General features: G+C 47.1%; 46 protein-coding genes, 1 tRNA gene and 1 riboswitch (1 of these 48 running past the window's edge). Of the genes, 34 read left to right on the plus strand and 13 right to left on the minus strand.

Annotation, left to right across the window (positions count from 1 at the left end; translation table 11 throughout):
• Nucleotides 1-13: 13 nt before the first annotated feature.
• Nucleotides 14-90, plus strand: a tRNA-Asp gene (locus tag BLS03_RS12445).
• Nucleotides 91-565: 475 nt separating this feature from the next.
• On the opposite strand, the gene BLS03_RS12450 is transcribed toward BLS03_RS12445, so the two are convergent.
• Nucleotides 566-1,906, minus strand: coding sequence for a cation:proton antiporter (locus BLS03_RS12450; RefSeq protein ID WP_093274279.1), 1,341 nt, complete (start codon nt 1,904-1,906; stop codon nt 566-568).
• Between the two features lie 192 nt (nt 1,907-2,098).
• Here BLS03_RS12450 and metH point away from each other — a divergent pair, with 192 nt between their 5' ends.
• Nucleotides 2,099-5,776 (plus strand): methionine synthase, encoded by a 3,678-nt coding sequence (gene metH, locus BLS03_RS12455; protein ID WP_093274282.1) that lies wholly within the window; start codon nt 2,099-2,101, stop codon nt 5,774-5,776.
• Between the two features lie 85 nt (nt 5,777-5,861).
• Here metH and lysC read toward each other — a convergent pair whose 3' ends face one another.
• A complete protein-coding gene (gene lysC, locus BLS03_RS12460) occupies nt 5,862-7,223 on the minus strand; it encodes a lysine-sensitive aspartokinase 3 (RefSeq protein ID WP_093274288.1) in 1,362 nt (453 codons plus the stop codon).
• Between the two features lie 116 nt (nt 7,224-7,339).
• A riboswitch (Lysine riboswitch) is annotated at nt 7,340-7,518 on the minus strand.
• Between the two features lie 177 nt (nt 7,519-7,695).
• Here lysC and BLS03_RS12465 point away from each other — a divergent pair.
• Entirely contained in the window at nt 7,696-8,820 is a 1,125-nt protein-coding gene (locus BLS03_RS12465) for a pyridoxal-phosphate-dependent aminotransferase family protein (RefSeq protein WP_093274292.1), read from the plus strand.
• A gap of 38 nt (nt 8,821-8,858) precedes the next feature.
• Here the strand turns inward: BLS03_RS12465 and BLS03_RS12470 are convergent, their stop codons facing one another.
• From BLS03_RS12470 to BLS03_RS12485, 4 genes are all read right to left on the minus strand, one after another.
• The gene (locus tag BLS03_RS12470; protein ID WP_093274294.1) at nt 8,859-10,667 is read right to left on the minus strand and encodes a PglL family O-oligosaccharyltransferase; all 1,809 of its coding nucleotides are present in this window, start codon (nt 10,665-10,667) and stop codon (nt 8,859-8,861) included.
• A gap of 69 nt (nt 10,668-10,736) precedes the next feature.
• Nucleotides 10,737-13,559, minus strand: coding sequence for an excinuclease ABC subunit UvrA (gene uvrA, locus BLS03_RS12475; RefSeq protein WP_093274297.1), 2,823 nt, complete (start codon nt 13,557-13,559; stop codon nt 10,737-10,739).
• Between the two features lie 174 nt (nt 13,560-13,733).
• On the minus strand, nt 13,734-14,609 hold the full coding sequence (gene galU, locus BLS03_RS12480) for a UTP--glucose-1-phosphate uridylyltransferase GalU (RefSeq protein ID WP_093274300.1): 876 nt from the start codon (nt 14,607-14,609) through the stop codon (nt 13,734-13,736).
• A 118-nt stretch (nt 14,610-14,727) separates the two neighbouring features.
• Complete coding sequence (locus BLS03_RS12485) at nt 14,728-15,378, minus strand: response regulator transcription factor (protein ID WP_093274304.1); 651 nt, start codon at nt 15,376-15,378, stop codon at nt 14,728-14,730.
• A gap of 264 nt (nt 15,379-15,642) precedes the next feature.
• Here BLS03_RS12485 and BLS03_RS12490 point away from each other — a divergent pair, with 264 nt between their 5' ends.
• From BLS03_RS12490 to tldD, 25 genes are all read left to right on the plus strand, one after another.
• On the plus strand, nt 15,643-16,188 hold the full coding sequence (locus BLS03_RS12490) for a single-stranded DNA-binding protein (protein WP_093274308.1): 546 nt from the start codon (nt 15,643-15,645) through the stop codon (nt 16,186-16,188).
• Between the two features lie 175 nt (nt 16,189-16,363).
• Entirely contained in the window at nt 16,364-18,370 is a 2,007-nt protein-coding gene (csrD, locus tag BLS03_RS12495) for an RNase E specificity factor CsrD (RefSeq protein ID WP_093274312.1), read from the plus strand.
• Nucleotides 18,371-18,379: 9 nt separating this feature from the next.
• Complete coding sequence (locus BLS03_RS12500) at nt 18,380-19,813, plus strand: hypothetical protein (RefSeq protein WP_093274315.1); 1,434 nt, start codon at nt 18,380-18,382, stop codon at nt 19,811-19,813.
• Entirely contained in the window at nt 19,813-20,460 is a 648-nt protein-coding gene (gene gspM / locus BLS03_RS12505) for a type II secretion system protein GspM (protein ID WP_093274317.1), read from the plus strand. The genes BLS03_RS12500 and gspM overlap by 1 nt, the downstream gene beginning before the upstream one ends.
• A 10-nt stretch (nt 20,461-20,470) precedes the next feature.
• Nucleotides 20,471-20,776, plus strand: a complete 306-nt coding sequence (locus BLS03_RS12510; protein ID WP_093274587.1) for an MSHA biogenesis protein MshK — start codon at nt 20,471-20,473, stop codon at nt 20,774-20,776.
• Nucleotides 20,777-20,786: 10 nt separating this feature from the next.
• Complete coding sequence (gene mshL / locus BLS03_RS12515; RefSeq protein WP_093274319.1) at nt 20,787-22,454, plus strand: pilus (MSHA type) biogenesis protein MshL; 1,668 nt, start codon at nt 20,787-20,789, stop codon at nt 22,452-22,454.
• Between the two features lie 5 nt (nt 22,455-22,459).
• Entirely contained in the window at nt 22,460-23,302 is an 843-nt protein-coding gene (locus BLS03_RS12520) for an ExeA family protein (protein ID WP_093274322.1), read from the plus strand.
• Nucleotides 23,302-24,453 (plus strand): tetratricopeptide repeat protein, encoded by a 1,152-nt coding sequence (locus tag BLS03_RS12525; protein WP_093274327.1) that lies wholly within the window; start codon nt 23,302-23,304, stop codon nt 24,451-24,453. The genes BLS03_RS12520 and BLS03_RS12525 overlap by 1 nt, the downstream gene beginning before the upstream one ends.
• On the plus strand, nt 24,443-26,167 hold the full coding sequence (gene mshE, locus BLS03_RS12530; protein WP_093274330.1) for an MSHA fimbrial ATPase MshE: 1,725 nt from the start codon (nt 24,443-24,445) through the stop codon (nt 26,165-26,167). The genes BLS03_RS12525 and mshE overlap by 11 nt, the downstream gene beginning before the upstream one ends.
• A gap of 8 nt (nt 26,168-26,175) precedes the next feature.
• Entirely contained in the window at nt 26,176-27,396 is a 1,221-nt protein-coding gene (locus tag BLS03_RS12535) for a type II secretion system F family protein (RefSeq protein ID WP_093274333.1), read from the plus strand.
• 313 nt (nt 27,397-27,709) lie between these two features.
• Nucleotides 27,710-28,285 (plus strand): prepilin-type N-terminal cleavage/methylation domain-containing protein, encoded by a 576-nt coding sequence (locus tag BLS03_RS12540; protein ID WP_093274336.1) that lies wholly within the window; start codon nt 27,710-27,712, stop codon nt 28,283-28,285.
• Between the two features lie 40 nt (nt 28,286-28,325).
• Entirely contained in the window at nt 28,326-28,793 is a 468-nt protein-coding gene (locus tag BLS03_RS12545; protein WP_093274338.1) for a type II secretion system protein, read from the plus strand.
• Between the two features lie 73 nt (nt 28,794-28,866).
• Entirely contained in the window at nt 28,867-29,382 is a 516-nt protein-coding gene (locus tag BLS03_RS12550; protein ID WP_093274340.1) for a prepilin-type N-terminal cleavage/methylation domain-containing protein, read from the plus strand.
• Nucleotides 29,379-29,906, plus strand: a complete 528-nt coding sequence (locus BLS03_RS12555) for a type IV pilus modification PilV family protein (protein ID WP_093274343.1) — start codon at nt 29,379-29,381, stop codon at nt 29,904-29,906. The genes BLS03_RS12550 and BLS03_RS12555 overlap by 4 nt, the downstream gene beginning before the upstream one ends.
• Nucleotides 29,906-30,646: a PilW family protein gene (locus BLS03_RS12560; protein ID WP_093274345.1), complete on the plus strand. Its 741-nt coding sequence runs from the start codon at nt 29,906-29,908 to the stop codon at nt 30,644-30,646. Before BLS03_RS12555 ends, BLS03_RS12560 begins: the two co-directional genes overlap by 1 nt.
• Nucleotides 30,636-31,070, plus strand: a complete 435-nt coding sequence (locus BLS03_RS12565; RefSeq protein ID WP_093274348.1) for an MSHA biogenesis protein MshP — start codon at nt 30,636-30,638, stop codon at nt 31,068-31,070. Before BLS03_RS12560 ends, BLS03_RS12565 begins: the two co-directional genes overlap by 11 nt.
• Complete coding sequence (locus BLS03_RS12570) at nt 31,071-34,355, plus strand: DUF6701 domain-containing protein (protein WP_093274352.1); 3,285 nt, start codon at nt 31,071-31,073, stop codon at nt 34,353-34,355.
• 152 nt (nt 34,356-34,507) lie between these two features.
• Nucleotides 34,508-35,551, plus strand: a complete 1,044-nt coding sequence (locus BLS03_RS12575) for a rod shape-determining protein (RefSeq protein WP_093274359.1) — start codon at nt 34,508-34,510, stop codon at nt 35,549-35,551.
• 52 nt (nt 35,552-35,603) lie between these two features.
• On the plus strand, nt 35,604-36,491 hold the full coding sequence (mreC, locus tag BLS03_RS12580; protein ID WP_093274362.1) for a rod shape-determining protein MreC: 888 nt from the start codon (nt 35,604-35,606) through the stop codon (nt 36,489-36,491).
• 16 nt (nt 36,492-36,507) lie between these two features.
• Nucleotides 36,508-36,969: a rod shape-determining protein MreD gene (mreD, locus tag BLS03_RS12585; protein ID WP_425445112.1), complete on the plus strand. Its 462-nt coding sequence runs from the start codon at nt 36,508-36,510 to the stop codon at nt 36,967-36,969.
• Complete coding sequence (locus BLS03_RS12590; RefSeq protein WP_093274370.1) at nt 36,970-37,536, plus strand: Maf family protein; 567 nt, start codon at nt 36,970-36,972, stop codon at nt 37,534-37,536.
• A gap of 19 nt (nt 37,537-37,555) precedes the next feature.
• Nucleotides 37,556-39,025: a ribonuclease G gene (rng, locus tag BLS03_RS12595; RefSeq protein ID WP_093274373.1), complete on the plus strand. Its 1,470-nt coding sequence runs from the start codon at nt 37,556-37,558 to the stop codon at nt 39,023-39,025.
• An 8-nt stretch (nt 39,026-39,033) separates the two neighbouring features.
• Complete coding sequence (locus tag BLS03_RS12600) at nt 39,034-42,921, plus strand: YhdP family protein (protein ID WP_093274384.1); 3,888 nt, start codon at nt 39,034-39,036, stop codon at nt 42,919-42,921.
• An 11-nt stretch (nt 42,922-42,932) separates the two neighbouring features.
• Nucleotides 42,933-43,748, plus strand: a complete 816-nt coding sequence (locus BLS03_RS12605; protein ID WP_093274387.1) for a carbon-nitrogen hydrolase family protein — start codon at nt 42,933-42,935, stop codon at nt 43,746-43,748.
• A 12-nt stretch (nt 43,749-43,760) separates the two neighbouring features.
• Complete coding sequence (gene tldD, locus BLS03_RS12610; protein WP_093274394.1) at nt 43,761-45,206, plus strand: metalloprotease TldD; 1,446 nt, start codon at nt 43,761-43,763, stop codon at nt 45,204-45,206.
• A 92-nt stretch (nt 45,207-45,298) separates the two neighbouring features.
• Here the strand turns inward: tldD and arcA are convergent, their stop codons facing one another.
• The gene (gene arcA / locus BLS03_RS12615; RefSeq protein ID WP_093274397.1) at nt 45,299-46,519 is read right to left on the minus strand and encodes an arginine deiminase; all 1,221 of its coding nucleotides are present in this window, start codon (nt 46,517-46,519) and stop codon (nt 45,299-45,301) included.
• A gap of 550 nt (nt 46,520-47,069) precedes the next feature.
• Between arcA and rraB the strand changes: the two genes are divergently transcribed.
• Together rraB and BLS03_RS12625 are read left to right on the plus strand one after the other, a co-directional pair.
• Nucleotides 47,070-47,489, plus strand: coding sequence for a ribonuclease E inhibitor RraB (gene rraB / locus BLS03_RS12620; RefSeq protein ID WP_093274400.1), 420 nt, complete (start codon nt 47,070-47,072; stop codon nt 47,487-47,489).
• A 102-nt stretch (nt 47,490-47,591) separates the two neighbouring features.
• Nucleotides 47,592-48,347 (plus strand): glycosyl hydrolase 2 galactose-binding domain-containing protein, encoded by a 756-nt coding sequence (locus BLS03_RS12625; RefSeq protein WP_093274408.1) that lies wholly within the window; start codon nt 47,592-47,594, stop codon nt 48,345-48,347.
• On the opposite strand, the gene BLS03_RS12630 is transcribed toward BLS03_RS12625, so the two are convergent.
• The 5 genes from BLS03_RS12630 to argR form a co-directional block, all read right to left on the minus strand.
• A complete protein-coding gene (locus BLS03_RS12630) occupies nt 48,328-48,735 on the minus strand; it encodes a DUF2061 domain-containing protein (RefSeq protein ID WP_093274413.1) in 408 nt (135 codons plus the stop codon). The two genes, BLS03_RS12625 and BLS03_RS12630, sit on opposite strands and share 20 nt — an antisense overlap.
• A gap of 155 nt (nt 48,736-48,890) precedes the next feature.
• Nucleotides 48,891-49,328: a universal stress protein gene (locus BLS03_RS12635; RefSeq protein ID WP_093274418.1), complete on the minus strand. Its 438-nt coding sequence runs from the start codon at nt 49,326-49,328 to the stop codon at nt 48,891-48,893.
• Nucleotides 49,329-49,398: 70 nt separating this feature from the next.
• Nucleotides 49,399-51,975 (minus strand): TRAP transporter permease, encoded by a 2,577-nt coding sequence (locus BLS03_RS12640; RefSeq protein WP_093274421.1) that lies wholly within the window; start codon nt 51,973-51,975, stop codon nt 49,399-49,401.
• 233 nt (nt 51,976-52,208) lie between these two features.
• Nucleotides 52,209-53,174, minus strand: coding sequence for a TAXI family TRAP transporter solute-binding subunit (locus tag BLS03_RS12645; protein ID WP_093274424.1), 966 nt, complete (start codon nt 53,172-53,174; stop codon nt 52,209-52,211).
• Between the two features lie 326 nt (nt 53,175-53,500).
• The gene (gene argR / locus BLS03_RS12650; protein ID WP_093274426.1) at nt 53,501-53,971 is read right to left on the minus strand and encodes a transcriptional regulator ArgR; all 471 of its coding nucleotides are present in this window, start codon (nt 53,969-53,971) and stop codon (nt 53,501-53,503) included.
• Between the two features lie 314 nt (nt 53,972-54,285).
• Between argR and mdh the strand changes: the two genes are divergently transcribed.
• A complete protein-coding gene (gene mdh, locus BLS03_RS12655) occupies nt 54,286-55,218 on the plus strand; it encodes a malate dehydrogenase (RefSeq protein ID WP_093274430.1) in 933 nt (310 codons plus the stop codon).
• 107 nt (nt 55,219-55,325) lie between these two features.
• Here the strand turns inward: mdh and ispB are convergent, their stop codons facing one another.
• Nucleotides 55,326-56,297 carry an octaprenyl diphosphate synthase gene (gene ispB / locus BLS03_RS12660; RefSeq protein ID WP_093274432.1) on the minus strand — a complete coding sequence of 324 codons (972 nt, stop codon included), beginning with the start codon at nt 56,295-56,297 and terminating at the stop codon, nt 55,326-55,328.
• 265 nt (nt 56,298-56,562) lie between these two features.
• Between ispB and rplU the strand changes: the two genes are divergently transcribed.
• The 3 genes from rplU to cgtA all read left to right on the plus strand — a co-directional run.
• Entirely contained in the window at nt 56,563-56,874 is a 312-nt protein-coding gene (rplU, locus tag BLS03_RS12665) for a 50S ribosomal protein L21 (RefSeq protein ID WP_093274434.1), read from the plus strand.
• A gap of 22 nt (nt 56,875-56,896) precedes the next feature.
• Nucleotides 56,897-57,154, plus strand: a complete 258-nt coding sequence (gene rpmA / locus BLS03_RS12670) for a 50S ribosomal protein L27 (RefSeq protein WP_005383095.1) — start codon at nt 56,897-56,899, stop codon at nt 57,152-57,154.
• A 222-nt stretch (nt 57,155-57,376) separates the two neighbouring features.
• Nucleotides 57,377-57,671: the beginning of an Obg family GTPase CgtA gene (gene cgtA / locus BLS03_RS12675; RefSeq protein WP_093274436.1), read on the plus strand. 878 nt of this gene lie beyond the right edge of the window; the window shows 295 of its 1,173 coding nt (coding positions 1-295); its start codon is at nt 57,377-57,379; the stop codon falls past the right edge of the window.

Here is a 57,671-nt window from a genome sequence, read left to right on the forward strand (position 1 = left end):
GACCCAATTTAGTGGAGCGGTAGTTCAGTTGGTTAGAATACCGGCCTGTCACGCCGGGGGTCGCGGGTTCGAGTCCCGTCCGCTCCGCCACTTATACTAAGCCCTAGCAGAAATGCTAGGGCTTTTTTACGTTTGAAACAAGGTGAAGAATGCTGAGCGGCAGTTCAGTTGGTTAGCCTTATTGACCTAGAAAGAAAGCGGCCTGTCTCGCCGGAGGGATCGCGCCAAAACAAGGATTAGGGAGTCCCGCTGGATTGCCAGTCCAAATGCCTCGCCACTTATAGCTTCAACGTAGGCAAATATAGATGTTCATGTGGACTAGCTTCTGCGAGGAAAACCCAAGTGAACATTATTAACGCTTAGGCTGTTGTGTTCTCGTCCTGCGGCATCTCTAGTCACCAACACGGCTCCACCTAATTGCCCACTTTAGTCTCTACAATCTGCTCTGCTTTACTCTTAGAACCTAACCTGTTGTAGCATTTTTATATAAGTTTTGAATACCGCTTATTTGAGATAATAAAAAAGCCAGCATTGCTGGCTTTTGTCGAATATATGTTTGAGCTGATTAGCTTTGAGTATTTTCAGAAGAAGTCGCTGGTGATACCTCAGATTTTGTTTCCTCATCGGCGGTCATCTTTGCCTCAGCCAGTTTGGCTTTTTCAATCATCGGGGTGATTGTTGAACCTTGAACAAGAATAGAAAACACCACCACGGCATAGGTCATGACCAGAATGATCTCTTTTACGTCGATAAGCTTATCTGGAATGATCCAGATTCCGCTAGGTATCGATAGCGCCATCGCGAGCGCTAGTCCACCGCGTAATCCACCCCAAGTGAGGATTCGTACCGACCATGGGTTGTATTTGCGATAGCGCTTAAATCCGACATAAGAGAACAACACACTCAAATAACGGGCCGCCAATACCAATGGAATGGCAATCGCCATCATAATCCAGTCTTCTTCGTGGAATTCGAAAAGTAGCATCGACATACCGATCAGTAGGAACAAGACGCCATTAAGGAATTCATCAACCAGTTCCCAGAAGTGATCAAGGTGGTCTTCACTCTCTTTAGAAAAGCCGATAAAGCGAGTCCAATTACCAATCATGATCCCCGAAACAACCATCGCCAGTGGTCCTGAGACATGCAACACTTCTGCGAACGCATAACCAGAAGTCGGCACCCCAATCGTGAGTAACAGCTCCATCGAGTGGTCATTGGTGGCACTAATTAAATAGTGGAAAATCAAGCCAAGGACAAAACCATAAGCGATTCCGCCGAGCGCCTCGCGGGCAAACAGTTCTGTTACACTGCCAATCGTAGGTGCTTCAGTGCCAAATGCGATGGTAAATATAGTCACGAAGATGACCAGACCAAAACCATCGTTGAATAGTGATTCTCCTTCGATTTGAGTAGAGATGCGACGAGGCGCATTGAGCTTTTTCACGATCGCTAGAACGGCTATCGGGTCGGTTGGTGAAATCAAAGCACCGAACAACAAGCAGTAAACTAAGTCGAAGTGAATATTAATCAGTATTGTGATTCCGTAGAGAACGAAACCGATAAAAAAGGTAGAGAATAGTGTCGCGCCGAGAGCTAGAAAGGTGATTTCCCATTTTTGGTCTCTTAGGTTGGGAAGTTTGATCCCTAATCCGCCAGCAAAGAGCAAGAAGCCAAGAATCCCTTTAAGTAGGAAATCTTCAAAGTTAATTGACGAAACGGTGCGGGTTGCAATTTCGGTTAAGTGAAACCAGTTATTTTGACCGGCGACTAAAATCAGTAACGACAACATCATTGACCCTGCAGTAATGGCAATGGTGGTTTGCATCTTGCCTATCTTACTGTTAACAAAGGCAATCATCATTGCAGCAGCGGACAAAAAACAGAGTGTGTAATAGACTGACATATGACTCACTATTCTGTAACAAAATATAAACAACGATTGTCTTCGTTAGCTGGTTAAATGGCAAACACTTTTTACGTGAATTCTGATGTCGATAGAAGACGAATTCTGCATAAGAAAGTCTATTTAGACGTCTAGACTCCCGTATTGATTGTGGTAGGATTGAGCGATTATAAAAGGAACGAGGCTGATACTGTGGGAAGTAATGTAAGGCAGCAAATCGAAGCGCAATTAAAGCAAAGAATCTTGTTGATCGATGGTGGTATGGGCACCATGATTCAAGGTCATAAACTGCAAGAACAAGATTATCGTGGTGAGCGTTTTGCTGACTGGCATTGCGATTTAAAGGGAAATAACGACCTTTTAGTGTTAACCCAGCCAGAGCTGATTAAAGGTATTCATAACGAATACTTAGAAGCTGGCGCCGATATTCTTGAAACCAACACTTTTAACGCCACAACTATCGCGATGGCCGATTACGCGATGGAAAGCTTGAGTGAAGAAATCAACTATGAAGCGGCCCGTTTAGCCCGTCAAGCGGCGGATGAATGGACGGCAAAAACACCTGAGAAACCTCGTTTTGTGGCGGGTGTTTTAGGTCCTACCAACCGAACTTGTTCGATCTCTCCTGATGTGAATGATCCAGGTTACCGAAATATCACCTTTGATGCTTTGGTTGAGGCTTATTCGGAGTCAACACGAGCGCTGATTCGTGGTGGCAGTGACCTTATTCTTATCGAAACCATCTTTGATACCCTCAACGCGAAGGCGTGTTCTTTTGCAGTTGAAAGTGTGTTTGAAGAATTGGGCATTGAGCTTCCCGTTATGATCTCTGGCACCATTACGGATGCCTCCGGTCGCACGCTTTCTGGCCAAACTACCGAGGCGTTTTATAACGCGCTGCGTCATGTTAAACCGATATCGTTTGGTTTGAACTGCGCCCTTGGTCCAGACGAATTGCGTCAATACGTCGCTGAGCTGTCGCGAATTTCTGAAACCTACGTTTCTGCTCACCCAAATGCTGGCTTACCAAATGCTTTTGGTGAGTATGACCTTGAGCCTGTTGAAATGGCTGAGCACATTCAAGAGTGGGCGCAATCAGGCTTTTTAAACTTGGTGGGCGGGTGTTGTGGTACCACGCCTGAACATATCCGCCAAATGGCTAAAGTGGTTAATGATGTCGCGCCACGCGCTCTTCCAGAATTGCCAGTCGCTTGTCGTCTGTCAGGGCTTGAGCCTCTGACTATCGAAAAAGATACCCTATTCATTAACGTTGGTGAGCGTACCAACGTGACGGGCTCTGCGCGCTTTAAGCGTTTGATCAAAGAAGAGCAATACGATGAAGCGTTGGAAGTGGCACGTCAGCAAGTCGAGAATGGCGCGCAAATCATCGACATCAATATGGATGAGGGCATGCTTGATGCTCACGCCTGTATGGTGCGTTTTCTTAATCTATGCGCCACAGAGCCAGAAATCGCCAAAGTGCCGATTATGGTCGACTCCTCAAAATGGGATGTTATCGAAGCTGGCCTGAAATGCATTCAGGGCAAAGGCATTGTGAACTCAATTTCTCTTAAAGAGGGCAAAGAGAAATTCATCCAACAAGCTAAATTGATTCGCCGCTACGGCGCGGCTGTGATTGTGATGGCATTTGACGAAGTGGGTCAGGCGGATACGCGTGAGCGTAAACTAGAAATCTGTACCAATGCTTACAACATTTTGGTCAATGAAGTGGGTTTTCCACCGGAAGACATCATTTTTGACCCTAACATCTTTGCCGTGGCGACAGGGATCGACGAGCACAACAACTACGCAGTGGATTTCATCAATGCAGTTGCCGATATCAAACGCGATTTACCCCATGCGATGATCTCCGGCGGCGTGTCTAACGTCTCTTTCTCTTTCCGCGGTAACAATTATGTCCGTGAAGCGATTCACGCCGTTTTCCTATACCACTGCTTTAAAAATGGTATGGATATGGGGATTGTTAACGCTGGCCAACTTGAGATCTACGATAACGTTCCGCAGGTGCTACGTGAAGCAGTTGAAGATGTGGTGCTTAACCGTCGTGACGATGCCACCGAGCGTTTATTGGAAATTGCCGAGCAATACCGTGAAAACGCGGTTGGTAAACAAGACGATGCCAGTGCTTTAGAGTGGCGCACTTGGCCGGTAGCAAAACGTCTTGAGCACGCACTGGTTAAAGGCATTACTGAATTTATCGTTGAAGATACCGAAGAGGCACGTTTAGCTGCTTCAAAACCTCTTGAGGTCATCGAAGGTCCATTGATGGATGGCATGAACGTGGTCGGTGATTTATTTGGTGAAGGTAAGATGTTCTTGCCGCAGGTCGTGAAATCGGCGCGAGTGATGAAGCAAGCCGTGGCTCACCTTGAACCTTTTATTAATGCCCTAAAACAGGCCGGTTCGACCAACGGTAAAATTTTGCTAGCGACTGTTAAAGGCGATGTGCATGACATTGGTAAAAACATTGTTGGCGTGGTACTGCAGTGCAATAACTACGAGATCATCGACCTTGGCGTTATGGTGTCTTGTGAGCAGATTTTAAAAGTCGCTAAAGAACAGAATGTCGATATTATCGGCCTTTCTGGGCTAATTACTCCGTCGTTAGATGAAATGGTCCACGTTGCCAAAGAGATGGAGCGTCAAGGCTTTGAGTTGCCGCTGCTGATTGGCGGTGCGACCACATCTAAAGCGCATACCGCAGTTAAGATTGAGCAAAACTACCATAAGCCGGTGGTATACGTGAACAACGCATCACGCGCGGTTGGGGTATGTAGTTCCTTGCTCTCTGAAAAGCTGTATCCTGATTTCGTTGCTAAGTTAGACGCCGATTATGAACGCGTGCGTGATCAGCACAATCGTAAAAAGCCGCGCACTAAGCCAGTTACACTGGAGCAAGCTCGTGCCAATAAGGTTGCGATCGATTGGCAAAATTACACGCCACCGGCGCCGAAAAAACCGGGTGTGCATGTATTTGATGATTTTGACGTCGCGATATTGCGCCAATACATCGATTGGACGCCATTCTTTATGACTTGGTCATTAGTTGGGAAATACCCAGCGATTTTGCAACATGAAGAAGTCGGTGAAGAGGCGCAAAACTTGTTCCGTGATGCTAACGAATGGCTAGATCGCATTGAGCGTGAAGGGCTGCTTAAAGCTCGCGGTATGTGTGCTCTATTCCCAGCCGCCAGTGTGGGCGACGACATCGAGGTCTATAGCGATGAGTCGCGCACTGAAGTGGCGAAAGTACTGTTTAACTTACGCCAGCAGACAGAGAAACCTAAAGGGTATAACTACTGTTTGTCCGATTATGTGGCGCCGAAGGAGAGCGGGAAGCACGACTGGATTGGCGCATTTGCCGTTACAGGTGGCGTGGGTGAGCGTGAACTTGCGGATGAGTTTAAAGCCAAAGGTGATGACTACAACGCGATCATGATTCAAGCGGTGGCAGACCGGTTAGCTGAAGCGTTTGCGGAATATTTGCATGAGCGCGTGCGTAAAGAAATTTGGGGTTATGCCAGCGATGAAGATCTATCAAACGACGATTTGATTCGTGAGAAGTATCAAGGGATTCGTCCGGCGCCAGGTTATCCTGCGTGTCCTGAGCATACCGAGAAAGGCTCGCTATGGGAGTTACTCAATGTTGAACAGACCATTGGTATGTCACTGACATCCAGTTACGCAATGTGGCCTGGTGCGTCGGTTTCCGGGTGGTATTTCTCACACCCTGAATCACGCTACTTTGCGATTGCTCAAATTCAGCAAGATCAAGCAGACAGCTATGCCGAACGTAAAGGTTGGGATAGCGTCGAAACCGAAAAATGGCTGGGGCCAAACCTCAACTAGTCACAGTCAATCCTATTCAGGATCAGGTAAGCAATATTTAAAAAGGCACCCTTGGGTGCCTTTTGTTTTGGAATCGAAAACTGCTTTAAGCTTGGATGTTTTGTTCAAACAATTCGCGGTGCAAGGTTTGAATCACGTTGTTGGCATCTTCAGCATCAACCAAAATACACAAGTTGTGATCGCTTGCGCCATAGCAGATCATACGCAGATTGAAGTCACCTAACGTGCTGAAGACTTCCTTGGCATAACCTTTATTTTCCATGCGGTTACCGATTAGCGCCACTAAGCATAAGTTGTGTTCTACCTCAACGGTACATAGTTCTTCGAGCTCTTCACGAACGGCGAGAGGAAGCTCTGGCGCACCACCTGAAGTATCAGTCTTATCTAAGGTTAACGATACGCTGATCTCTGAGGTGGTAATCAAATCCACTGAAATTTTATGTTTGGCGAGAATTTCAAACACTTTGGCAAGAAAGCCATAGGCTTGGAACATTTTTGCGCTGCGTAGCGTAATCATGGTTTGGTTGTTACGCAGTGCTAAGGCGCGAAAAGCTGGCGAGCTTTCGACTTCGCGGCGCACCCAAGTGCCACCATTTTGTGGATCTTTAGAAGAACCGACAAACACGGGAATATCGTGGCGCAGTGCAGGCAACAACGTTGATGGGTGCAAAATTTTGGCGCCAAAGTTTGCCATTTCAGACGCTTCGCTAAAGCTAATCTCAGGGATTGGAGTCGCTTTAGGAGCAATGCGTGGATCGGTGGTGTAGATACCAGGGACATCAGTCCAAATCTCAAGCCCGGTCGCTTTAACCCCTTCGGCAATCAGCGCTGCGCTGTAATCACTACCGCCGCGGCCAAGTGTGGTGGTGTTTCCTTCTTCATCGCTACCGATAAAGCCTTGTGTGACCACTACGTGCTGCTGGCAAAGTGGTACAAGTTTTTGCTGCGCAAGTTCGGCAATCGAAGTTAGCTCTGGCTCGGCACGGCCAAAATTGCTATCGGTTCTCATCACATCACGAATATCAAAACGCACTGCATCCATGCCACGTTCACGCATCAGTTGCGCCAAAATATGAGTCGACATCAGTTCGCCGCACGCAACCAGATGGTCGGTTAACTTAGTGCTGGCTTGAATCGAAGCGGCTTCGGCTAAACTGGTGATGGTGTCGAGAATCGAATACACCTCAGAGGCCGCTTCCGCGCCATCGTTTAGCTGCGAAAGAATCGTATCGTGGATGTTAGCAAGTTTTTGTAATAGCTCGGCACGGCGTTCTTGATCGGCAACGCCGTTAGCGAGTTCAACCAATAGATTGGTTACGCCTGAGCAGGCGCTACTCACCACAAGTCTGGTGTCTGGATTGGCTTCAATAATGGCCGCACAACGGCTCATTGCTTCAAAGTTAGCGACGCTGGTTCCGCCAAATTTGGCAACGTTTAATGCGCTCACTGTAGGTCTCCCATGGCTTCCAAAAGAATCAAAAAAATGGATTACGAAAGTAATCGAACGTCCTGTCTGTGAAAAGAGTGCTAGAGCAGATAGAGAGGTATGAAAGTTTGAATAATGACCTCAGAAGCTCTTCATCAGATAGCACTGATGACAGTTGATGAGATTCAACCCAAGTCAACCGACAGACCAATTCCACAACCCTTGGTCTACCTCGGCACTGCTCCCCCTGAGTATGGTGTTTTGGAGTTGTGGCTCCACATCATACCTACCTAGGCAGTGCTCCTCTTCTGCATAAATATGCTCACTCATTGAACGTTGTTATGGAACGAATGTCAATCAGTAATTACAGCGTTTTGAAGGACAAAAATGGGCGCTGAATTGGCGGTGCTGTACTGGAATTTGGGCCAATTGCTCAAGCACTAAATTTGCTTTAAGGTGACCAAACCTACCTGTACCCAGAAAAGGAATAATAATGACAATTGAAAGTTTTCTGCCACCACATCGCACTCTGATGGGACCAGGACCATCGGACGTTTCTCCGCGCGTTTTACAGGCGTTAAGCCGCCCAACAATTGGCCATTTGGATCCGCTGTTTATCCAAATGATGGACGAGCTGAAATTGCTACTCAAATACGCGTTTCAAACCGAAAACGAATTCACTATCGCCGTTTCTGCTCCGGGAAGCGCTGGGATGGAAGCGTGTTTCACCAACTTGATTGAACCGGGCGATAAAGTCGCGGTTTGTCGCAACGGCGTATTTGGCGAGCGCATGCGTGAAAATGTCGTTCGCGCTGGTGGTATTGCCGTGGTGATCGATGATGCTTGGGGCGCGCCCGTCTCGGTTGAAAAAGTTGCCGCTGCGCTTGAATCCGACCCACAGATTAAGCTACTGGCGTTTGTGCATGCCGAAACCTCTACTGGGGCGCTATCGAATGCTGAGGCTTTAGGATGGCTGGCGAAGCAACATAATGTGTTAACCATCGTTGATGCCGTCACCTCACTTGGTGGTGTGGCGCTGAAAGTCGATGAGTGGCAACTCGATGCGGTGTATTCAGGCAGTCAGAAGTGTTTATCGTGCGTGCCGGGGTTGTCTCCGCTGACGTTTTCTCCCCGAGCGATCGAAAAAATCCAATCTCGATCGACGCCGATCCAAAGTTGGTTTTTGGATCAAAGTTTAGTGCTTGGTTATTGGAGTGGTGAAGGTAAGCGCAGTTATCATCACACTGCGCCAGTGAACAGTCTGTATGCATTGCACGAAGCGTTATTGCTATTAAAAACGGAAGGTTTAGAAAACGCTTGGCAGCGTCATCAACAAATGCATCAATTACTCAAAGTTGGCCTTGAAAAGCTCGGCTTTAGTTTTGTGGTTGAACCAGACTATCGCTTGCCACAACTGAACGCTGTCTATGTTCCTGAGCATATCGATGAAGCGCAAGTTCGCGCTACCTTGCTCCAAGAATATAATCTTGAAATTGGCGCTGGGCTCGGGGATTTAGCCGGTAAAGCGTGGCGTATTGGTTTGATGGGATACGGCGCGCGCAAAGAGAACGTTGCGCTGTGCTTACAAGCGCTACAAAACGCACTGTCGCGGCCATAGACCAAGACGAAAAGGGCGGTGATAACCGCCCTTTGCTTTTATTTGTAACTATCTAAAGCTTGTGGAATTAACGCTTCGGGAAGTGTTTCCGGTTTAGATAGCGCGGCATCGCTTGCTGCTTGACTGAGTTCGCTTAGAGAGGCGAATTGATGAGTGGGGAACAGATATTGCGCTTCGTTACGCGTTTGCTTAGCGCGGCTGTCATCGCCTAATCCTTCATAAGCCAGAATCAGATTGTTATAAAATGCTGGGCGTGGCTTTTGTTTGATAATCCGTAAAGACCATTCAATATACGGTGCGATCAATTGCGGGTCATCGTTGTACAGCCCCAATTTTAAGTAGGTGCTGTAAATATCCCAATCAAAACGGTCTTTCCAAACCAGCGGGTTGGTGACCTTATCTAAAATCTCCGGAGCTTTGGGCTGAGTACGTTCAAATTTGGTGAGAATGTAGTTGGTATGCAGTGATGTCAGCATGTAAAAGCTGGTCACAATCGGTAGTACTAAGCTGCTGATTCGTAATACGCTTTTGGTTAACTTGCTAAAACTCACCTGTTTGTAACGCGCGACACGCTGATCCACCCAATAGAGCAAAATCACAAAGGTAATCCAGTGAATGGCTGAGTGATAAAACGGGTATTCAAGCTGTGAATGCAGGACGATGGGCACAAACATGGCAAACATCGCCAGTCGTGTGCCTTTTTTGTCGGTGTAGATCCGTGACAGTACAATCAGCGCCGCCAGTACAATGGCAAGCGCGGGTAAGATGCCGCCTTCCACTGCCCAAAGTAGCAGTTCGTTATGCGGATGATCCATGGCAGGCAAGCCTGGAGGATAGCTCGGATTCAACTGATGCTGGCGCGCGGTATAGAGAATGTACTGTGATTCAAATTTGCCGTAGCCATAACCGGTAAAGGGTTTTTCGATCACCATATCCAGAGTTTGTGGAAATGTGTAGCTACGTGGGCTGTCTAAATCGGTTTTGTCGATCAGGCTTTCACCTTTGCCCATGACTGACGCAATCCAGATACCTGCAATGACGCCAAGTAGCAGGGAAAGTACCCAACCATAAAAGCGTTTCGCCGTCGAAAAACGGTACAGGTAGGGCAGCAGTAGCGCCGAAGATAGCGCTGCGGCAAGCCAACCAGTACGCGATGCTAATACCACTAGAAGCGGGACGGTGAGCAGCGGAATGCAGTACAACAAGCTGATGATACTAACGCGGCGGCGATACTTAATCGGATAACGAGCGAGCAGGTATCCGGAAATCACCAGCCCAGTGGCTAGGAAGCTTGCCATCACGTTTGGCTGTTGAAAGATGCCGTAAGGGCGGTTTATCTGAGTGTCATAACCAAAGAGATTGCCGGGTTTGAGCCAAAAATACTCGCCATAACCGATCGCGGCTTCAATACACACGGCGATTAACACAAACCACAGTAGGCGCAAGCGGTGCTGAATCGTGAATTGGAACTGCTGCAAAATAACGAACAGCAAAAAGCCGGCCCACAAACCAATTAAGCGATCCGAGACTAGGTTTAGAGAGCTGGCGGGGGAAAATACCGGAACCGTCATCAGAATGCAGCACAACAGCAAACCTAACGTCAGTTTGGAGTAGTAAATCTTACGGTTAGTGCCGGTTTGGTACAAGCCGATGGCGAGGCTAAAGCTCAATGCTAGCCAAGTGGTGGCGTTAAAGGATAGCGCTAGCCCAGAACCACCTGGATTGGGCATGAAAAAGTGCATAGCAATGACAAAAACGACCCCTAAAGAGAAGATAAAGCGCCGATTGAGCGGAATACGAGGTGCTTGAGGTTCGAGTTGTGTGCCGTTTACATGTAATGTTGCCATACTGACTTCTATAGTAATAAAAAACAAACCAGCGGGTTGGCGCTGGTTTGTGTACTTTAACGCTTTTTTTTATTTCAACATAGGCTTAAGGAAGCGAGCAGTGTGAGATCCTTCGACCTGCGCCACATCTTCTGGCGTTCCTTGGGCGATGATCTCACCACCACCTTGACCACCTTCCGGTCCTAAATCGATGATCCAGTCTGCGGTTTTGATGACATCCAAGTTATGTTCGATAACCACGACAGTGTTGCCACCATCACGCAGGCGATGCAGCACTTCCAATAATTGCTGAATATCATGGAAGTGTAGACCAGTTGTCGGTTCATCCAAGATATATAAGGTTTTGCCGGTATCGCGTTTTGATAGCTCGCGAGCCAGTTTAACGCGTTGCGCTTCACCACCAGAAAGGGTCGTCGCGGCTTGACCTAAGCGAATGTAAGATAAGCCAACATCGATAAGGGTTTGCAGCTTACGAGCAATCACAGGAACAGGGTCGAAGAACTGGCGTGCGTCTTCGACCGTCATTTCCAACACTTCATCGATAGTTTTGCCTTTGTAACGTACTTCAAGGGTTTCGCGGTTATAGCGTTTGCCTTTACACACGTCACACGGCACGTAGACATCCGGTAAAAAGTGCATTTCGACTTTGATGACGCCGTCGCCTTGACACGCTTCACAGCGACCGCCGCGGACGTTAAAGCTAAATCGGCCAGGTTTATAACCGCGAGAGCGTGCTTCTTGGGTACCGGAAAAGAGTTCACGAATCGGCGTGAAGATCCCCGTGTACGTGGCTGGGTTAGAACGTGGTGTACGACCAATTGGACTTTGGTCGATGTCGATCACTTTGTCGAAATGCTCAAGACCAGTAATTTTTTTGTATGGTGCAGGGACTGCTGTTGTCGCGCCATTCAGTGCGGTATGAGCGATTTTAAAGAAGGTGTCGTTAATCAGGGTCGATTTACCCGAACCGGATACTCCGGTAATACACGTAAATAAGCCGGTTGGAATTGAAAGATCGACGTTCTTCAAGTTATTGCCAGTTGCGCCAATTAAATCGACCGTTTTTTTCGCATCACGTGGTGTGCGCTGCTTTGGCACTTCAATGGCTTTTTTACCTGAAAGATATTGCCCAGTTAACGAATCTGGGGTGGCAATGATTTCATCCACCGTACCTTCGGCGATGACTTGACCGCCATGCACGCCGGCGCCTGGGCCGATATCAATCACATGATCAGCGATACGAATGGCATCTTCATCGTGTTCCACCACCAATACAGTGTTACCCAAGTCGCGCAGGTGGGTTAGGGTTTTAAGCAAGCGTTCATTATCACGCTGGTGGAGACCAATCGATGGTTCATCGAGGACATACATTACGCCCACTAAACCGGCACCTATTTGGCTGGCCAGGCGAATACGCTGCGCTTCACCGCCGGAAAGGGTTTCGGCACTGCGTGACAGATTGAGGTAATTCAGGCCGACGTTGACCAAAAACTGTAGACGGTCGTTGATCTCTTTCATTACTTTTTCAGCAATTTGGGCGCGTTGTCCTTCCAAATTTAGCGATTCAAAGAACTGTAGCGCGTCAGCAATGCTCAGTTCGACGATTTCTGGTAAAGAGGTGTCCTGAATAAATACGTTACGCGCTTCGAGTCTCAGGCGAGTACCGCCACAACTGCTACATGGTTTGGTGGAGATGTACTTGGCTAAGTCTTCACGCACAGAGTTGGATTCCGTGTCGTGGTAGCGGCGTTCTAAAGTATTCAGGATTCCTTCAAAAGGATGACGTTTAACGCGAATATCACCGCGATCATTGATGTACTGAAATTCAATTTCAGTACGTCCCGAGCCTTTTAAAATGATCTCTTGAGTCTTTTTCGGCAACGATTTAAACGGAGCATTGAGGTCAAAACCATAGTGTTCGGCCAGTGACCCGAGCATCTGGAAATAGTAGAAATTCTTTTGATCCCAACCGCGAATCGCGCCTTTGGCTAGGCTCAAAGAGTCATCGACGATCACGCGTGCAGGGTCGAAATATTGCTGTACACCTAAGCCATCACAGGTACCACAGGCACCCGCAGGGTTGTTAAATGAGAACAAACGTGGCTCTAGCTCACGCATGCTATAACCACAGTGCGGGCAGGCAAAGTTGGCGGAAAAAACCACTTCTTCGCCTTCACCATCCATCGGCGCAACCACCGCGATACCACCAGACAGCTCAAGTGTGGTTTCAAATGATTCAGCCAAACGTTGTTTGAGATCGTCTCGCACTTTAAAGCGGTCAACCACCACTTCGATGGTGTGTTTTTTGTGTAATTCGAGCGTCGGTGGATCCGACAAATCGCAGGTTTCGCCATCAATACGCGCACGAATGAAGCCTTGCGCGGCGAGGTTTTGAAGGGTTTTAACGTGCTCACCTTTACGCTCTTTGACAATCGGTGCCAACAGCATTAGACGTGAGCCTTCAGGCTGCTCGAGAACTTTATCGACCATTTGGCTGACGGTTTGCGCAGACAGCGGAACATGATGATCTGGGCAGCGCGGTTCACCAACTCGCGCGTAAAGCAAACGCAAATAGTCGTAGACTTCGGTAATGGTGCCCACTGTAGAACGCGGGTTGTGCGAAGTGGATTTTTGCTCAATAGAGATCGCAGGCGATAAGCCCTCGATGTGGTCGACATCCGGCTTTTCCATTAACGACAAGAATTGACGCGCGTAAGCGGATAGAGATTCTACGTAACGACGCTGTCCTTCCGCGTACAGAGTATCAAACGCCAAAGAAGATTTACCCGACCCCGACAAGCCGGTGATGACGATCAATTTATCGCGTGGAATCGTGAGATTAATATTCTTGAGGTTATGCGTTCTAGCGCCGCGAACGTCGATTTGATCCATGGGTATCGCTCTATGAATTTTGCAGGAGAGCTAGTATTACATAGTGTGATAAATGTTCAAAGAATAACTGTATAAAAAAACAGCCTTTGGAGCCGAGATGAAAAAAAAGCAGCGTTGAGACGCTGCATTTTTAGTGTTTATGAATCTTTGTTCTGGGGAAAGAACAAAAAAGGCTTATTTACCCGCTTTTTGTGTCGCTTGTTTGCCTAGAGTCGACACTTTGTCGTCTTTTAGGTACAAGTTTTCGTAGCAGTAGTTAGTTGCTTCGATGTAGCCTTCTACGCTACCACAGTCAAAACGGTGACCTTCAAATTTGTATGCTAGAACACAGCCTGATTTTGCTTGTTTTAGCAGAGCGTCAGTGATCTGGATTTCGCCGCCTTTACCTGGGTCTGTTGCTTCGATTAGTTCAAAGATATCAGGAGTTAGGATGTAACGACCGATGATCGCAAGGTTGCTTGGCGCGGTGCCTTTTTCTGGTTTTTCTACCATGTCTTCAACACGGAAGATGTTGTCTTTGATCATTTCACCAGAGATAACACCGTATTTGTGCGTTTCATCTTCTGGGACTTCTTGAACTGCAACAATTGAACAACGGAACTGTTTAAACAGTGAAACCATTTGAGCCAAAACTCCGTCGCCTTCATTAACACAAAGGTCATCCGCAAGTACAACAGCAAATGGTTCGTCACCGACTAATTCACGACCTGTAAGGATTGCGTGACCTAGACCTTTCATCTCACGTTGACGGATGTAAGTGAAGTTTGCACTGTCGATGACTTCACGAATGTCGACAAGTAGCTCTTCTTTGTTAGTGCCGCTGATTTGGTGCTCTAACTCGTAGTTCTTGTCAAAGTGGTCCATGATCGAGTGTTTACCTCGACCAGTTACAATGCACATGCCATCCATACCAGCGTTGATGGCTTCTTCCACACCATATTCAATCAATGGTTTGTTTACCACTGGCATCATTTCCTTAGGCATTGACTTAGTTGCAGGCAAGAAGCGCGTACCGTAGCCAGCTGCTGGGAATAGGCATTTTTTGATCATTATGAAACCCTTATCTTTCTTATTACGATAATTTTGATAGCTGAACCTTATCATGCTTTTTACCGATAAATAATCTCAGTTGGTTTGAAAATCCGCAATTTTGAGCATTGGATTAAATTTAAGACAATATGTGCTGTTTTGCCCACGATATGGCTTGAACGCGATTTCGTACAGAAAGTTTTTTAAAGATCTGATATAGGTGGGATTTTACCGTAAACTCGCTGATAAACAGGTCTTCGGCAATTTGTAAGTTAGAAGCGCCGGTTTTTAAACTTTGTAAAATTTGAATTTCTCGGCTGGTTAGATCTACCACTGCCGGGGTGGTATTTTGTTCAACCACATGACGATAGTAATGCAGCAACTGAGCCGTTACTTTACGAGGTAACCAGTTTTGCCCATTAATGATCTCTCCGCAGCCACGCGCAATGTCGGCTGCTTTAATCTGTTCTGAAAACAATCCTTTCAGATTACCAAGCTTCAACAACTGTTCTGTAGTAAGACGTGATGGTGCGTTATAGACAATGGTTTCAAAATTTTTGTCGGTTAGCGGTAAGTCGCGGACTTGTTGAGTGAGCAATTCGATATTGCGATAGTCAATCAACAAGATCTTATGCTTATGGACTTGCAGCGCGCGCATGAGATCCAGGGGTGAAATTTTAGGGATTTTGATGTCTAAATGCTGCTCGATGCGGCCGACATAAGGGTAGAGTTTGATAGGGTCGTCACATAAGTGGTAAATCGTACGTGTGTAGCAAACCTTGCTGACCATGTTGATGTTCTCCAAACAAATTTTTCGGAGTTTGGAAGAATTTCTCCGCAATATCGACTGCAGAATTGGCTTTTGCGCCAAGTTTCATATCATGACGTAAGTAATAGGTTTGTCACTATGTTTGTTGTTGAGTTTGCTCGAAAAAAACATCTGATTGTGGACCGGGCTCCCGACATTCATCACCAACAGCAATACAATTTGTACCTTAGTCAAAGCGTGGTATGCTAATGCGCTATTTTTAAGAGACAATCAACGGAGCAGAACATGGCGAGCCGTGGAGTAAACAAAGTCATCCTCGTGGGTAACCTTGGACAAGATCCAGAAGTACGATTCATGCCAAGTGGCGGTGCAGTAGCCAACATTACTGTGGCAACTTCAGAGTCATGGCGTGACAAAAACACTGGTGAACAGCGTGAAAAGACCGAATGGCACCGTGTTGCTTTGTTTGGCAAATTAGCTGAAGTCGCTGGCGAATATTTACGTAAAGGTTCTCAAGTTTATATTGAAGGCCAACTACAAACGCGTAAATGGCAAGACCAAAATGGCCAAGAGCGCTTTACGACCGAAGTGGTTGTTCAGGGCTTTAACGGCGTAATGCAAATGCTGGGCGGCCGTGCACAAGGTGGCGCACCGAGTCAAGGTATGGGCCAAGCACCACAACAACAGCAGCAGCAACAAGGTGGTTGGGGACAACCTCAACAGCCAATGCAATCGGCGCCTTCTCAAGCGCCAGCTCAAAAAGCACCGCAGCAATCTCAGCCGCAGTACAATGAGCCACCGATGGATTTTGATGACGATATCCCGTTCTAAACATGCCATTGACGAAAAAAGCCGCGGTTTCCGCGGTTTTTTTATATCATTAACAAGCGATTGGCGCTGTTTTATTGGTTGACTCTCGCTCACGGATGGTTATAACTGAGCGCTTTTTTAGCCGCTCAAAAATCGAGCCGTTATGGCCGATATTGGAAAAGGATGTCGTTATACAATGAGGTATACCCCTACCTTAAAGCTGAGCACTCGGTTGGTTGCCTTTGTGACCATGATCGTGGTGAGTGCCATGTTCATCTTGTTTATTGGCGGAACATTATCGCTACGCAGCTTAGGCAAAGAGTACGTTGAACAATCCCTGCAAGGGATTGTGGAAGTGGTCGACAAGGAAATGGAAGATCCTGATGCGGCTTACTCGATGCAGCGTTGGATGCCGAAAATGTTGCAAGCCTCGAACATTATTGAGATGCAGCTTTCTTCGTCTTACGGCGTGGTCTATCGCTATAAAGACACCTCGACACGTCTTGAAGAAGGCGCTTTGTACGAAAAAACTTATGTGTTGGAAAGGAATAACGGATATTCCATCACATTCAAGGTGCGCCCTCCCTATCTCGGATACAATTATTCCCTGCAAGCTTTTTCGTCGCTGTCACTGGCGATTGCGCTGGTGGTATTTTGCCTTGTGCGCGGGGTGAAGTGGCTTAAAGAGCAGCTAATCGGCTCGGAGTTGCTGGAAGAGCGCGGCAGAATGATTTTGGCGGGGCGAGTTGAACCGTTTGCCAAGGGTGATGAGCGCGAATGGCCTTATACCGCCAGTGAAGCGTTAGATAGGCTAATCGAAGAACTTCAGGATGCGCGCCAAGAGCGCAGCCGTTTTGACACTTTTATTCGTACTCAGACGTTTTTGGATAAGCTGACTGGCACAGCGAATCGAGTGCTGTTTGATAGCAAATTGGAGTCGGCGTTATCTGAGAGTGGGGCGCAGGGCGCGGTATTTCTAATTCGCCTCGATGATTGGGATTCTGTCGTCGAAGAGGTCGGTTTACAGCAGGCCAATGAGTTTATCGTTGAAGTTGGTCATGGCTTGTCGAATTTAATTCAACGTTATCCTGATGTCACCTTATCGCGTTATTACGATGCTGAGTTCGCAATTTTTGCGCCGAACGTTAACAGCAAAGAAGTGAATACCATTGCGACTCAGTGTCTTAAACAGATGAATCGCATAGTGCCTCCGGCGCCACTTGATGCCGAAAATTGGTGCCATATCGGTGTGACCAACTATCAAGAAGGTGAGCGACAAAACCGCATCATGGATGAAGTGGAAACCGCAGTGAAGAGCGCCAAGCTTCAGCAAATGAATACTTGGAATCGATTTGATAAAGCATTTTCCAAGCAAGATGAGCGTGGCAGCGTGCGTTGGCGAGCACTGTTTGATCAAGTCATGGTGCACGACAAAATTATCGTGTTTGAGCAGGCTTGTTATCTGTTTGGTGAGCAGAACCAAAACCAATTTGATCACAGTGAACTGTTTATGCGCTTGCGTGACCCAGAAAAAGGGATACTCAAGGCGTCAAAATTTGTCTCAGCCATCGAAATGGTCGGTTATCAGGCGGTGATGGACAAAACCATGCTGCCGGTTGTGATTGAGCATTTAAAACGCGCGACATCGGCTGAAAAATACTCGGTGAATCTGTATGTGACGCCATTTTCTGAACGTGACTACTTCAAATGGTTTAGAAATGAACTGTTACAGCTCTCAATTCGGCAACGTACCATGCTGATTTTTGAGTTCCCTGAGTCTAAAGTAGTAAAGCATCTAGATTATATGCGTCCGGTCATCAAAACCTTAAGCGGCCTGGGCTGCCAGGTGGCAATCAACCAAGCCGGGCGCTCGATAGTCAGCACTCATTATCTGAAAGAGCTGCCGATTAGCTATATGAAATTGCATCGCAGCTTGATCAAACGTATTGATCAAAGGCATGAAAATCAGTTATTTGTACGTAGTATACTTGGCGCATGTGAAGGAAGTGGTACTAAAGTTATTGCAGTGGGAGTCGATAGTGACGCCGAAAGGCGTACGTTAATCGACCTTGGTGTACAAGGAATACAAGGGCGCTTACTTGCCGCTGAACAGCAAATGATTCCGCCTCCAGAGCGAAATGACTCGCTGCAGGTAGCAACGAAAGTGCAAGTAGGTCGACGTAATAGATGGCGTAAAAAATAATTCAAAAGCATGAGCATTCAAACCTGGTTATCAAAATTTACTAAAAACGTCGCCAACCAGAGCAAAGTCGTCGCCATCGTTCAACCTGATGGCGTGTATTTTTCTGGCCAAGATGTGGCAAGTTTGCCGACGTTCATGCCTTTATTGCACGATTGGCAAGAGACGTTATTGACTGCGTTTCAATCCGCTGATGTTAAAGATATCGCTTTGGATATCGTACTGCACTCGAGCTTTTATCATATCTACCAGATTGATAAGCCAAGTATTCCATCACAAGAGTGGGAAGGTGCATTGCCGTTTCTACTCAAAGATCTTACCAGCGAAAAAGTGATGAACATTGTTGCTCAAGCGGTGGCTTTACCGAATGGCAACAAAATTCAATGTTATGTGATCACTAAATCTTTAGTGCAGGATCTGGTTAAACGTCTGAGTGAGGCTAATGTTCGTTTGGAACGATTATTGGTCGAAGATGATGTTTGGGCGCATGTCCCTGGCGTGCCAAGTTCATTTTTGCTGCTGCAGCGCAGTAAAAAAAGCCAGTATAAAGTCAGTGCTATGGTGGCTGGTACGTGTGTTTTCCAACGTACCATTCGTGGTGTGACGTCGCCTTTAGTCGGTGACAATGCCAGCAGTTTACAACTCGATAGCATAGCGCTTGAGCTGCAACGCTCAGTGGACTACCTGTCATCACAGCTAAAAGGCACCACGATTCACCAACTCAAAGTGTGTTGCGATGACGAAGATTCGGAGCTTTTAGCCCAAGAGTTGACTCAGCGTCTCAATGTCAACGTGACGCCGCTGGCGGTGCCTGCTCAGCATTGCGGCGCTATTTTGGCAACCACGGCTCTGCAGGATAATTTCCAAATCGATCTGTATTTGGAGTCACTCAAGCCTAAAAAAGAGCCATTGGGTTTAGCCACAGTGTTGACCAGTTGGAGCGTGGTGGCTTTAGCGATTGTGATCGCCTGGGGTTGGCTCGGTATCGAGCAACGCCATCTTAATGCTCAAGTTAATCAGCTAAAAGCGCAGCAAATCGTACTCAAAAAACAAACAGATGAACTGAATGCGAAGCTAGCCAAACATCAAGCGTCACCGGTGAAAGTCGCAGCAGCAGAACGGCTTAAACTGGATATTAAAGCCCATCAAGCGGCGCTTTCCTCACTTGAGAATTACAAAAATGCACCATCGGCCGGTTTTTCTGGCGTCATGAGTGCGCTGGCGAATATAAGCAGCTCCGATATCTCGCTGAATTACATCAAAGTCGATGGTGAGTCCTTTGATTTAAAAGGGCTTGCGAGATCGCCAGAAGTGGTTCCACGTTGGATTAAGCAATTCAAACAAGAATTGAATTTGGTTGGGCGATCTTTTGATCGTTTGTCGATAGGCCGTAATGAGCAGCAATTGGTGACCTTTGAGCTGAGCACTAAACGGGAGTCCAACTAATGGCCAAAGTTTATAACCTGCTCAATCAGCACTACAGCAAGCTTTCTGACCGCGAAAAAGGGCTGGTGATGCTGTGTGGTTTAGTGGCGCTGATATTAGGGCTGCTTACTGCGATTATCGAACCGAGCTATAAGAACAACAAAGCGTTAGCTCAGCAGATTCAAGACCAGACTTTGGCGAACCAAAGTGCGCAGAGCAAAAATATGGTGATGGAAGCTAAGCTTCAACGCGACCCTGATGCGGACATTGATCAAGAACTCAAGCAGTTATTGAAGCAAAGCCAAGAGTTGTCTGAGCAAGCTTCCCATATTGTGAAGAATTTTATTACCCCAGAGGCGATGGCGCATCTGTTAGAAGAGGTGCTTGCCAGCAGTAAATCTCTGCATTTAGTGTCGCTTGAATCCTTGCCCGCTAAGCCTCTGACTCAGCAACAAGCAAGCAGTGGCAGTGGGTATTATTTGCATCCCGTACGCCTTGAGATGACCGGCAGCTATTTTGCTATTCAAACTTACTTGCAGCGCCTTGAGGCGATGAAAGCCAAATATTACTGGCAGCATTTTGAATATCAGGTTGACGCTTACCCTAAAGCTCGCGTGATTTTGCAAGTGTATACCCTAGGGACAAGTAAGGAATTTATCGGTGGTTAAGTTCGGACTCATGCTCATCAGTGTTCTCAGTGCCAGTTGGGCGAATGCGGCAACTCAAGATCCGACGGCGCCATTAGGTTGGGCAGCACCAAGCACAGCAAAGCAAAGTGTTAAAACTGCTGCGCCTAAGCTGCCGAAATTACAAAGTATTATGTGTGTTGAGGCTTGCCAAGCCGTGGTCAACGACCAAGTCGTTACGCAGGGCGATAACGTAAGCGGTTATCAAGTGCATCGCATCACCCCTGATTACGTCACTCTGTCGCGTGGTGGAAAACGTTGGCAACTTGAGTTGTTCTCTCTAGATATCAAACAATAAGGTATTCGCAATGCGTCAGGCAGTATTAGTTTTCGCTCTCTCTACTCTGGTGGGATGCTCAATGGGGCATCGAGATCCAGTGGAAGCCAAGCAGGCGTTAAATCAAGCGATCAACGAATCAAACAGCCAAAGTTTGCATCAGTTGCCCGCGTCGGTTGAAGCGGACCTTATGCCTGATTTGAACCCTCATCAGAGCGTGGCTCATCCACCGATTAAGCGTTTTCGTATTCAAGCGAAAGGTGTTGATGCCAAAGCTTTTTTTGCCAGTTTGGTTAAAAGCACCGAATTTAGCGCAGCCATACATCCGGATGTAACTGGCGATATTACCGTCAACTTAACCGATGTATCGCTAGATGAAGTGTTGAACGTAGTGCGTGATATGTACGGCTACGAAATTGAGAAAAACGGCAAAGTGATTCAAGTCTACCCTGCGGGGTTGCGCACGGTTACGCTACCCGTTGACTACTTACAGCTTAAGCGCCGCGGTCGCTCGTTGACGTCGATTACTACTGGCACGATAACCAACACCGATACTTCGTCGACTTCCAATTCGTCGACATCGAGATCGAGTAGTTCATCGTCAAATAACGGTAATTCTTATTCGAACACTAACACCAATACTGAAAAAGGTGGTACGGAAATCGAAACCACCAGTGAAAGTGACTTTTGGCCACAGTTGCAGCAGGCGGTTTCACATCTGATTGGTTCAGGGCAAGGCCAAAGTGTGGTGATTACGCCGCAAGCGAGCGTGATTACCGTGCGCGCGTTCCCCAACGAAATTCGCGAAGTGCGCCGCTTTCTCGGCATTTCCCAAAAGCGCTTGCATCGCCAAGTGATTCTAGAAGCCAAGATCATGGAAGTCACACTTAATGATGGTTTCCAGCAAGGGATTAATTGGTCAAAAGCGTTTTCTTCCAATGGCACCAGTTACACATTGGGTCGCGGTACTGTGCAGGATTCCGATGGCAATATTGTCACGTCAACCTTGGCGGGATTGGATGCCATTGGTAGCTTGCTGGGCGGTCAAACCAACCTAGTTATTTCAAGTGGCAGCTTTGACGCGGTATTGTCGTTTATGTCGACCCAAGGTGACGTCAACGTGCTCTCTAGCCCGCGAGTGACAGCTGCTAATAACCAGAAAGCGGTGATTAAAGTCGGTACGGATGAATACTATGTGACTAACTTTACCAGCGTGGTCGGCACCAGTGATAACTCTGAGCCTTCGCCGGATATCGAATTGACGCCATTCTTTTCGGGCATCTCTTTAGACGTAACACCACAAATTGATGACTCAGGAAATGTCCTACTGCACGTTCACCCTGCGGTGATTGATGTTGATGAGCAAACCAAAGAAATTGGCTATAACGATACCACCATCAGTTTGCCGTTGGCGCAAAGCTCGATTCGTGAATCGGATTCGGTGATTCGCGCTCGCGATGGCGATGTGGTGGTGATTGGTGGATTGATGAAATCCAGCGTCGTGGACCAAACCACCAAAGTGCCGTTTCTTGGCGATATTCCGGTGCTTGGTCATCTGTTCCGTAGCAAGAGCAACGTGACAGAGAAAACCGAGTTAGTGATCTTGTTAAAACCAAGTGTAGTAGGGGTAGATACATGGCAGAAAGAACTCGAACGTTCGCGTTCCCTATTGCAAGACTGGTTCCCTGAGCAGCAGTAACTGCGATGTATTTGGCTCATTTTGGTTTTGCTCAATACCCATTTCATCTCACTCCAAACACCGAATTGTTTTTGGGGTTAGCCCCCCATTACGAGGCGATCCAAACGGTGACTAGTGCTTTGGATATGGGCGAAGGCGTCATTACCGTCACCGGTGAAGTGGGAACCGGTAAAACCATGGTTTGCCGAATGTTGATGGCGTTGTTTGCTGAACATATTCAGTTAGTGTATTTGCCCAATCCTTTGCTCTCTGATATCGAATTACGCCAAGCCATCGCGCAAGAGCTTGGCATTGAACGCTTTGATCAAGTGTCTATCGTTGATGATATTCAAGCTCGACTGATTGAACTGCACCGCGCACAAAAGCAAGTGGTGGTGCTGGTGGATGAAGCGCAAGCACTGTCTGACAATGCGATTGAGGCACTGCGGCTGTTCGGCAATCTTGAGACTGCGCAGCATAAACTGATGCATATCGTGTTGTTTGGGCAACCTGAGTTGGATGAGCGTTTGGCGCAGCACCATTTGCGTCAATTTCGGCAACGTATCTCGTTTCGCGCCCAGTTGCGTGCTCTTACGCTGCAAGAGTCGGTGGCTTACATCGATAATCGCCTGCAACATTCCGGTGCTCAAGGCGAGATTTTAACGCTTAATCATAAACGTGCGATTTGGCGTGCAAGCCGCGGAATTCCTCGGCTTATTAACCAGATATGCCATAAGGCGCTGCTTTCTACCTATTTTTGCCGACAAGCGCGAGTGCACAATCTCGCTCTGTTTGATGCGATCAACGACACCGTTGATTCACGAAAACCTAAATTTAAACGCCCGCTACTCTGGGGGTGGAGCCACTGATGAGTAAAATTAACCAAGCGCTCAGCGAACTTGCTCGCCAAGCCAATTCCACCAAGCAAACGTTACAACCGGCAGCAATTCCCGCTGTGAGATCGCGCCCTGTACTGCCGTGGTTAATTGGCGGTTTTGCGTTGAGTATGGCGGTAGGCAGTTGGAGTTTGAGTTATCAATCTCCAGTCATCCAAGCGAGCGTTGAGACGCCATTAACCGAGCCGTTAGTTTTGCCAAGTGTGGCTGACAAAGTATCACCGACCAACCGCACCACCACACAAAGTGGGCGCATTTACTCGTTACAATCTGAGCCGAAACTCGCGTTATCTCAGCCTCAGATGGCGGTGGAGTCGGCAACGCCAATGTTGATCGCAGCGAATACGAATACGTCTTCGCAGCAAACAACCACTGCGGTATCAACGCCAGCACTTAAAGCGTCGGTTATTGCCGAGCCAACTTCGCCTAAAACAACCCAGTCACCAACCCAATTGGCGGCAAAGGAAACCAAGCCCAGCGCTTCTCTTTCACCTCAACCAGGCAGTGTCCACATCGAGCAGGTGGTATTGACCCCACAGCAGCTGGCGCACACCGCCCAGCAGCGTGCGCAAAAAGCGCTCGACAGTAACAATTTGAGTGAAGCGATTGACCAATATGAAGAGGCTCTTCGCTATGTGCCGGGGGATGAAAAAGTGCGCCAAAGTTTGTCGGCGCTCTATTACGGCAAAGGTGAAATTCGTAAATCTGCCGACCTTTTACAGCAAGGCATTGAGCGCAACGTGAATAGCCAAGGTTTGCGTATTGCACTGGCCAAATTATTGATCAAAGAGAGTCAGCAGCAAGCGGCATTAACGCCGCTGCTTTATTTGCCGGACGGTGCCAGCGAACAATATCTCTCGCTACGTGCGGCATTGGCGCAGAAAACCAATCAAGACGAAATCGCTAAGCAGAGCTATCAAAAGTTGGTCCAGCTCGCACCAAGTAACGGTCGCTGGTGGATGGGGCTGGGTATTCAGCAAGAGCGCGCTTTGCAAATCGACAGCGCCGCGCAGTCTTATACCAATGCATTGCAAAAAATGGGCTTATCCAGTCAATCGCAACAATTTATTCGTCAGCGCTTGGCGCTATTGAAACAATTAGAGGGGCAGCCAAGTGCAAATTAAATTACGTAAGCGCCTTGGGGATTTGCTGGTTGAAGAAGGCATTATTACTGAGGCTCAAGTTGAACAGGCGTTAAGTGCCCAGTCAGCCACCGGAACTAAGCTTGGTGCCACCTTAATTGAACTTGGCTTTCTAACCGAGCAGCAAATGCTGACCTTCTTGTCACAACAGCTTGATGTGCCGTTGATTGATTTAAGTCGCGCGCATGTTGATATTGATGCGGTGCAACTGCTACCCGAAGTGCATGCGCGGCGATTGCGGGCACTGGTGATTGGTCAAAACGGCGATACCTTACGTGTGGCGATGAGCGATCCAGCGGATTTATTTGCTCAAGAAGCGCTATTAAGCCAACTGCCGCAATACGCAATTGAATTTGTTATCGCACCTGAAAAGCAGTTGGTGGAAGGATTCGACCGGTATTATCGCCGCACTAAAGAGATCGCCTCATTTGCTGAGCAGCTTCAAGCGGAGCACCAAGTTACGGATGCGTTTGATTTTAATCTCACCGATGCCGACAGTGACGAAGTCACCGTAGTTAAGCTGATTAACTCGCTGTTTGAAGATGCGATTCAAGTTGGCGCTTCTGATATTCATATTGAACCGGATATTGATGTGCTGCGCTTGCGCCAGCGTATTGATGGGGTGTTGCATGAAACTTTGCTTAATGAAGTGAATATTGCCCCAGCCTTAGTGCTGCGTCTGAAATTGATGGCCAATTTAGATATTTCTGAAAAGCGTCTGCCACAGGATGGTCGATTTAATATTCGCGCCAAAGGTCAATCGGTCGATATTCGTATTTCAACTTTACCGGTTCAGTATGGCGAGGCGGTGGTGATGCGCTTACTTAACCAGTCATCGGGTTTGCGCAAGCTTGAAGAGTCAGGTTTACCGCCGCATTTGCTGGCCAGATTACGCCGCCAGTTACGTCGACCTCATGGTTTAATCCTGGTTACCGGGCCAACAGGCTCGGGCAAAACCACCACCTTGTACGGCGCTTTAAGTGAGTTAAATCAGCCGGGTAAGAAGATCATTACCGCGGAAGACCCAGTTGAATATCGCTTGCCAAGGGTCAGCCAAGTTCAAGTTAACCCTAAGATCGCGTTAGATTTTTCCACTATATTGCGCACCTTCTTACGCCAAGATCCCGACATCATTCTGATTGGTGAGATGCGCGATAAAGATACCGTAGAAATTGGTTTGCGCGCGGCGCTGACCGGGCATTTAGTACTGAGTACTTTACACACCAATGATGCGGTCGACAGTGCGCTGCGGATGATTGATATGGGCGCTCCAGGTTACTTGGTCGCCAGCGCCGTGCGTGCAGTTGTCGCGCAGCGTTTGGTGCGCCGCGTGTGTAATGATTGTAAAACCGAAGACCCTTTAGATGAAGCGCGCAGCTTATGGCTTAAGCAACGTTTTCCAAATCAAACCCAGGCTAAATTCGTGCGTGGTCGTGGTTGCCAGAGCTGTAATTTGACTGGTTATAGCGGCCGGGTGGGGGTATTTGAAATGCTTGAACTTGACCAACCTATGATGGATGCACTGCGGGTTAACGATGCGGTTGGTTTCACTCGCCAAGCGCGCAGTTGCGATCATTATAAGCCGTTAATTGTTTCCGCGATGGAACTCGCTTTAAGTGGCGATACCAGCTTAGATGAAGTGATGATTCTGGGCGAAGGGGACAGTTCTGGGCAAATTGAGCCGATTGTGCTGTAGGAACGGATATGGCGATATTTCGTTATCAAGGACGCGATGCGCAAGGCGCGCAAGTTTCCGGTCAGGTTGAAGCGGCCAGTGAAGAACTCGCTGCAGAATCCTTGCTCAACAAAGGCGTGATTCCAACCAAATTGACTCAAGGCAGCGCGGCGAGTGGTCTTAATATCGACCTCAAGAGTTGGTTTACGCCGTCGGTGCCGTTGGAAATTTTGGTGATTTTTTGTCGTCAGTTGTACAGCTTAACCAAAGCGGGTGTGCCACTACTGCGAGCGATAAAAGGTTTGAGTCAAAACAGCGACAATAAAGCGCTTAAAGCGGCACTTGAAGACGTCAGTAACGAGCTGGCCAATGGTCGCAGTTTGTCCGCTTCACTGCAGATGCATCCGCATGTGTTTAGTTCTTTGTTCGTCTCTATGGTCAATGTCGGTGAAAATACCGGTCGTTTGGACCAAGCCTTGCTGCAGTTATCTAACTATTACCAGCAGGAAGTGGAAACTCGTAAACGCATTAAAACCGCGATGCGTTATCCAAGCTTTGTGGTGAGTTTTGTGGCGGTCGCGATAGCCGTACTGAACCTTAAAGTGATTCCCCAATTCGCAACCATGTTTCAGCGTTTTGGCGTTGAACTGCCTCTGCCAACGCGCATTCTGATCGCCACCTCTAACTTCTTTGTTGAGTACTGGTTGCTTATATTGGCGCTGATTATTGGCACTATGTTTGGGTTTAAAACCTGGCTGAAAACGCCAAAAGGACGAGAGCGTTGGGATAAAGCGAGGCTGCGAATGCCGGTGGTGGGCAATATTGTCAACCGCGCCCAGTTATCACGTTTTTCGCGCACGTTTTCGCTGATGCTCAAAGCCGGGGTGCCGCTCAATCAGTCATTGGCGCTTGCAGCAGAAGCGCTAGATAACAAGTATCTGGAAAATCGCTTACAAGAGATGAAGTCGTCGATTGAAGCGGGGTCGACAGTATCGACCACAGCGAGCAATTCCGGCATTTTTACCCCGTTGGTGTTGCAGATGATCGCCGTTGGGGAAGAAACGGGTCAGATTGATCAACTGCTACTTGAAGTGGCTGACTTTTATGACCGTGAAGTGGATTACGATCTGAAAACCCTGACCGCGAGAATCGAGCCAATTTTGCTGGTGTTTGTCGCCGGTATGGTGCTGATGTTAGCGCTGGGGATCTTTCTTCCGATGTGGGGCATGCTCGACGCAATTAAAGGTTAATCCTAAATACGTTTTTTAAATCTATTTCCATCACTTCTTATCGCGGTTTAGCAAGTAAATCTTTCACCTAAGCCGCTTAATCATCCTGCCTTTTTATTCATTTTATTCATCCAATCAGTGATCCAGTAATCAATCTGTTTTTTTAATTACTTAATTTGTTGCCTAAGCGGCATTTATTGCTTTTCTATTTAACCTAAAGTCTATAAATTTAATTTTGATATCAACTTTTTACTTTATATTGATTGGCTATAGTTATCCTATAGTAGTAAGTAATTAGTTACGTATAATTAGTTATCAACGACGGTATTCCAATATGCAGCGTAAGCAAGTCGGCTTTACTCTAGTCGAACTGGTGGTAGTGATCGTTATCGTAGGTTTATTAGCGGTCGCGGCGTTACCGCGATTTTTAGATATTACCAATGAAGCGAAAAAAGCCAGTATTGAAGGGATTGCGGGTGGGTTCTCTACCGGCGTACTTTCGGCGCGAGCGCAGTGGGAAGCAGAGGCAAGGCCATCAATCAGTGTGGATGGTGAAGCGTACAACAGTGTCGATTATGACGGAGTGAACTTTTGGTTAACCCGTTCTGAAGACAGTGCTGGAAATTCGACGGGTTATCGTGATGGTTATCCATTAGCGATCAACAGCGACGACGCCAGTTTTCCTACACAATTAACGGATGATGCCTGTATCGACTTAATGGAGAATTTACTCCAAAATCCCCCACAAGTTGGTACCGTCAGTGATGCGAATGATGATCAAAACATTAAATATTCTGCGCAAGCCGATAGCGCCAATGCTTCTTGTACCTATATCCAGCAAGAAGGTGGTTCGCAGCACCAGTTTGTTTACGACGCACAAACCGGGCGAGTCATGGTGACGTTGCAATGATTTGTAAGCACATAATTACTAGCTTAAAAGAGAGAAAGTTATGAAAAGACAAGGCGGTTTCACTCTAATCGAATTAGTAGTGGTAATTGTAATTTTAGGTATCCTTGCGGTCACCGCAGCGCCGCGTTTCTTAGACTTACAAGGCGATGCACGTAAAGCGTCACTGCAGGGCTTAAAAGGCGCGATGCAAGGCGCAGCCGGTATTGTTTATGGTAAATCGGCGATCAAAGGAATCGAGACTGAAGCCGATGATTCGGTTTCCTCTGGTACAACGACTGTGGCTACTGTATATGGGTATCCAGCAGCAACTTCCGCAGGCATTGGGCAAGCTGTTGCTGGCATTGGTTCTGATTGGGATATTTTAGACGGCGCCACAGTTAGCGGTGCTACAAATACAAACATCTCATATACTTTTTCTGGAAAAACAGATACTGGATGTATTGTTAACTATGAAGAAGCTTCCGAAGGTGGAGAGCCAAACATCACTGTCGTATCAAGCGGTTGTTAATTTGCAGAAAAGGCCAGCATTGCTGGCCTTTTTTCAAATCGTATAAATTCGATATCTATCATTATTCACCACTATGTTTGCAACGCGCCGCGCACTGAATTTGGGCTTTACTCTGGTCGAGCTAATCATTGTGATTATTTTAATCGGTATTGTGTCAGTGTACGCAGTGAGCCGGTTTTATGGTGTCGACAGTATTTCCGCGCCAGTGGCGCGTGAGCAGGCCATTTCCGTGATTCGACAAATTCAAATCACGCGCATGCAAAACAACATTCCTGATCTTTTCTCCTACTGCAGCGATACCAGCGCCGCCAACCAAGCGTTAAAGCAGCAGTGCCAGCGCAGTCGCTTAGTAATTCAATCCAACTGTTTGGGCAGTTTGGCGGCATGCTCAGCCAGCGATGTCAGCTCGCGCAGCGACGTAGTAAAAATCTCTGGACTGAGCTTTGCGAGTTCACCGGCGCTTAGCAGTGTCGATTTTGATTTGCTGGGCAATCCTAGCAGCGCGCTGACCATCACGATCAATGCTCCAGATAGCCAAGCGAGTGTGTGCATCAATACTCAAGGGTATGTCGGTGGGAGTTGCCTATGAAACGCATACGCGGTTTTACGCTGGTGGAAAGCATCATTGCGATGGTGATCATGGGTATTGCGATGGTGACGATTGCATCGTTTCTATTGCCTCAAGTACTGCGTTCGGCAGACCCTTATTATCAAACTCGCGCCACCGAGCTTGGCCAAAGTGTAATGGCGCAGATGTTGTCGCGCGGTTTTGCTGATAACAGTGATTTCGATGGCGGTGACACGCGCTGCGGCGATGATAACGGCGTGTGTACAGTGCCGCTTGGCGCTGACGATGGTGAAAGCGAGCCAAATGATTTCAATGATGTGGATGACTACATTGGTTGCTGGGTGCCAAGTGGCAGCAGTGAGTGCGGTGATTTAAATTTGCTCACCAAAGACAACGGTGAAAACAGCTATCAAAATTTTCGAGTTGAAATTAGCGTCAGCGCTGATAGCAATTTTGACGCGCAAACCATGAAACGCATCGATTTGGCGATCATCACTCCAAACCAGCCGACCATCAATCTACGTGCATTTCGAGGTAATTACTGATGGCGGCGCCAAGTTTAGCGCGTGGTTTCACGTTGATTGAAATGGTGATCACCATAGTGGTGAGCTCGCTGCTGATCCTAGGTATTGCTGGATTTATTGAACTCGGTGCCACAGGGTATGTTGACTCTATCGACCGTCAACGAGTGCAGACTCAAGCCAAATTTTTGCTTGAGAAAATGGCTCGAGAAATACGCCACAGCATTCCAAACCTGTTGTCGACAGATGTACAAACCGGCGCGCAAAGCTGCTTGAATTTTTACCCAATTGATTATTCAGGTTTTTATACTGTGTCGGGTGCTGACTTACTGTTTGTTCTTGGCGAAGATTCCGTCACCAATGTAATTGATAGCGGACAATCGCTGATCATTAACCCAACGCGCATGGCGGACATTGATAATGCGATTGTGCTGGGCTCTGACAATACCAGCGTTTCTGGCTCAGTATTTACCATTACTGATGGCGCGCAGCTACTCAGCAGTGATTCGGTGGCGAAGCGGGTTTATCTATTTGATGCTTCGGTGTCTTATTGCGTTATAGCCAGCGCGGAGAATTCGCGCTTGTATCGTATTGAAAATGGCGACGCACTGCCGCTTTCCGATGACATTGTGTCGCAAGCTGAATTTCGTTATGACCAAACCGATTTACGCAGCGGTGGTTTGGTGCACATTGATCTTGGCCTAACTCAGCGTGGCGAGCAAAGTCGCTATCAGCAAGATATTCAGGTGCTTAATGTTCCATAGTCCGCGTAAGCAACAAGGCAACTTATATGTGGTGGTGATTTTTGTGCTGGTGGTGATCGGCTTTTTGGCGTCAGGCTTATCACAAGTGCAATGGTCAAACAGTGATGCTCAGGCGCGTAGCGTATTGGGCACTCAGGCGTGGTTGTTGGCTCATTCCACCAACGAATGGGCATTGACGCAAATGTATCCGCTACGTCTAAGCGGTGAAAGTTTTGATTTAAGTGCTGCGTGCAGTGCGCTCACCAGTGCGCCAGAGGCATTAAAAACCGATGCTTGCCGTTCGATTTCAATCAGCTGCAGCGAGCCGGGTAGTAGTGTGCCAAGTGCGCTACGATTCTATCGGCTCGAAAGTAGTGTACAGTGCGGCAGTGGCATTAATCTGGTGGAACGCCGCCAGCAAGTGTGGGTTAGGGAGGTCGAATAGATGAAATGGTTATTGTCACTGTTAAGCGCTGTTTTATTACTCGTATCTCCACACGCTTACGCCGAATTCAGTAGCGCTGTATGTAACAACATTGTCACCAGCCAAAATTTTTCGGTCAATTTTCGTTTATCGCCAGCTACGCACCGCGAAACCATTTATGCAACGAAGCGAAATGATGATGGCTATGTAGCGATTTGGACCAATAATAGTTCGGTGCGCCGCGTTGCAATTCGGGATACGCAAACTCGTTTGTTTGGCTACTACAATATTACTTTGCAGTATGAATCAAATACCGCGAAACGTGGTGTATTGACTTACTATTTAGAGCGCAGCGGCAACTGGGTTGAAATCGATTCGGTTGAAGCGGACATTACCGATTTGTCAGCAGCGATTCAAATCAGTGGTGACAATGTTAGTCAGCTTGAGTGCTCTGATGAGCCTGAATTCCCACAGCCACAAAGCCTTGATTTATGTGACTACTTCCCTGATGCGATTCAGACCAACCGCTACTTTGTCGGTTTTCCATTTGCCAGTGATGTGGTGTTAGGGGGCGATCGCAACAAGCTTTACCTCGCGCAGCGTACCCCAATCTCTTATAACGCGGTATACCACAACGTATTTGCCAGCAGTGGTTGTGTTTATGGTACATCTGGCTCGGTAAGTGGTTGTAACTATAACCCTTTTCTTAGCTATCCTAACTTTCCGCCGACATTGCCAACGTTTCAGCCGGGCACCAGCGATGTTTATTGCAACAACAGCTGCGAGCAAACGCTGACGCCAGGGCGTTATCGCAATGTCACGATTGGCTCGAATCACAGCACGATTGTACTCACTGATGGTGAATACTGGATTGAAACCCTAAATTTCGCCACCAATGATGCGGCGCTGCAAGTGTCTGGGCAAGCCGTTGTCCATTATAAGCACTTGTTGATTAACGGTGACCGCGCCGAAATCAATGCCAGCGGCAGTGCGGATAACTTGTTGTTGGTCGGGCACGGTGTTTATTCCGGCATTACCAACTACTACCACGATGTGACGGCTCATGCGCATCTGTATATTGATGATGCTGCGTTATTGGGGGGGGCGACTGGGCTGGTCAATTACGGTGATCGCTTTTACTGGCAGGGCGCCATTACTTCGTCGCGAGTAAGACTCGGCGGCCACGACGGTCAAATTCACGCGTACGCGCCGCAAAGCTGTTCTTTAACCGGCAATCAATATGCGATTTCGATGTCGCCAAATACCGATATCAGCTTGATGTGCGGTGACGATCGCCCAGAGTTCACCATTACCACGACCAATAACGCCAGTGCGTTTTCTACTCAAGTACGTGTGACTGTGGTGGATAGCAGTGGTAACAGCGTGAGTGGTGTAGGGCTTGAAGTTGTTGATGATATCGGTAGTGGTTCCGCCAATACCTTTACCACCAATAGTGATGGGAAATTGCGCCTGCAGGTGGTGAGTAGCGATTTTTCATCGTTAACGCTTAACCAGTCATACACGATTCAAGCCACACTGGTGCAGGATACCAGTCAATCTGACACCAGTACCTTTAGCTACGTGCCGTTTAAGTTTGCGATTGATGATCAGCAAATTATCGCTGGGCAAGCGACCACCATCAATGCTCAGGTATTGGCGTGTACGGAAGATGGCCAACAGCAAGTCGCGAGCAACTATTCTGGTCAGCCTCAAGTGAACTATCAAGTCGATTACCCAAGCCAAGCGGACGGTGGCATTAACGGCAATTTAGAATACCAGCCGAGCTTTAGTTCCGGTGTGTCGAGCGATGATCTGACATTGGATGAAGTCGGGCAATTTACCGTCACGCTGAGTGATAGTCGCTTCGATTGTTCCAGCTACGCCAGTTGCCCGATTGATGGCGAAGAACAACTGCAAGGCAGTTTTACGCTCTATTCACGGCCTTGGACATTTGCGCTATGCGGCGATGATTTGCAATCGGGCACCAGTCAAGGTGGCGAAGGATTTGTCGCGGCGGGCGAAAATTTTGATTTGACCGCGCAGCCGATTCGCTATGTGGCCTCAGCTGAGGCTGACTACTGTGACAGTGATTTTGTCACTCAAAACTATTTTTACTCCGATGCCAGCGTCGAGCTGAGTTACCAACTCGATAGTCCGTCAAATGGCGAGCTAGGAACATTGACCGCCTCAAGTGGTCTTAGCCAAGTGATTACCGCTTCTGATGCGGCGAATTTGGGGTATATGTTTGATTCGCTCAGCTATGACGAAGCGGGCAGTATTGATATAACCGTGACGGAAACCGGCGCTTTTTATAGCGATATTTTGCAAGGAATCTCGGCCAGTCAAACTCTGGGTCGCTTCTATCCCGCCGCGTTTCAAGTGGTGGGGAATCAGTGGGATTACCCTGATTCACAAAGCTTTGTTTATATGAATCAGCCTTTCGAGCAAATGGATTATCAAGTCGAAGCGTTGAATGCTCAGCTTGAGTCGTTACACAATTACGCGCTATTTAGCAGTGATCTGCAGGCGCAGTTTGATGTTTATGACCCGGATTATCCAACCCGTTTTAATATGGCGCGCCAAGCGGGTAACTGGCAAGTTGTCGATGGCCGCTCGATTGGCTATTTCAGTCAGCCAAAAGGCGACGACTGTAGTGATAGTCCGTGTTGGTCAAAAGCGGACGATTTTGCTCCTGACGGCCCTTTTAATCTCAACACGAGTTCGGATACTTCAAGTATTCAGATTGTTAATGATTTGGTTGTAGGTGATGGTGCGGACAATATCGATCCGGTGGAGTTTAGCGCTCAAACGGATGCACTATTGCCTAACCAGCCGGATATTCGTTTTGGTCGTATGCGAATTGATAGTGTTGGCGGTATAGAAGGGCAGTCATTAAGTGTTCCGCTTTATACCGAGTACTGGAATGGTCAGAAATTCACCATAAACCATGATGATGATGCCACAAATTTCAATGGTAGCTATTTTTGTTCACAAGTTGTTTGGTCTGAAGGCGGCAGTGGGGCATACTTGTCTGGAAGTAGCACGGTGAGCTCAGGTTCATCGGCTCAACTTTTCGCCGCTCAAAATTCTTCAGGTAAGGAACAAGTTCGTTTTTGGTTACGGTTAGACAGCCCTGAAACTTCAGGTGAATGCACGGCCTCAACGAATGTTTTACCTTGGCTTCGATTTGACTGGAATAGTGACAATATCGATGAAGAAGACCCTTCAGCCGTTGTGACTTTTGGTCTATATCGAGGCAATGATAAAGTGATTTTCCGCGGAGAGAGGGGCTTTACCGGCCAATAATTTTTAACGATTTTGGGGTTTTAGTTAGGAATCTGTTAGAAATTGCGGGTTTCAGCCCAGCTTTCCACTTCAATGCCTTGCTGTAAAGGCAAGGCATTGGTAAATTTAGAGCAATTTTCTATCTTCTAATTCTTTCAGGACGAGCGAAGAATATGTTCAAAAAACTTCGTGGCATATTTTCTAATGACCTATCTATCGATTTAGGTACTGCCAACACTCTAATTTACGTTAAAGGACAAGGCATTGTTCTTGACGAACCTTCCGTTGTAGCGATCCGCCAAGACCGCGCGCGCGCTGGTAAAAGCGTCGCAGCCGTTGGTCACGCCGCTAAGCAAATGCTTGGTCGTACGCCAGGCAATATTTCAGCAATCCGTCCAATGAAAGATGGCGTTATCGCCGACTTCTACGTGACTGAAAAAATGCTTCAGCACTTTATTAAGCAAGTTCACGACAACAGTGTTTTAAAACCAAGCCCTCGCGTATTGGTGTGTGTTCCATGTGGCTCAACTCAAGTTGAACGCCGTGCGATTCGTGAATCTGCTCTTGGCGCCGGTGCGCGCGAAGTTTACCTAATTGATGAGCCAATGGCCGCTGCCATTGGTGCAGGTCTACGTGTATCAGAACCAACCGGTTCAATGGTGGTCGATATCGGTGGTGGTACCACTGAAGTTGCGGTTATCTCACTCAATGGTGTGGTTTACTCATCATCTGTTCGTATCGGCGGTGACCGTTTTGATGAAGCGATCATCAACTACGTGCGTCGTAACTACGGCAGTTTGATTGGTGAAGCGACTGCTGAGAAAATCAAACACGAAATCGGCTCGGCTTACCCAGGCGACGAAGTGCAAGAAATCGAAGTGCGCGGTCGTAACCTTGCTGAAGGTGTGCCACGTAGCTTTAGCCTCAACTCAAACGAAATTCTTGAAGCGCTGCAAGAGCCATTGACGGGTATTGTGTCTGCGGTCATGGTTGCACTTGAACAGTGTCCACCGGAATTGGCGTCAGATATTTCAGAGAACGGCATGGTGCTAACCGGTGGTGGTGCACTGCTTAAAGACCTTGACCGTCTATTGACTGAAGAAACGGGCATTCCTGTGGTTATCGCAGAAGACCCTCTAACTTGTGTAGCTCGTGGCGGTGGTAAAGCGCTCGAGATGATCGACATGCATGGTGGCGATCTTTTCAGTGAAGAATAATTTGACTTTGGCGCCTAACGGGGTCATCTCTCGATAAGCAGGAACTCAATCAATGAAGCCGATTTTTGGCCGAGGACCTTCACTTCAGATACGTCTGTTATTCGCCGTAATACTATCAGCCAGCCTCATGCTGGCTGATAGTCGTTTAGGTGCGTTTACTCAAGTCCGCTATATATTGAACAGCATGGTTGCGCCGATTCAGTATGTCGCCGATCTGCCGCGTGGCATGTTTGATGACTTTTATGAACAGTTCAATACTCGCCAGCGTTTAATGGACGAAAATAGCAGCTATAAACGTGAAGTCCTAAGACTCAAGAGCGATATCAGCCTGCTCGCTCAGTACAAAGAAGAGAACCAACGCCTGCGCAAACTGTTGGGGTCGAGTTTTGTGCGTGATGAACGCAAAGTCGTCACCGAAGTGATGGCGGTGGATACCTCGCCATATCGTCACCAAGTGGTGATCGATAAAGGTCGTACCGATGGTGTGTATGTTGGCCAACCAGTGGCTAATGACAAGGGTATCGTGGGTCAAGTTACCTTCGTTTCTGCGCACAATAGCCGAGTTCTGCTCCTTACCGATGCCAATAGCGCCATTCCGGTTCAGCTACTGCGTAATGATATTCGCGTGATTGCCTCAGGCAATGGTCAGATTGACCGTATTCAGCTTGAGCACATTCCGATCAGTACCGATGTTCAAGAGGGCGATTTACTCGTCACATCTGGTCTCGGTGGCATTTACCCAGAAGGTTATCCGGTGGCGAAAGTGTCGCTGGTGGAGCGCGATTCACGCCGTGAGTTTGCCCTGATCGAAGCGGATCCTGTGGTGGATTTTGAACGTTTACGCTATTTGCTGTTGATTTGGCCTAATGATGCTCGCCAAGATCGCGTTCAATCGGCGACGCCAGATAAAATGACAGAGGAAGAAAGCAGTGAGCAATAAGTTTCTTCAAGGGCGCATGGTGATTTTTGTCACCTTCTTTGTCGCGTTAACACTGCAAACCATTCCTTGGCCGGGTATTTTGGAAATGTTGCGCCCATCATGGTTACTCTTGGTGGTGTGCTACTGGGTGTTGGCGTTGCCGCACCGGGTTAACGTCGGTACTGCACTCGTGCTTGGGTTGATGTGGGACTTGTTGCTCGGCTCAACCCTTGGCATTCGCGGTATGATGATGTCTATCGTGGTGTATTTGGTTGCGCTTAACTTTCTGGTGATGCGCAACATGGCACTTTGGCAACAGGCAATTTTGATTGGTTTACTCTCAATGTTGCTGGATGTTTTGGTGTTCTTTGGTGAATATTTGATCCAAGACATCTCATTTAACCCGCTATCGCTTTGGAGTGGGCTAATAAACTGTATACTTTGGCCATGGATGTTTTTATTACTGCGTCGCATCAGACGCCATTGGCATATTAAGTAGATGAGTAAGCAACCACTTATTTTGGCCTCGGGCTCACCAAGACGTAAGGAACTTCTCCAGCAGTTGGGTTATCAGTTTGATATCGTCAAGCCTGATGTAGAAGAACGTCAACACTCCGGTGAAACTGCGCTTGAATATGTGGAGCGGTTATCGCGTGATAAAGCGTTTGCGGGGCTAAATATGGCACCCGCAAATGCGATTGTCATCGGCTCAGATACGATCGTTGTGATCGACCAACAGGTGTTAGAAAAGCCGGTAGATTTTGCCGACGCCAGTAAGATGCTGCAGCGCTTATCTGGCCAATCGCATCAAGTGATGACGGCGGTGACCGTTGCCACGCAGCACAGACATACGTCCACGGTGGTCACCACCGATGTATGGTTTAAAACTCTAGACCAAGAAGAAATCGTAAAATATTGGCAGTCTGGAGAACCACGCGATAAAGCTGGCAGTTATGGCATCCAAGGATTGGGTGGGCGATTCGTAACACGCATTGAAGGCAGTTATTATGCCGTTGTAGGATTACCGTTATTTGAAACTGACCAGCTCTTGCACGAATTCTTATAAATTAGATTGAGGTGCGCTCATGAGTGCAGAGTTGTTAATCAATGTGACCCCGAGTGAAACTCGTGTGGCCATGATTGAGGGAGGCACACTCCAAGAAGTTCATATTGAACGTGAAGCTAAACGTGGCATTGTTGGCAATATTTATAAAGGGAAAGTCAGTCGAGTCCTTCCGGGAATGCAGGCGGCATTTGTTGATATTGGTTTAGACAAAGCGGCATTTCTTCACGCATCCGATATTGTTCCTCACACCGAATGTGTTGCTGAAAACGAAAAGCAGCAGTTCCAAGTCCGTGATATTTCAGAGCTTGTCCGCCAAGGCCAAGACATCGTGGTGCAAGTGGTTAAAGACCCGCTTGGCACTAAAGGCGCACGCCTGACGACCGACATCACGCTCCCTTCCCGCTATTTGGTGTTTATGCCAGGAGCCAGTCACGTGGGCGTCTCCCAGCGAATTGAAAGCGAAACCGAACGTGAGCGATTGAAAAAAGTCGTTGCCGATTATTGCGATGAAAACGGGGGCTTTATCATTCGCACAGCGGCTGAAGGCGCAGATGATAAAGAGTTGTCGCAAGACGCCGCGTTTTTGAAGCGCTTATGGTCAAAAGTGATGGAACGCCGCAGCAAATACAAAACCCGCTCGACGCTGTACGGTGAATTAGGTTTGTCGCAACGCATTTTGCGCGATTTTGTCGGAACCGATCTGACAAAAATTCTGGTTGATTCTCGCCTTGAGTTTGAAAATCTGTTGGAATTCACTTCTGAATACGTTCCCGAACTGACCGATAAACTTGAGTTGTTTGAAGGCGATAAGCCGATTTTTGATATGTACGACACCGAAAATGAGATTCAACGTTCGCTTGAGCGTAAAGTTGAACTTAAATCGGGTGGCTATTTGATCATTGATCAAACCGAAGCCATGACCACAGTCGACATTAATACCGGCGCTTTTGTTGGCCGTCGTAACTTAGAAGAGACCATCTTCAACACCAACGTCGAGGCGACTCAGGCGATTGCGCGCCAGCTGCGGTTGCGCAACCTTGGCGGTATCATCATCATCGATTTCATCGATATGACCTCGGAAGATCACCGTAAGCGAGTGTTGATTTCTCTAGAAGCGGCGCTGAATAAAGATCGAGTTAAAACCAATATCAACGGCTTTACTCATCTTGGTTTGGTGGAAATGACGCGTAAAAGAACCCGCGAAAGTATTGAACATGTTCTGTGTTCGACTTGTCCAACCTGTGAAGGGCGCGGAAGTGTCAAAACGGTTGAAACCGTGTGCTTTGAAATTTTACGCGAAATTACTCGAGTTAACCGCGCTTATGACTCAGACAAGTTTGTGGTGTATGCCTGCCCAGCAGTGGAAGAAACTTTGCAAGGTGATGAGTCACATGCACTGGCTGAACTTGAAGTCTTTATCGGTAAAGAAGTTCGTATTCAAGCGGAACCTTTGTATATTCAAGAACAATTTGATGTCGTTATGATGTAAGGCTGTTTGTGAGCTCAACTGCTACGCGCGCCTCGCGCTTTTTGTTATGGCTATTGGTGATCGTGCTGGTCACCTTGGCCATTGCGGTAACCACGCTGCGTATTGCGTTACCGAAATTAAACCATTTTCAATCTGAAATTCAGACTCTAGTGACGAAAGTGACCGGAATGGATATGCAGATTGAAAACATTAGTGGTTTTTGGCGCAATACCCATCCGTCAGTTTCTCTGCAGGGCATTCGTGCCAAACTGCCTAAAGGCAGTGACATCAAATTTGCCGCCGCCAGCGTAGACGTTGAGTTTGACCTCATTGATTCTGTACTGCAGATGCAACCTGTTATTGCTGAGCTCAATATTCATAAGCTCGGTATCGATGTCAGTTCAGTGGATTTTTTCTCTCTTAAGCAAAAAGAGCCTAATGATGAGCAAAATCCAGCGCGAACAGGCATCGACATTCTCGATAATCTGTTTTTACGCCAACTCGATAGCTTTTCACTTATCGATGCCAATGTGATTTACAAAGGCGTCGATGAAGACGTGCGTCGACTTAAAATCGATAAACTGAAATGGCGCAACCTCGGGCGGCGACATCTTGCCGAAGGCATCGTCAGTATTGCCGACAGCAACCTCAATTCACTCAGTGTCAGCGCAGATTTTACCGATCATGGTTCTTTGATGGATGTGTCCGGTGAGTTTTATGCCTCAGCCGACAACATCAGTGTTACGCCATGGTTGACGCGTTACTTGAAAGATCAAACGGGCATTAAAACCGGTGAAATCGGACTGAGCAGTTGGGTGACCTTAGATCATTCACAGCCTGTTAACGCTTATGTCGACCTCAAGCCTTCGCAGTTGGTATGGCAGGAAGGGCAACAACACGAGCTGAATGTTGAATCGGGCGTTTTCCAATTATCTCCTTATCAAAATGGTTGGCGAGTAAGTGGTCACTCACTTAAGCTGCGAACCGATGATACGCCATGGCCAGATCTGGATTTGGCTTTGGATTACCAACCAGATAAATGGGCGCTCAATGTTTCTCAGCTTGATTTAGCCGCGATTACGCCACTGGTAAAACTGGCCCCTGATTCGAAAAAAACATCTGATTTATTGGAACAATTTAAACTAGGCGGCCAAGTAGAAGATTTGCGCGTATCGATGGGCAAATCACTCGATAGCTTGCGTTATTCTGCGCAGCTTGAAAATGGCTCAATGGCGCAATGGCAACTGCTACCGGAACTGCATCACCTAAGTGCTCATGTCGCGGGCAATATGCAAAAGGCGGGGGTGCAACTGTCGCTTATCGATGACACTTTGCCATACGGCGACGTTTTTCAGGCGCCGCTGAATATCAAGCAAGGGCAAGTCGACTTAGTTTGGCAGCGCCAAAGCGATGGTTGGTCGCTATGGGCGGATAAAATCACTGCCGCGACGCCAGATTTACAGGTACTTGGCGCATTTCGTCTTGATTTTCCGCAAGACAAAAGCCCATTTTTGTCTTTTTACGCCGAAGCCGATCTGTATAACGCCGGAGAAACATGGCGTTACTTGCCGTCATTGGCGCTAGGTCGCAGCTTAACGGATTACCTGTCGAGTGCCATTCAAGGCGGCAAAGTCGATACCGCAAAACTGTTATGGTATGGCGAGTTAGGCGATTTTCCGTATAAGCATAACGAAGGCGTTTTTCAGGCTTGGGTCGGCCTTGAACATGGTCAATTTAGTTTTGATACCGCTTGGCCGCCGATCACCGATTTGCAGATGAATTTGCTGTTCCAAAACGATTCGATGTACCTCGATTCCCAGCAAGCGACGCTCAAAGATGTTCATGCTTCGCGCATTAAAGGTCAAATTCCCGAATTGGCTGAAGATGGCCATCTTAAATTGGAAGCCACCACGACAGCCAGTGGTAAAGCGGTTCGCGACTACATGACGGCAACGCCACTGGTTGATTCGGTTGGCGCTGCATTGACCGCCGTTCAAGTCGAAGGCGATGTTCAATCTTCATTCCAGTTAGATATTCCACTCAATGGTGATGAGCCACGAGCCTGGGGGTATGCGGAATTAAAAGATAACCATGTTGATATCGACGCGCCGCCAATGTCCTTGGAGTCGGTTTCGGGCAAGATTGAATTTGATAACGATGTCGTCACGGCTGCGGGTCTATCCGCGCAATTATTGGATCAACCGATTTCGGTCGATTTTAAAGGCGAGAGCGCTAAACAAGGCTATACCGTCGGTATTGATTTACTTGGTGATTGGGACGTTAAGCCGCTCGCGCCATATATTGGCAAGCAGTGGACTACGCCGCTGTCTGGTCATGCGCCTTGGCGTGCTGGCGTGAAAATTCAGCTCAACGATGTTGGGTTTACGTATCAAATTGACAGCAGTGCAGACTTACGCCAAGTGGCGAGCCGTTATCCTTATCCGCTTAATAAAGCGCTTAACAGCAAGGGTAAAGCGGTGCTTCAGGCCTCTGGTAACCAAGAGCGTGTGGCTGCACGTCTTGAGTTACCAAACGCTAAATATCAAGCCGATATCGATATTGGCGGTAGCGTGCCAGTATTGAAAGCAACCAACTTGGTACTGGGTAAGGGCAGTTTTAAAATCAGCCCTGTGGTGGGACATCACGCGCAAGTGCGGTTAAAGCAGTTCAATATCGACTCTTGGCTCGATTGGTATAATTCTTTACCGACCACGACACAAAGTTCAGCTTCTACGGCCAAGGCGAAAAGTGCGCCAAGCATTGAGGTTCCTTTACCTGAACGTGTAGATATGGACGTCAAAGAATTGAGCTTTATGGGTATTGATTGGAATGACGTGAATGCCACCGCGCGTAAGAAATCGGATAACTGGTCACTGGATCTTGATAGCCAAGAGATCAAAGGCCAAATTCAGTACAGTGCGGCGAACAACGACACTGTGGTCAACCTCAGCAAGTTACATCTTTATATTCCGCAGCTTGAAGATAGCGATACTCACCCTCTTGAAGCCGAGCATATCAAACAGCCACTTGCGACTCAGTTAGAGAAAGATATTTATCACAGCTTGACCAATATTACCCTTAAGGCGAAAGACTTTTGGCTGCAAGGTTATAAAGTAGGTAATGCGGATGTCAAAGTGGTGCGCCAAGCCGACAAAATTGAGCTGAAAAAAATGGCGTTTTCCAGTGGCAGTAACCAAATTAATATTGATGGTTCATGGCAGTTGTCAGACACGCTTAACCAATCGCAGTTTAACTTGTCGGCCAAAGGCGATAACAATAGTGATTTGATGGAACGCTTTGGTATTGCTTCCGGTATTCAAAAGGCGCCATTTGAACTTAATACGTCAGTGAACTATCAAGGTTCGCCTTGGGCGATGCGTGTGAACACTTTGGCCGGCAAAGTGAAAACTAAGCTGGGTAAAGGGGTGATTTCCGATGTGAGCGGCGCGGCTAAATTGCTTGGTTTGTTCAGCTTGGATTCGATCATTCGTAAAATGCAGCTCGATTTCTCGGATGTGTTTGATAAAGGGATGGCGTTTAACTCCATTACTGGTAGCGGTGAAATTCGTGATGGTATTTTTGTCACCAACAACATTGAAATGGATGCGGTGGCTGGTGAAATGACCATTAAGGGTTTGGCTGATTTGAATAAGCGAACCGTCGATGCCGAAGTGAATTTCGTTCCGGATATTACCTCAGGGATTCCGGTGCTAACCGCGTTTGCGGTTACGCCAACCACAGCGCTTTACGTACTGGCGATCACCACAGTGATTTCACCGGTGGTGGAAGTCTTTACTCAAGTGAATTACGAAGTCAAAGGCCCTCTCGATTCGCCAACGGTAAAAGAGTTGTCGCGTAGTCGCGGAGAGTTTAAGCTGCCTGAGAAGCTGCGCAAAGAGGCAGAAGCCACTCAATAAAGGAGAAACTCATGGATCGAGTTGGCATCATTCAAATGACGTCAGGCCCAGACCCTTGGCAAAATTTGGCGGTGATTCGCGAGCAAGTTGAATCACTTGCCAAGCAGCAAGTGGCTTGGGTCGTGACGCCAGAAAATGCCTTGGTATTTGGCAAAAAGCAAGATTATCACGCCCATGCCGAGGTACTTGGCGGCGGTCCGTTACAAGCCGAGTTGAGCGATATTGCTCAGCAGTTTGGGGTGTGGTTACTTATCGGTAGTATGCCGATTCAAACCGACCAAGGTGTAACGACCACTTCGATTTTATTTGATCCACACGGCCAGCAAATCGCTCACTACGACAAACTGCATATGTTTGACGTCGATGTTGCCGATGGCCATAAACGCTATCGCGAATCAGAAATTTTTACTCCCGGCCAACAAATCGTCCTCGCGAAGACACCATTTGCTAACTTAGGCTTAACGATCTGTTATGATGTACGCTTTCCTCATCTTTATGCGGAGTTGGCTCGCCAAGGCGCAAATGTATTTGTGGTTCCCGCTGCGTTTACCGCGGTAACCGGTAAAGCGCATTGGGAAGTGCTGTTAAGAGCGAGAGCGATAGAAAACCAAGCTTGGGTAGTGGCGGTGAATCAGTGTGCGACACACCCGTGTGGTCGAGAAACTTGGGGGCATTCGATGGTAATCAGTCCTTGGGGAGAGATCGTCGCCAGTTTAGACAATCAGCCAAGTGTACTCACCGCTGAGTTGTGTATCGAACAAGTGCAGGAAGTGAGAACGGCAATGCCCACCGGGCAACATGTCCGTTTTGAAACTCAATTAAAATAGTAAGAGTGAAGTATGACCATTAACCACGTTGAAGACGCTTTATTGGCTCCAGGCGGGCTAACCGAGCAAGATGTCGCTGACACTTTATCGAGCATTGCGACCCGTCAGATCGATTACGCGGATATTTACTTCCAATCTAGCTGGCATGAGTCGTTAGTCTTGGAAGACAGCATCATTAAAGACGGTTCATTTAATATCGATTGTGGTGTGGGCGTTCGAGCGGTGACCGGCGAAAAAACGGGCTTTGCATACTCTGACCAAATTCAGCTTGATGGCCTAAAGCAGAGTGCGATTGCTGCGCGCGGTATTGCTCAGCAAGGGCAAAACGGCCAAGTTCAAGCTTTTAAACGCAGTGATAACCAAGCCTATTATGGTGCGGTAAACCCCCTTGAAAGCTGGGAAAAAGAACAAAAGACCGCGTTGCTAAAAGAACTCGATGCTTACATTCGTACCAAAGAGCCACTGATTAAAGAAGTGTCAGTGAGCTTGAGTGGTGTGCATGAACAGATTTTAGTGGCTGCGACTGACGGCACATACGCTGGGGATGTTCGTCCTTTGGTACGTTTGTCTATCAGTGTGTTAGCGCAAAAAGGCGATCGCCGTGAACGCGGCAGTGCTGGTGGTGGCGGCCGTTTTGGTTACGACTTTTTCTTGTCTGATTTGCAAGGTCAGGCTCAGGCTTATCATTTTGCCGATGAAGCGATTCGTATGGCGCTAGTGAATCTAGAAGCCGATGCGGCGCCAGCGGGAACCATGCCAGTGGTATTGGGTTCTGGTTGGCCGGGTGTGTTGCTGCACGAAGCGGTCGGTCACGGTTTAGAAGGTGACTTCAACCGTAAAGACTCTTCGGTATTTAGCGGTAAAGTGGGTCAGCAAGTGACTTCCAAGCATTGCACAATTGTCGATGATGGTACGCTTAAAGATCTGCGCGGTTCACTCAATATCGATGATGAAGGTGTCGCGGGTCAGTACAATACTTTGATTGAAAATGGCGTACTGAAAGGCTACATGCAAGATAAGCTCAACGCCCGTTTAATGGGGGTGGCGCCGACCGGAAATGGCCGTCGTGAATCCTACGCGCATTTGCCGATGCCACGTATGACCAACACCTACATGTTGCCAGGTGAGCATGCGCCAGAAGAAATTATCTCGACGGTTAAACGTGGTCTTTACGCGCCAAACTTTGGCGGCGGCCAAGTGGACATTACATCCGGCAAGTTTGTGTTCTCTGCCTCGGAAGCGTATCTAATTGAAGACGGTAAAATTACTCGCCCAGTGAAAGGTGCGACGCTGATTGGCTCGGGTATCGAAGCGATGCAGCAAGTGTCGATGGTTGGTAATGATTTGAGCCTTGACCGTGGTGTTGGTGTGTGCGGTAAAGCCGGGCAAAGTTTGCCTGTGGGTGTTGGCCAGCCGACGCTCAAGCTTGATTCTATCACCGTTGGTGGCACAGAATAACTGGCAATAAGCGAATCTTATCAGACAAAAAAGCTGCGTATTGACGCAGCTTTTTTTATGGGTGTTTGAACCTAATAAGTCGCTTTGTAATGTTAGATATCGTCGCGTTCAATTGGGCAACTCATACAGCGTGCACCGCCGCGACCGCGGCCAAGTTCGTTGCCTGGAATGGTCAACACTTGAATGCCCGCTTTGTCGTATTTTTCGTTGGTATAGACGTTGCGCTCGTAACCAATCACCACGCCCGGCTTAACGGTCAGAACGTTGTTGGCGTCATTCCATTGCTCACGTTCTGCCTCATAGTTATTACCGCCGGTGGTAATGATTTTGAGCTGATCAACATTGAGCGCTTGTTCGATGGCTTTGATGTAGCTTGGTACCGATTTCACTTGCATAGCGCCGTTGCCGTTTGGAGTCAGCGACCAAGTGGCCAAATCATTGCGCATCACTTCTGGATAAACCGAAAACGTATCAACGTCCATGTGGGTCATAACCGTGTCTAAATGCATGCATGCGCGGCTTTTTGGCAACTGTACTGCGATCACTTGTTTGGCTTGTTGGTGCTTAAATAGGTTGGCCGCTAGGTTTTCAATCCCTTGCGCTGTGGTGCGCTCTGACATACCGATCAGCACGGAACCATTACCAATCACCAGTACGTCACCACCTTCGATATTGGCATTGTCGTAGTGAAGATCTTCATTGCCAAAGTATTTGATAAATTCCTGACCAGCAAAGGTTGGGTGCCAGCGATAGATGGCACGCAGATGATTGGTTTCACGCTGGCGCGCGGGTTTCATCATTGGGTTGAGCGATACACCGCCATACACCCAACAAGAGGTATCTCGAGTGAATAGGTGATTTGGTAGCGGTTCAATCACAAAATCAAGTGGGCGATGCAAACTCGGTAGTATTGACGAAGAGTGAATTGGCAACTCTGAATAGGCTAAACCACCGAGTAGGATAGTTGCCAAATGTTCGTTATCCATTTCAGACAAGTATGAACGCAGATCTTTGGCAAAAGTTGGCCCATAGCGATAGTCAGAAATTTGCGTTTCGAGTAGCCAGTGACGGGCTTCGTTTATCGCCAATGTTTCGACTAGCAAGTCATGTAATAGCAGAACTTCGACATCTTGTTGTCTGAGTGTATTGGCAAACGCGTCGTGCTCTTGGCCGGCGGCTTCAACCGCTAACACATCATCGAAAAGTAATTCATGGCAATTTGAAGGGGTGAGGTGAGTTAAGGCTCTTTCTGGTCGATTTAATAACACTCGTCGCAATTGGCCAACTTCAGATCCTACGTACAGCTTACTCATTTTGTATCCTTACAACTTTATCCTGACGCTATTTATGACAAGCTTGTTATCAAGATGCAACCTTATGCGTTAGATTAATATATTTTAAATTTGTGGATAGGTATTATTTTTGTCTTTTAAGGTCAATTTAATTACTGATTATTTGGATGATTAATCTGATCGGTAATTTTTTGTTAGTTTGCTTCAATATTCGCTGTGTATTAATGGCTGTGATATCAACAATCCGAAGTTTTAGAATATAAATGCGGGTTATTAGCGATATCCTGCATAAATCATGAATATTAATGCAATGGCATATTTAGAGCTGTAGTGCATGAGCGCAACAGAAAAACGCATGTATAGGCAAAATCATTAAACTAGGCCGAAATAGATAATTCTGAATCGAGTTTTGAAAAGAAAATGTTAAACTGCGCGTCTTTTTCGAGGCGACAACCTAATATCAGCACTCTAGCGTAATAAATTTCACCTTGTCATTCGGCTTCGGGTGGCTTTTATCACTAATCCGTGCCATATTTCGTCGCAGTAAATTAGCTATGACCGGAGCCATATTATGTCTCAAGAAGATGAATATCTATCAGTGGAAGATCTGATTGAAATTCAAAAAGAAGATACTCGCGATATCATTCAATCTCTACTCGAAGATGGCAGTGATCCTGATGCGCTCTACGAGATCGAACACCACCTGTTCTCTGAAGATTTTGACAAACTTGAGAAGGTCGTAGTGGAAGCCTTCAAAATGGGCTTTGAGGTTTTAGAAGCGGAAGAGACCGAAGACGAAGACGGCAACAAGCTGCTGTGTTGCGACGCAACCATGAGCTGCGCACTGAATGCAGAACTGATTGACGCTCAGGTTGAAAAATTGGTCAATTTGGCTGAAAAGTACGACATCATCTACGATGGTTGGGGCACTTACTATGAAGGTGAAGATGCGCTTTATCCAGATGATGATGAAGACGACGAAGACCAATAAATTTTATAAAAATGCCAGCCTCGTGCTGGTATTTTTATAGCTGTTGCAGCGCTTTTATGTTTGACTACGATTTAGATTATAAAACTAAAAAAGCTCAACGTTATGATTTTTCCTTTGGCAGGTCTGTGGCAAGTATCGCCTTTGACCGACCTTTCTATACCTCAAGATGACATTACCTTTCCAGCACCACTAAGCCAGGTGCTACCCACATCGTTATCTGAATCCGAGATTGCTACTCAAGAGTGGCATTTAATGCATGATATTGACCTTGATGAAGCAATGCTAGCAAGCGCCGCCATCGACTTGGTGATGTCGGGCGTGACTCATTTTGCTGAAGTTCGGGTTAACGGCGTTGCGGTGTTTGATTGTGATGGCTTTACGAGTGAGTACCGCAAACAAATCAAAGATTACCTGCATCTTGGCCGCAACCGGTTTGAGATCCTGTTTCTTGATCCTGAGGATCAAGATTGGCTTGATGAAGCACCACAAAAAGCGTTAGACAGCGAAGAAACCCGCGTCGGCGTTTGGCAGGTTCCTTATCTTGAGTTTATTGAGCACGTTAGGCTTGAGAAGGTTACAACCGAGCAAGTTTGGCACCATGGTGGCGGCTGTGAGTTTTTGGTTCATTTACACTACACCACTTTTAAGCCAGGGCTCGTCTCGGCGGCGGTGAAATTCAATGCGATGACCTATCATCTGCCCATTGATGTGCGCAGCGATCATGCGATGGCGCTATTTCAGATAGAAGCGCCAAATCCAGATATACCTTATTCCTTGTTGGTTAGTCTTGATGGCCAGCAGCGAGAAACTCACGTCTATTTAAATGCCAAGCAATGTGTTACCCAGCAATCGAAGTGACGTTACCATGAGCGCATAGCCATTGCGCTTGATGTTTGCGTTGCCAAACTTTCTCGTGGAAGTAGTAAGCAACGGTGTTAAAACATGGTTCAATCGTTGCCATGATTCCGCCAACGAATAGATCGCCAGTCAGCATGTAGGCTACGCCAAACGCGACCGAGAAGTGCACGCTGGCAAAGCTTGCGGTTTTGATTCGTGCTGAGCGGCCAAATTGGCGAAGTGCGGCAACATTGCTCCATACTTTTTCGTGGAAATAGAATGCGATGGTGTTGACACTTGGTTCTAACATTGCAATCAAGCTGCCGAGTAGAATATCGCCAGTCAGTACATAGGCGACGGTAAAAGCAATAGTAAAGTGAATTGCAGCAAAATTAAGCGTCTTTTTCATAATGGTTACCTACGTTCAATGACCTCGTGTTGATGGGGTTATTATTGTAAATAATTCTCATTTGTAAAAGATGGATTGCTCGATTATTTTGATAGGTAATAACGATTAAAAGCGCCTAAATAGGCGCTTTTTTTCTATTGAATCTCGAAGTAACTTTAAAGCTGAGGCTTCACGACCAGTACGTTAATTGGCGAGTTTTGTACCACTTTAGTGGCGACAGAGCCGAGCATCATATTATCCACGCGTGAGCGTTTATGGCTCGGCATAATGATCAAATCTGCGCCAAGGCGTTCGGCGTAATCCAGAATCGTTGTGTACGGTTTTCCTTCCGCAACATGAACGTGATACACCACATCTTCATCGATATGTTTGACCGCAAACTGCTTAAGTTGCGTTTTGACATCGGTTTTCATCTTATTCGCCGCATCTTTGGGGAAATAAGTAGCGACCATCGACATGTGAATCCCTGGCAACACGTTCAGAAGGTGGACTTCTGCGTTGGAGTGTTTTGCATGCCAAACGGCGAGCTCAACAGCTTTGTCGGCAAACCCTTTTTCATTCAGATCTACTGGAACCAAAATTTGTTTATACATACGTGATTCTCTTGTCTTTCACTAAGATGCAAAGTCACGCCTCTTATGGTGAAGAGGCGTAACCGTTTGTTTATGCGCTCAGTTTTTCACGGCGAATACGTCGGCGTTGATTCCAAGCAAGTAACAACAGTATCAGTGAAGCGGGAACAAAGACCCATTCTTTCATCGGTCTTGGTAACTCTTCGATCACAGATTCGATTTCCCAGTCAAAGTCGATACCAGCGGCTTCTGCCGGGCTACCAAATTCCACCATATCGACGATCATTCGTTGATCTTCTTGGCGCAACATTAAGCCGGTTGAAGCGATGCGATCGTCAGCGGTTTGAGCATTTTCATCAAACGGAAGACGAACCACTTTTTCCACATGATCGCCGTCGAGCGTTTCACCTGAAACCAGAAGTTCTAGCGATTCTCCCACATTTAATTGCTGGGTTATTTGCGCTATCTCAATTCCGGGAGATACAACTTTCGGTGGATAGACCATGTCCCACCAGAAACCAGGGCGGAAGAAAGTGAAAGTCAATACCAACAGTAATACGGTTTCCCACCATTTGTTTTTGGTGAACCACCAACCTTGTGTCGCGGCAGAGAAAATCAACATCGCGACAATCGCTGAGAATATCGTCAGTGCCAAATGCCACCACGTATCAATACCGATCAGCAGCAGCTGAGTATTGAAAACGAACATAAATGGTAGAATGGCTGTTCGAATATCGTAGGTAAAGCCTTGGATACCAGTGCGAATCGGGTCGGATTTGGCAATCGCGGCAGCGGCAAATGCCGCGAGGCCGACCGGCGGTGTATCATCGGCCAGAATACCGAAATAGAACACGAACAGGTGCACGGCAATCAATGGAATGATCAAACCGTGTTGAGCGCCGAGCGTCACAACTACTGGCGCCATCAAGGTCGAAACGACGATATAGTTCGCAGTGGTCGGCAAGCCCATTCCTAAAATCAGACTGATGACGGCGGTAAATAGCAGCATTAGGAAGATACTGCCGCCAGAGATGAACTCAACAAAGTCGGTCATCACCAGGCCAATACCCGTTAGGGTGACAACACCAACCACAGTACCCGCAGCTGCAGTCGCCACACCAATACCGATCATGTTGCGCGCGCCTGATACCAAGCTTTCTGCCAAGTCAACAAAACCGGCTTTGGCTTGCTGGGTGACATCATTTTGCTTGTTGATCAGCGCCATTAACGGACGTTGAGTGATCAAAATGAAGATCATAAACACCGTCGCCCAGAACGCAGAAAGACCCGGAGAGAAGCGCTCTACGGTCAAACACCATACTAAAACGACGATTGGCAGTAGGAAATGCAGGCCAGATTTTACCGTTGGACCTGGATCGGGCACTTCAGTTAATTGTTCATCAATTTCAGGTGCTTGATCGGCATATTTAGCCGACACTTTAAGTAGCGCAACATAAACCAGTAACAGTGCAACACCGACAATGGTCGTGGCAGCGCTGCCGAATACATCTTTAGTCCAGCCGACACCGTAATATACCAATGCACTTAATATGCCCAGCGCAACAATGGTACTGCTGAACGAGAAAATGCTTTGTAGCCAAGTTGGCGTATGGCGACGTGGTAGCCCTTGCATGCCCGCTTTACACGCTTCCAAGTGCACAATGTATAGCAGCGCTATATAAGAGATCAGTGCAGGAAGAATCGCGGCTTTGATGACTTCAACATACGAAATTCCGACATACTCGACCATCAAAAATGCGGCGGCGCCCATAATCGGCGGCGTAAGCTGACCATTGGTGGACGCAGCAACTTCAACTGCGCCTGCTTTAGTGCCAGGAAAACCGACTCGTTTCATCAACGGAATCGTAAAGGTACCAGTTGTCACCACGTTGGCGATCGACGAACCAGACACTAAACCAGATAAACCAGAGGCGACAACAGCGGCTTTTGCAGGTCCGCCACGCATATGTCCAAGCAGTGAGAAAGCGACTTTGATGAAATAAGCGCCCGCGCCTGCGCGTTCAAGCATGGCGCCAAACAGCACGAACAAGAACACAAATGAGGTCGAAACCCCAAGAGCAACACCAAATACCCCTTCGGTAGTCAACCATAGATGTGACATCGCTTTATTTAAGCTTGCGCCTTTGTGTGCAATGACGTCAGGCATGTAGGGACCAGCAAAGGTGTAGAGTAAAAAGACGGCAGCCACACACATCAGCGGCGGACCGAGTGCTCGGCGTGTCGCTTCAAGCAGTAGCACCATACCAATAACGGCGACAATAATATCGACTTGAGTTGGTGCGCCTGAGCGGCCGGCAAGCTCGGTATAAAAAAGATAAATATAAGCTGCAGAAAAACTGCCAGCGAGCGCCAGAATCCAGTCGATAAACGGAATTCGATCACGCGGTGAATTCTTCATTGCTGGGTAGGCAGTAAACGCTAAAAAGATAGCGAACATTAAGTGAATCGATCGGGCTTCGGTGTCATTAAGAATGCCGATGTCAAAAACAAAAGGCAGTGGAGAGGCATACCAAAGCTGGAATAAAGACCAGCATAACGGCACTAACCAGAGAATGCGTCCAGGTAAACCTGACGGATTACGTGCACCGGTATCGGCCTGAGCAACCATCTCTTGCACATCTTGAGACGAATGATTTGTCTGCGTCATGTACGTTATCCTTATTATAAATACTGATTATCGCTTAACAGCGAGCATCTTTGTTCTGGCTTTGTTTCAAGTCTAGTTAAAGACGACAACAATGCTGAACGGTTGTTTTTCGTCAATTGAGGTTGAGAAGAGTGGGGTTAGAAAAAGGAACGACTAACTTCAAGTGGAAAAGTCAGTTTTATTACTGAGCAAGGAGAAGGTGGCAGCCCTTCCCCTTGCATCTTCGCGAGTGCTTACATCAAGCCTGCTTCTTTGTAGTATTTCACTGCACCTGGGTGAAGTGGAATTGAGATGCCTGCTTTAACCATGTCTTCTTTGGTTAAGTTGGCAAAAGCAGGGTGCAGGCGTTTAAAGGTATCGAAGTTTTCAAATACCGCCTTAACAACGTTGTATACCGCTTCGTCAGAAACATCAGAAGTGGTCACTAGCGTAGCTGCAACACCGAAACTTTTCACATCTTTATCGGTACCACGGTACATGCCAGCAGGAACAGTTGAGTATGCGTAGTAAGGGTTATCCGCCACGATCTTGTCGATTTCAGGGCCAGTCACAGGAATCAGTTTTGCATCACATGATGTGGTTGCTTCTTTGATTGAACCATTTGGATGGCCGACAACGTAAACGAACGCGTCGATTTTGTTATCACACAGTGCTTGAGAACGTTCTGAACCTTTCAGTTCTGAAGTAAGTTTGAAGCTGTCAGTCGTCCAACCCATCGCGTCCATGACGACACCCATGGTCGCACGGTCACCCGAACCTGGGTTACCAATGTTAACGCGTTTACCCGCAAGGTCTTTCACGTTATCAATACCAGCGTCGGTACGCGCGATAATGTTGAAAGGTTCGGTGTGCAAAGAGAACACAGCGCGAAGCTTTTTAAATGGTCCTTGCTCTTCAAACTTACTGGTGCCGTTGTAACCATGATACTGCCAATCAGATTGAACGATACCAAAGTCAAGCTCACCCGCACGAATGGTGTTGACGTTGTAGATTGAACCGCCAGTCGATTCTACTGAACAACGAATATTGTGGTCTTTACGGCCTTTGTTGACCAGCTTACAAATTGCGCCACCAGTTGGGTAATAAACCCCAGTGACAGAACCTGTACCAATCGTAATGAACTCTTGTGCATTGGCAGCGCCGGCACCTATTACAGTTGCTGCAAGCGCGGCAACTTTCACAAGTTTTTTAAATGCCATGAATTTTCCTTCCTTATTCATTATTGACCCTTAGCAAGTGTAGATGCTAGGGCGTTTCCTATTTCGGAAACGGCATCTTTTTCAATCCATCTGTTGAAAAAGTTGCAGAATCATACCAAAAAACCATAGATAATGACGGGAATGTTGAGAAAACCAGCGATAATGACTAATTGATTAGCAATCAACTAAGCGTTTAGTTTGTTATAAAATGCTTTTTGATCAATCGTTTAGTTCACTTAGTGTTATGAAACAGGATTTTATCTGAGATGTGATCTAAATCACACGTTGGGCGTGTGATTTAGATGGAAATGGCGAGATTTTGCTAATTAACCAGTGTATTCAAAGAGTTCACACACAGAGTCAAACAGTTGTTCTGAACTATTATTGCGTGTTGGCGTAATAAAAATGGTGTCATCGCCAGCAACAACGCCCAAAATGCCTTCCGATTTGCCCAATGAATCTAACAAGCGAGCAATGAGTTGTGCTGCGCCAGGGCCGGTGTGAATCACTACCAACGCATTGTTATGGTCGATGTCTAACACCAACTCACGCAGCGAGCTCGAGACGGTTGGGACTCCAAGTTCTGCAGGGAGGCAGTACACCATTTCCATTTTAGCGTTACGCGTACGCACCGCACCGAACTTAGTAAGCATTCGAGATACTTTAGATTGGTTAATATTATCAAAGCCTTCAGCTTTTAAGGCATCAACAATATCGCCTTGAGAACCAAATCGTTCTTCCTTTAATAGAGATTTAAATGCGCGAACGAGGTTATCTTGTTTGTCTGAATTACGCATGGTTGTTCCAGTCGAATTCCATAAAAGTAAGTGAATATTTTCGCATAGCTATGCATTAACACCAAATGCTAACGCGAAATCTGTCTAAGACATCACTGTAAACCTTTGCAGAAATACCGAGTTAACTCTTTGTCAGTAAAGCTAAAGCATGATGATCTTATGTCATGGTTGTGCCACGCTATATCTGGGTTGCGCAAAGTCGCAAACATAGCGTTAATTGTTTGTAATCAGTATGTGATTACTATAATTTTAATCGTGCTGATATTAGACGCCCTACTAAAACATATAAGAGAGTCATCTCAAGGAGAACTACAATGAAAGTCGCTGTTATTGGTGCCGCTGGCGGCATCGGTCAAGCCCTCGCTCTTTTACTTAAAAATCGTCTTCCTGCCGGAACTGATCTTGCCCTGTATGACATTGCCCCAGTCACACCGGGTGTTGCTGCCGACCTAAGCCATATCCCAACACCTGTGTCGATCAAAGGTTACGCAGGTGAAGATCCGACCCCAGCTTTAGAAGGTGCGGATGTTGTTCTTATCTCTGCTGGAGTTGCGCGTAAGCCTGGTATGGATCGTGCGGATCTGTTTAATGTAAACGCTGGAATTGTTAAATCTCTAGCTGAAAAGATCGCCGTTGTTTGCCCAACAGCTTGTGTCGGTATCATCACTAACCCAGTGAATACGACAGTGCCAATCGCAGCTGAAGTTCTTAAAAAAGCGGGTGTTTACGATAAGCGCCGTCTATTTGGTGTTACTACGCTTGATGTTATCCGTTCAGAAACGTTTGTCGCTGAGCTGAAAGACAAAGATCCTAGCGATATCAAAGTACCTGTGATTGGTGGCCACTCAGGTGTGACCATTCTGCCGCTACTTTCTCAAGTAGAAGGAGTTGAATTTACAGCAGAAGAAGTTGAAGCTTTGACTAAACGCATTCAAAACGCAGGTACTGAAGTGGTGGAAGCGAAAGCGGGTGGTGGCTCTGCGACACTTTCTATGGGTCAAGCGGCTTGCCGCTTTGGCTTAGCATTGGTAAAAGCGCTACAAGGTGAAGAAAACGTGATTGAATGTGCTTACGTTGAAGGTGACGGTGAGCATGCGCCATTCTTCGCGCAACCAGTGAAGTTGGGTAAAGATGGTGCAGAAGCGATCTTGAGTTACGGCGAATTGAGTGCCTACGAACAAGCATCACTTGAAAGTATGCTAGATACGCTAAAAGGTGATATTCAAATCGGTATCGACTTTGTTTAAACTTCGATAGACGCGATCAAAAAAGCCGACATCAGTCGGCTTTTTTGATCGGCAAAGATCATTTTATTAAGTATTAAGCAAGAGACATATTAGCGTGTGCCGCGAGATTACTTGCTGCGATTCACCGCTAAGTGAGCCAAAGTGATCAGTGCTTGTTTGTATTCAGATTCAGGAATTACCGCGAGCTCTGCAATTGCTTTATCGGCTTCTTCAAGCGCTTTGTTGGTGGTGTACTCGAGCGAGCCTACTTGTTCCATCGCGGCAAGAATATCATCCAGTTTCTCCATTCCGTTTGAGAGCTCAATCGCTTCTCGAATCATGGCTCTTTGTTCTGGATTACCGTGTTGCATTGCGTGCAGCAGGGGCAGGGTAGGTTTGCCTTCCGCTAGGTCATCACCGACGTTCTTACCCATCTCTTCGCCATCAGAAGTGTAGTCCATGACATCATCGATGAGCTGGAATGCCGTGCCAAGATAGCGACCATAATTTTGTAGTGCTAGCTCTACGTGCTGCGGTGCATTTGTCAGCAGCGCACCAATCTGGGTTGCGGCTTCAAACAGACGTGCTGTTTTAGAGTAAATCACTTGCATGTAACTCTCCTCGGTGGTATCGGGATCGTTACAGTTCATCAATTGCTGCACTTCGCCTTCGGCGATAACGTTTACTGAGTCACTCATGAGTTTGAGGATCTTCATTGATCCTAGCTCAGTCATCATCTGAAATGAGCGTGTGTAAATAAAATCGCCGACCAAAACGCTGGCAGCATTGCCAAAGGCGGCGTTTGCGGTTGCTTTTCCGCGTCTCATATCTGATTCATCGACCACATCGTCATGCAATAACGTTGCAGTATGGATAAACTCTATGAATGCTGCTGCGAGTGTGTGCCCTTCACCTTGGTAGCCCAAAGATCGAGCAGATAAAATGGCCAAAAGAGGGCGCAGACGTTTACCACCACCACTGATGATATAGAAACCAAGTTGATTAATTAGAGAAACGTCAGAATTCAGTTGGGCATGAATTGTTTCATTCACTTTTGCCATGTCATCGGCAGTCAGCGATTGGATAGCTTTAAAATCCATCATATATCCGGCTGAGGTTAGTACCTATAAGGTATTTTTATCGACTTTATTCGTTGAATAATACACTAAAAACCGTTGATAAATACATGCTTAAAGGGCATGATTGGCGCACTTTTGTTTGGCGAGTGCATTTTCGCCAATTATTTTAAAATATGGCTTGTCATGGTCAGATCCTTTCTGTAGAATCTGCGCCCTATTGATGATTAGTTTAGCGCACACCCGAAATGTAAAATCATAAGGCTGTGCGGAAAAAGCGGAGTAAAATATGTACGCTGTTTTCCAATCTGGTGGTAAACAACACCGTGTAAGCGAAGGTCAAACTCTTCGTTTAGAGAAATTAGACGTTGAAACTGGTGCAACAGTTGAATTTGATAAAGTTCTACTTGTTGCTAACGGTGAAGAAATCACTGTTGGCGCACCTCTTGTAGCTGGCGGTAAAGTAACTGCTGAAGTTGTACAACACGGTCGTGGCGATAAAGTTAAAATCGTTAAGTTCCGTCGTCGTAAGCACTCTCGTAAGCAGCAAGGTCACCGTCAGTGGTTCACTGAAGTGAAAATCACTGGCATCAACGCTTAAGAACTTGTAGGAGAGTTTAACAATGGCACACAAAAAAGCTGGCGGTTCTACTCGTAACGGCCGCGATTCAGAAAGCAAACGCCTTGGTGTAAAACGTTTTGGTGGTGAGTCTGTTCTTGCAGGTAACATCATCGTTCGTCAACGTGGTACTAAATTCCACGCTGGCAACAACGTTGGCATCGGTAAAGACCACACTCTTTTCGCTCTTACTGAAGGTAAAGTGAAATTTGAAGTTAAAGGTCCTAAAAACCGTAAATTTGTAAGCATCGAAGCTGAATAATTTAGGTTTTAAGCTGAATTCAAAAGCCCTGCCAATTCGGCAGGGTTTTTTATTGGTCAAGATGAATCAATAACCCACCTTTTTAGTGGTGAGAAAGGTGAGTTATGGGTTCCTTGTGATAGCGACCTCAAGATCTAAGGTGATCGATCTAACGCTTAGGTCTGCTAGAATTTATATCATTGCAATCGCAGTGATATCGCAACGCAATATGCGGAGTATGAAATGAAATTCGTTGATGAAGCGGTAATCAAAGTTCAAGCCGGTGATGGCGGTAACGGCATCGTGAGCTTCTGGCGTGAAAAATTTGTTACCAAAGGCGGCCCTGATGGCGGCGATGGTGGCGACGGCGGTGATGTTTATATCCAAGCCGATGAAAACTTGAATACGTTGATCGACTATCGATTCCAGCGCTTCTATGAAGCCGAGCGCGGTGAAAACGGTCGCGGTGGTAACTGTACTGGTAAACGCGGTAAAGATATTGTGATGCGTGTTCCAGTCGGTACTCGCGCAGTAGATA

The sequence above is a fragment of the Vibrio xiamenensis genome, from assembly GCF_900100015.1.
Taxonomy (GTDB): domain Bacteria; phylum Pseudomonadota; class Gammaproteobacteria; order Enterobacterales; family Vibrionaceae; genus Vibrio; species Vibrio xiamenensis.

Bases quoted from the DNA above. Each gene is read 5' to 3' on its own strand.
- BLS03_RS12490 (WP_093274308.1), top strand. From the start codon at position 15,643: ATGGCGAGCCGTGGAGTAAACAAAGTCATCCTCGTGGGTAACCTTGGA.
- BLS03_RS12625 (WP_093274408.1), top strand. From the start codon at position 47,592: ATGATTTTTCCTTTGGCAGGTCTGTGGCAAGTATCGCCTTTGACCGAC.
- rpmA (WP_005383095.1), top strand. From the start codon at position 56,897: ATGGCACACAAAAAAGCTGGCGGTTCTACTCGTAACGGCCGCGATTCA.
- BLS03_RS12605 (WP_093274387.1), top strand. From the start codon at position 42,933: ATGGATCGAGTTGGCATCATTCAAATGACGTCAGGCCCAGACCCTTGG.
- BLS03_RS12550 (WP_093274340.1), top strand. From the start codon at position 28,867: ATGTTTGCAACGCGCCGCGCACTGAATTTGGGCTTTACTCTGGTCGAG.
- uvrA (WP_093274297.1), bottom strand. From the start codon at position 13,559: ATGGATCAAATCGACGTTCGCGGCGCTAGAACGCATAACCTCAAGAAT.
- BLS03_RS12570 (WP_093274352.1), top strand. From the start codon at position 31,071: ATGAAATGGTTATTGTCACTGTTAAGCGCTGTTTTATTACTCGTATCT.
- mdh (WP_093274430.1), top strand. From the start codon at position 54,286: ATGAAAGTCGCTGTTATTGGTGCCGCTGGCGGCATCGGTCAAGCCCTC.
- tldD (WP_093274394.1), top strand. From the start codon at position 43,761: ATGACCATTAACCACGTTGAAGACGCTTTATTGGCTCCAGGCGGGCTA.
- BLS03_RS12590 (WP_093274370.1), top strand. From the start codon at position 36,970: ATGAGTAAGCAACCACTTATTTTGGCCTCGGGCTCACCAAGACGTAAG.
- galU (WP_093274300.1), bottom strand. From the start codon at position 14,609: ATGATCAAAAAATGCCTATTCCCAGCAGCTGGCTACGGTACGCGCTTC.
- BLS03_RS12510 (WP_093274587.1), top strand. From the start codon at position 20,471: ATGCTCATCAGTGTTCTCAGTGCCAGTTGGGCGAATGCGGCAACTCAA.
- BLS03_RS12555 (WP_093274343.1), top strand. From the start codon at position 29,379: ATGAAACGCATACGCGGTTTTACGCTGGTGGAAAGCATCATTGCGATG.
- BLS03_RS12520 (WP_093274322.1), top strand. From the start codon at position 22,460: ATGTATTTGGCTCATTTTGGTTTTGCTCAATACCCATTTCATCTCACT.
- BLS03_RS12465 (WP_093274292.1), top strand. From the start codon at position 7,696: ATGACAATTGAAAGTTTTCTGCCACCACATCGCACTCTGATGGGACCA.
- BLS03_RS12645 (WP_093274424.1), bottom strand. From the start codon at position 53,174: ATGGCATTTAAAAAACTTGTGAAAGTTGCCGCGCTTGCAGCAACTGTA.
- ispB (WP_093274432.1), bottom strand. From the start codon at position 56,297: ATGGATTTTAAAGCTATCCAATCGCTGACTGCCGATGACATGGCAAAA.
- BLS03_RS12535 (WP_093274333.1), top strand. From the start codon at position 26,176: ATGGCGATATTTCGTTATCAAGGACGCGATGCGCAAGGCGCGCAAGTT.
- argR (WP_093274426.1), bottom strand. From the start codon at position 53,971: ATGCGTAATTCAGACAAACAAGATAACCTCGTTCGCGCATTTAAATCT.
- BLS03_RS12640 (WP_093274421.1), bottom strand. From the start codon at position 51,975: ATGACGCAGACAAATCATTCGTCTCAAGATGTGCAAGAGATGGTTGCT.
- mshL (WP_093274319.1), top strand. From the start codon at position 20,787: ATGCGTCAGGCAGTATTAGTTTTCGCTCTCTCTACTCTGGTGGGATGC.
- BLS03_RS12635 (WP_093274418.1), bottom strand. From the start codon at position 49,328: ATGTATAAACAAATTTTGGTTCCAGTAGATCTGAATGAAAAAGGGTTT.
- BLS03_RS12560 (WP_093274345.1), top strand. From the start codon at position 29,906: ATGGCGGCGCCAAGTTTAGCGCGTGGTTTCACGTTGATTGAAATGGTG.
- rplU (WP_093274434.1), top strand. From the start codon at position 56,563: ATGTACGCTGTTTTCCAATCTGGTGGTAAACAACACCGTGTAAGCGAA.
- BLS03_RS12540 (WP_093274336.1), top strand. From the start codon at position 27,710: ATGCAGCGTAAGCAAGTCGGCTTTACTCTAGTCGAACTGGTGGTAGTG.
- BLS03_RS12525 (WP_093274327.1), top strand. From the start codon at position 23,302: ATGAGTAAAATTAACCAAGCGCTCAGCGAACTTGCTCGCCAAGCCAAT.
- rraB (WP_093274400.1), top strand. From the start codon at position 47,070: ATGTCTCAAGAAGATGAATATCTATCAGTGGAAGATCTGATTGAAATT.
- BLS03_RS12485 (WP_093274304.1), bottom strand. From the start codon at position 15,378: ATGGTCAGCAAGGTTTGCTACACACGTACGATTTACCACTTATGTGAC.
- BLS03_RS12575 (WP_093274359.1), top strand. From the start codon at position 34,508: ATGTTCAAAAAACTTCGTGGCATATTTTCTAATGACCTATCTATCGAT.
- BLS03_RS12545 (WP_093274338.1), top strand. From the start codon at position 28,326: ATGAAAAGACAAGGCGGTTTCACTCTAATCGAATTAGTAGTGGTAATT.
- gspM (WP_093274317.1), top strand. From the start codon at position 19,813: ATGGCCAAAGTTTATAACCTGCTCAATCAGCACTACAGCAAGCTTTCT.
- BLS03_RS12450 (WP_093274279.1), bottom strand. From the start codon at position 1,906: ATGTCAGTCTATTACACACTCTGTTTTTTGTCCGCTGCTGCAATGATG.
- rng (WP_093274373.1), top strand. From the start codon at position 37,556: ATGAGTGCAGAGTTGTTAATCAATGTGACCCCGAGTGAAACTCGTGTG.
- BLS03_RS12470 (WP_093274294.1), bottom strand. From the start codon at position 10,667: ATGGCAACATTACATGTAAACGGCACACAACTCGAACCTCAAGCACCT.
- BLS03_RS12565 (WP_093274348.1), top strand. From the start codon at position 30,636: ATGTTCCATAGTCCGCGTAAGCAACAAGGCAACTTATATGTGGTGGTG.
- mreC (WP_093274362.1), top strand. From the start codon at position 35,604: ATGAAGCCGATTTTTGGCCGAGGACCTTCACTTCAGATACGTCTGTTA.
- BLS03_RS12630 (WP_093274413.1), bottom strand. From the start codon at position 48,735: ATGAAAAAGACGCTTAATTTTGCTGCAATTCACTTTACTATTGCTTTT.
- BLS03_RS12500 (WP_093274315.1), top strand. From the start codon at position 18,380: ATGAGCATTCAAACCTGGTTATCAAAATTTACTAAAAACGTCGCCAAC.
- csrD (WP_093274312.1), top strand. From the start codon at position 16,364: ATGAGGTATACCCCTACCTTAAAGCTGAGCACTCGGTTGGTTGCCTTT.
- mreD (WP_425445112.1), top strand. From the start codon at position 36,508: ATGGTGATTTTTGTCACCTTCTTTGTCGCGTTAACACTGCAAACCATT.
- arcA (WP_093274397.1), bottom strand. From the start codon at position 46,519: ATGAGTAAGCTGTACGTAGGATCTGAAGTTGGCCAATTGCGACGAGTG.